Here is a 57288-nt window from a genome sequence, read left to right on the forward strand (position 1 = left end):
ACGAGACATTCTAACAGGTATACAAGATGAAGGTTCGACAGTTCATCGAATTGTATGGGATCTTCGCATACCGAGAGTTCTCGTTGGGTTTATAGTAGGAACATGTTTAGCTGCATCTGGTACACTGCTGCAAGGGGTTATGAGAAACCCTCTTGCAGATCCTGGTATTATCGGGGTTTCATCTGGGGCAGGCCTTGTAGCAATTGTCATCATGATTTTATTCCCACAGCATCTAGCTTTTTTACCACTAGGGGCGTTTTTAGGAGCTTTCATAACAGCGATGGTTATTTATGCTTTATCATGGCAAAAAGGGGCACCACCTTCAAGAATCGTCTTAGTAGGAGTGTCAATCAATGCATTAATTGGTGCAGCAACGTCAGCTTTAATGTTATTACATAGTGACAAAGTACAATCCGTGTTACCGTGGCTAGCGGGCGGCATTGGTGGTGTAAGTTGGGCACATTTAAACATGATTATTTATTATGCAATATTCGCCATTATATTAGCTTTCTTTGGTATTAAGCATATTCGAGTGTTAATGCTTGGAGATGAAATGGCAAAACTATTAGGACATAATGTGGAAAAAAGTCGGTTTTATTTAATCGTAGTAAGTACATTATTAGCTGGAATTGCGGTAAGTGTGTCTGGTCTTATTGGATTTGTCGGTCTTGTCGTACCACATATGCTACGTTTATTAGTTGGAAATGATTATAGATATTTGCTACCTTTATCATGCCTTGGCGGCGGGGTATTACTTGTTTTTGCGGATGCAATAGCTCGAAGTTGGTTTGACCCAATCGAATTGCCTGTTGGTATTTTACTGTCCTTCTTAGGTGGTCCTTTCTTCTTATATTTAATTCATAGAGGAGGAAAACAACGTGATTTCCGTTAACAAAGTGTTTTATGCACACTCTGAAAGATTTCAAATGCAAAATATGAATGTACATATTAAGGCTGGAGAAATCGTTAGTTTAATTGGTCCGAATGGATCGGGAAAATCTACTTTGCTTCGTTTAATAGCAAGGCTACTGAAACAAAGCGAAGGGGACATCATTTTAGATGGGAAAAATATTCATATGATGAAGAGTGCTGATGTAGCGAAGCAATTAGCGATGTTACCACAAATGCATGATCATCAATTAGATTTGACAGTGAAAGAACTAATTGAGTTCGGAAGAGGTCCACATAAATCATGGAGTAGCCGCTTAAATAAAGAAGATGAAGAAATTGTTGATTGGGCATTGTCTGTTACAAATCTTGAAGGGTATGAATATCGTCTTTTACATTCTTTATCAGGAGGGGAACGGCAACGTGCTTGGATTGCGATGACGCTAGCGCAACGTACAAATGTCTTATTATTGGATGAACCAACAACCTTTTTAGATATCGTTCACCAGTTGGAAGTAATGGAACTTGTGAAACGATTAAATGAGGAGTTTGGAATGACAATTATAATGGTTTTACATGACATTAACCAAGCTGCTCAATATAGCGATCGTTTACTCGTATTAAAGCGAGGAAAGATTCAGTATGATGGTATACCAGAAGAAGTACTATGCCATGAAATGTTTCAACATGTATTTGGCATAGATGTAGATATTTTTCAAGGAAATGACAAACCGTTTTTTACACCGAAACGAATTTCTAGAAGGGGAGAAGAGCGATGCAAACAGAAGAGCGTATTACCACTGAATTAGTAAGAGAATTTGTTATGGCAGCTCACGGGGATTTAGAGAAAGTACAAGAGCTATTGGTTGAATCACCAAGCTTACTTCACGCCTCTTATAATTGGGGTGGATCAGATTGGGAAAGTGCGTTAGGCGCATCGGCACATGTAGGTCGTAAAGATATTGTTCTTTATTTACTAGAAAAGGGTGCTCGGATGGATATTTTTGCAGCAGCTATGCTTGGTGAATTAGAAGTTGTACAAGCTATTTTAGTAGCTCAACCAGAAGCATTGCGTGCATCTGGCCCTCATGGTATTTCTCTTCTTCAACATGCACGAATGGGTGGAGAGAAATCTAAGCGTGTATATGATTATTTAGCAATACTATCTTAATGAACGAAGGAAGTTCTTATGTGCGGTAAACTTTTCACTTGAAACAATTGGAAAGTTTACCGCCCGTTAGAACGGGATAAGTATCTAGTATATTTGAAAATCCTACACCCCCCTCAATTGTAGTTTTCTTTATGCTAGTTATGATATGGATGCAGTGGACAATATTTGTCTACTGCTTTTTTTAGTTATTAAGAATGAATATTCTGTATTTTATCGTTGGTTCATTTATCCCGCTATTTTCCAGGCAGTAAGACTCCCGCCTAAAAATTCGGCTAAAGCAAAGAAGTTAGACGGGAGATCAACTGCCCGTAAACGCCTAGTTGGTGAAGGCTAATAATCAGTGGGGATGAACAAAATTTCCCACTGATTAAAGTTTCACTTTATAATAAATAGTAACATTTCGTATACACACAAAACGTGATCGTGAAATGAAGAAAAAATTAGTGGAAAGGAGTGCCAGCATGTTTCATACAGAACGTTTACAAATTCGCAAATATACAATGGATGATTTACAGTTCTACGCTTCACTATGGGGGAACGAGAAGGTAATGCGTTATATTGGAAATGGGACGTTAAAAACATATATGCAGTGTAAAAAAAGTCTGGAGGAATGGGTGATTCCTAGCTATAAAAACGGTCTCGGTTTATTTGTATTGATTGAAAAGGAAACGGGAACAAGAATTGGTCATGCAGGGCTGGTAAAGCAGAAGATAGATGGAAAAGAGGAAATTGAAATTGGTTATTGGTTACTTCCTCAGTATTGGGGAAAAGGGTATGCAAAAGAAGCGGCGGCAGCATTTCGTGACTACGGTTTCCAAGCATTACGAATGAATAAATTAATTTCTCTTATTAATCCGAATCATCCCGCCTCAATATTTGTTGCTAGAAAAACCGGGCTCAGCTATGAGAAAACAACGTCATTTCATGGAATCGATGTTCTAGTTTATTCTATTAAGCGTGTTGGATGAAAAAATTACTTTTTTAAAGGTAAATTGCATTTTTTGAAGAATGGTATATGAAAATAAAGGGAGGGGTTACATGTACATTTATCATAATGGACTTATTATTCGTGAGGGAACGAGTAGCGTACCAGCATATGCAATTAAAGCTTTGTTTGAAGATGCCGGTTGGAGTAATGATAATATCCCTTCTTGGCAAATTGAAAAATTTACGATAGCATTCGAAAATTCAACATGGGCTTTCACAATTTGGGATGAGGAAGAGATGGTTGCGATGGTTAGAGTCATTTCTGATGGAATTATGATTGCGAACATAGTAAATTTAGTTGTGAAGTGTGAATATAGAGGGAAGGGATTAGGTAAGAAGCTTGTAGCTCTTTGCCTGCAAAAACTTCCCCACGGTGATTGGTTTGCGCATACATCAGCGAACAATTTTGATTTTTATAGAAGTTGTGGATTTGAAGTTAGAGAGCTATCGAGAAATGGAACATGTGCGTATTATGGATACCAAGTCGCGAAAAGAGATGGTCACCGATAAATGAATGGAAAGTAAAAAAGTATAGCGAGGTAATTTTGAGACTTTTGATAATAGAGAATGGATTGAGGCTCGTTTTATGATAAAATAAAAGAAAATTCTGTTTATTATTAGGGGGATAAAAATGAGTGTAAAAGCTGGGGATGTATTTAAATATGAAAGAAGATTTACTGAGGAAGAAGTTTTTGAATTTGCAAATATTACCGGTGATAAAGGTAGACACCATGTGGAATACGATGAAAATGGAAGATTAATGGTTCATGGTTTATTGACTGCTAGCATTGGGACGAAAGTGGGAGAAGAGTTACATTACATAGCAAGAGAATTAGTAAGTGAGTTTATTAGACCAGTTTTCACAGGAGATACGATCACTTGTGAACTAACTTTAACAAATGTTGAGAAAATGGAAGGCTATAAAAAAGTTTCAATCGAGTCAGTTTATCGCAATCAGCATGAAAAGACTGTACTAGTTGGGACAAGTTATGGAATTATAAGGGGATAAAAAAGAAGCCTGTTTAACAGGCTTCTTTTTTTTATTATTTAATAAACACGTTTTCGATTTTCCGCATAACTAGAGATGAGTAATAATGCAGTTTCTTCTCCTATATTACGAACAATATGAGGAACGCATGCATTCCATGAGAAAGAATCACCTTCTTCTACAATTGCAATATCTTCACCGTGCTGAACTTCTAGTTTTCCGCGTAATACAAGGTGACATTCTTCCCCTTCATGGGCATTTGGTGAGTTTTCTTTCGGGAATCCAGTAGGGATTTCTACTAAAGATAGGCGAAGGCCCCCTTGCTCCGCAACATGTTCAATTCTTTGCTCATCTTTGCCGTATACACTGTATTTCCGTTCTTCTTTTTTGACAATTTTTAATCGATCTTTTTGCTCTAACAATAAATAGGGAAGGGGAACGTTTAAAAAATTGGAGATCGTTTCTAAAGTTGAGATAGATGGTGATGTTTTATTATTTTCAACCTGACTCATAAATCCTTTAGAAAGACCTGTTCCCTCGCAAATTTGTGCAATTGTTATGCCTCTACGTTGACGGATTTCACGTATTGCAGAACCAATATTCATAAAATCAAGCTCCTTTTTGTAAACAACTATTTGTATCATAGCAAAAAAAATATATTTTTTCCCAGTGAAAATGAATTGACGAATAAAAAAAATTAGTGTATGTTTTGTAATGTAAATAAAAGTTTTGTATAAGAAAACTATAAAGGAGAGAATGAAATGAATCAACATATTGGTAACTTAATTATTCGTATCGTGTTAGGGGTAACATTCTTCATGCACGGTTTAACAAAATTCCAATCAGGAATTGACAATATTGCAGGGTGGTTTACAAGTATTGGTTTACCAGGAGGACTTGCATACGGTGTAGCAACAATGGAAGTAGTTGGTGGGCTATTATTAATTCTAGGTTTAGGTGTAAGATATATTGGGTTATTATTTGCACTTGTTATGGTTGGAGCAATCGTAAAAGTGAAATGGTCAGCTGGTTTATTGGGAGATGGAAAAAATCCTGGTTTCGAATTAGAACTTGCATTATTAGCAATGGGTGCATACTTATTTATTGCAAAAGCTGATGGTTTTGTAGATAATTTCTTAAAAGAAAAAATGTCAAAGAAGAACTAATTTAAATGGGGGGCTAACAAGATGAGTTTTCAACTTCATCCCGATACAACACTTGATGTTGTTCATTTATACGTATCTAATGTAAAGAAATCACTAGAGTTTTATACGGAAGTACTAAGTATGAAGGTGCTAAGAGAAGAAGAAGCAGTCGTTACATTTGGGAATGAAAATGATGAACCACTTCTTATCATTGAAGAAAAGAAAGAAGCTTTTCCGAAGCAAAGAGGAAGAACAGGGTTATATCATTACGCAATTTTATTACCAAGTAGACAGGATTTAGCGAATGTTCTTCGTCATCTTGTAGAGATGGTATATCCACTACATGGCGGAGCCGATCATTACTTTAGTGAAGCTCTTTATTTAGCTGATCCAGATGGAAACGGGATTGAAATTTATCATGATCGACAAAAAGAAGTTTGGCGTGATGAGAATGGAGAACTCCCATTTGTTAGTAACCCGTTAGCTGGTGAAGAATTATTACAGCAAGGAAGTACATGGAATGGCTTTCCAGCTGGTACTGTGATGGGGCATATTCATTTTCATGTAGCTGATTTAGAGGAAGCGAAACGTTTCTATGTTGATGGTCTTGGTTTTGAAGTAACGATTCCAGCTCGTAATGGAGCATTGTTCGTATCTGCAGGTGGTTATCATCATCATATCGGTTTAAATACATGGCAAGGTGAAGAGGTACCACCGCAAATGCCAGGTTCTGTTGGTTTGAAATATTTCACAGTTGTACTAGCGAATGAAAAACAAAAAGAGCAAGTATGTGAAAGCTTAAAAAATATTGGCAAGATTGCTACGTACAAAGATGGAATATTACAAGTCGAGGATCCATTTGGACATTGTATCCATTTCAAAATAAAAGGAGAAGCCTAAAAAGGCTTCTCCTTTTATTTTCTTATAATTGCTTTTTCGTTTTGTAAAAATAGTTCATCAAATTGTTTTGCAAGCTCAAAATCTAGTTTCGTTAAACCTTTTGCATTCCAAGATGACAAAGTAATAATAACTGCTTTATACTGGATAAGGATAAATGGATGGTGATTATGTTCTTCTGATAGTTTGGCGGCTTCAGAGACAAATTCGACTCCTTTTAAGTAGTCGGAAAACATATATTTTCGTTCAATCCATTTCTCATCTTTTACCATCCATTTATCTACCTTCAATAATTCTTCGTGAACTTCTTCTTCAGTTAATCTTAGCATCATTTTTCACATCCTTTACTGGAAGTAACGCAAGACCATTGTTAATAAGGCGTGTTACAGCTTCGTCAGTTGTGAAAGTAGAAAGTTGATGTAGTAATGCTGCCGATGTTTCATGCCCTTTGTTATGCTCTAAAAGTAACTCTAATACTTCAAGGCGCAGCAACCATTCTTTCGCATAAAATTTATTTAATACTTCTTGAATTGCTACTAATTGATCGATATGCGCGTCGTGTAAAATCCCTTCACTTCGAATATCTCGAACTGTTTGATACATACGTTCAAGTTCATTCAGTACAAGTGGAGCAGGAATTTCGTGAACTTCTTCATCCATTGGGAAAAATGCTGCGGCATCTGCGGCACCTGGGAATACTGAAGTGATTTGTGAGCCAACAGCCATATCAAATGCGCCCCATGAAGCATCAAATAAAACGCGGGCGTTATAAGTAACTGTGCAATCGATAAAGGAAATAAGAGCAATTTTCTTATCGTTTTTTACAATATCTGTTACTGTTCCTTTTACATGAATACCACTTGCAAAAGTAAACTCAGCGATAGTTCCAATTGTAATCCCTAATGATTGTAGTTGTTCGTCTGTACAATTTTCTAATGCAATATTTTCAGTGAGTAATCCAATCGGTGTTCCAAATCCGTCACTGTGTACAGAAGTAGAATGATTTGCTAACTGTTTATTATGAAGCGCTAATGCCGTTGGCGAATTTGTTCGCATGTAAATTAATTCACCTGCATCGTTTTCAATTGTCTCGCTAAATGTACCTGTAATTTGTAATCCACTATTTAGCTCAGCTGTTGCATAGTTCTCAGAGCGAATTGCTTTTTCTAAACCTTCTTTTCCACCTGTTTTAAAGGCCATTGTTTTAGAAAATGTTTCAAGCGCATCTGTTAATTCTTCAAAGGATTCACAAACAAATAGTTGTGGTTGCATTTTTGTTACGTCATAAGTTGTCCCTATACATGCTTCGATAGAAAATGGAACCTTTTCTACAGCGTCTGTTAAGCAATGTTTGCTTTCGCCAACAGAAGAAAGGAGACCAGCACCATATATCTTTGGATCATCTATATTTCCGATCAATCCATATTCTACTGTCCACCAGAAAAGACGTGAAATTTGTTCAGCTTCTGATAAACCAGAAACTAAGTTTTGTTTTTCAATTACAGCATTTTCAGCAGCCTTAACTTCATCAGGAGTAGAAGTAGGGCTTTCTTTTACTATCGTTAATGTACGAACAGCTTCAAATGCATCATGTTCTTCTTTTGTAGAGAAAGCTTTTGCACCAATTTGCCCAAAACGTTTCACATATTTTGCATATGTAGGATCAAGTAAAATCGGTGCGTGTCCTGCGGCTTCGTGTACGATATCTGGAGCTGGTGTGTACTCGATATTTTCTACTTTCCGAATATCTGTTGCGATCGGTAGTAATCCGTGTCCTTGAAAATCGAAGAATGCTACGCCGGGAATAAGTCCGTCAATCGTTACAGCGCCCCAGCCACTTGGTGCCAAACACTCATTCATTTCTTCTACTTTTGGAATTGCATCTATATTAATACCAGATGATTGTAGTCCGTTCACATAGGCTGGATGAGCAACGTCTTTTAAGAAGCTATGATTTTGTCTCATAATGTAACGCCACACAGCGTGATTCACCGGTGTGTATTGATCATAATGTTGTGTGGATACGAATGGTTTTAAATGCGATGGAATTTCTGTTTTCTTTGTCATTTAGACATCCTCCTTTTTTTCTATAAAATTGAATATCGATTTCGTATAGCTTGTATCACCTCCCTTCATAATTTGTAAGCGCTTATAAAATTTTATCATAAGATTCGGAATTATTTAACATCTGTTTCTGTGAGAAATAGAAAAAGCCCCTATCGGAAAGTCCGATAGGGGCGAAAGAATCGCGGTACCACCCTATTTGTAAGTGAAAATATACTTACATCTCAATTAATGATAACGGAAAAATTCCGTCTTTTCCTTCATGCATAAAAGCACTACGAAAAAGAAGCTCCAGAATTGTAATTCATACTTATATATGTGCTAATTTCCACCGACCATTAGCTCTCTGTAACAGGGATATAAGATACTACTGCGATTCTTTCAACGCGTATATATGAAATTGTGTAAGAGGATGGACGCAAAAAAGTCCCTATCGGAAAATCCGATAGGGACGATAAAAATCGCGGTACCACCCTATTTGTAAACAACTAATTGTTTACCACTCACTTTACGATAACGGAAAGATCCGTCTTTCTCTTCATGCATAAAAAGCATTACGGGAAAGAAGCTCCAGAATTGTAATTCACGCTTGTATATGTACTGATTCGCACCAACCATCAGTTCTCTGAGACAGTGATATAAGTCGCTACTAGTATTCCTTCAAAGCCGATATATAATTCGTTCAACTAAACTATGTTTTGTATTATAAAACTATATTAAAAAAATTGTCAACAAAAATTTTTTATCCCGTGTTAATGAGCAGTAAAATTCCTACCTCAAAATTCGGTTGGAGTAAAGAAGTGAGAGGGAAGATTAACTGCCCGTAACTCCCGATTGGTGAAGGCTAATAATCAGTGGGGATGAACGAAATCTCCACTGATTAAAGTTTCACTTTATTTCACTTCTAAACTAACAGTTAAATTAGAGGTATTGCCAGCTGCATCAGTTGCTACAATGTGAATAGTATTTTTCCCTTCTTGTAATTGAGTGCGATCGAAATAAATGTCATAGCTTTTCTCCCAAGGGTTCAGGAATGCCTGGTCCCATACACCATTTCCGTTAATTTCATATTGCATTCTCACTGGAATACCAGGTGCTATCCAACCAGATTCTGACATCCAATCTAGTAGAATATCATCAACTTTTCCTCTAATTACGAGATTTTCTTGGTCAACTTCGTATGTTAACTTAGGTGCAGTTCGATCAAGAAATACAGCAGCTGTTTGTTTTGTTTCTCCGCCAGAATTAGAAGCAACTGCTTCGATTTGATATAGCCCGTCAGCTAAAGGAGTGCCATCGGTTTTTGTACCATTCCATTTGAAAGGTTTGTATCCAGGAGTTGCATTTTTAGCTTGATGGATAATCCCTTGATACGTTACACGTTCTTTCGTAACTAAATTTGCATGCAATGTTACATCATCCACAGGCGCAACTAAATAGTAGTTGATGAGATTATCATCTAGTACGTGGTCGCCATTTGGGCTAAAAGTAGAATTAATAATTTCAAGTCCATCGATACGTTTATAATCTTTAGGATCGATACTAAATGTGAATGGAATTCGAATTTCTTCTTTTGCCCCTTGTTCTTTTACATATACATTTCCAGTATACACACCTTGTGGTAGTGAGCTATCTACAGTGATAGTAAATGGTTTTTCGGTACTACTATTCGGTTGAATGCTAATCGATGAAGGGACAGAAGCTTTTACTTTTGTGTTTGCATCTAGTAACTCCACACGAGTTGAAAAACTTTTCTTTTTACTAGAAAGGTTTTGTAATGTAACATTTTGCGTCAGTTTTACTTTTCCGCTATTTGGCTTAATAAGACCAAAGCTGACATTGTTAGGTTTTACTAATACATTTGTTTGAGCTGCTTTCGGAATGTTAATTAAACCTGATCCTTGTGCCATAACAGGGTATGTATTTTCATTGACATCATGTAATGTTTTTGCATTGTTAGCAAGAGCCGCTTTCAATTGTTCTGTCGTCCAATCAGGATGCATTTGACGCAAGAGGGCAACCGCTCCAGCTACTTGCGGAGCAGCCATACTTGTTCCGTTATGCGATTCATAGCCGCCTCGCGGTACTGTACTAGTAATTTGTACTCCAGGTGCAACAACATCAGGCTTTATTAGCCAACTTCCTTGTGATGGTCCTCTTGAACTAAAGTTACCGATAAGTTCTGTTTGCTTTGGTTGTCCAATTTTTATATTTTTCTTTCGTTTTGTAATTAAAGTTTTTAATTCTTCCCCATTTGTATTTGATAATTGCATTACTGGGACAGCTAGATGTTCACGTGAAAAATATTCCGGCATCATATTAATTTCTTTTTCGCTAGAGATTAATAACACACCAAGTGCCCCAGCTTGCTTCGCTTGTTCTGCTTTTACTAATGTACTAGAAGTACCTTGTAAAATAAGTGCGAATTTCCCTTTCACATCTTGTTTTGCATAATCACTTGGATTGCCATAACCAACGTATACAAGAGGGGAATCATTTCCTATTGGAAAATCGGATTTTGATAACGGTAACCCTTGATATGTTTTGCTGGAACCAGCTACTTGGAATGTTGGAAACGGGATAGAAACCGTAGATGCTCCAACAGAAATGACACTACTTGCGTTACCGGGAGCATCAACAGACCAAGGTTTTGGTCCGTCATTTCCATTTGAAACGACAGTAGTAACACCAAGTTTCGCTGCTCGTTCTAACGTTAATGTTACAGGCTGATCAGGTACATTTAAATCCTGCCCAAGGGAGAGATTTAACACATCTGCACCATCTTGAATCGCTCGCTCAATCCCTTGGATAATATCATCTGTTGTACCAGTTCCACCGTCATTCATTACACGATAGGCTAGAATAGAAGCGTTTGGAGCAATGCCTTTAATTTTTCCATTACCCGCAATAATTCCAGCTACATGAGTACCATGTACGTTACCATCCATTGGATCGCTATCTTCATCAACCGTGTCATATCCACCGATATAATTTGCCTTTAAGTCAGGGTGTGTATAGTCTACGCCAGAGTCGATAATGGCTACTTTCATGCCTTTTCCATCAAGCGGTTTGCCAGATTGATCTTTTAAATTCCACGCTTCAGGTGCACCAATTGTCGGTCCACCGATATTTGGTGCTTCTTCGTTAGTAGTACTTTTTGATGTTTCATGCAATTTATATGTTAAGTTCGGATAGACTGCTTTTACTTCAGGTAAAGAGGCAAGAGAGGTAATTTGATCTCCAGGAACTGAAATAGAGAATCCGGAAAATAACGTATTATACACTTCTTTAATTTTTGCACCAGGTGCTTTTTCTTTTATTTTCTTAGTCGTATCTTCTTGTGCTTTTTTTAGCTCAGCATGATAAGACTGCGCATTACTATTTTGTAAATCTGGAGCATGCTGAATATTACTTTGAGCAGCGAGAGGTGCATGTTGCAATTCTACAATTACTGATATTTCTTTTGTTGTTTTCGTTTCAACATTTTGAGCAATTTTATGTTCTCCCCACTGTTCAATCGTTGTTTTTAATTGTGGACTAAATTGCTTCTCCTTTTGTAGTGATTCAGCATGAGTGCTTAAAGCTCCAAAACTAGAAAAGACAAGCGCCATGCTTAATAGTGTAGATGTAGTTTTTTTCATTGATACTCCCCCTAATAAAAAGTGCCAATATTCAGAAATGGAATCTTACATTTTAGTTAGAACTTATAAATATAAATGTTGGCTAAACTATACTTTCGACATAATTCATACCAATCCTCTGTGAATTGAAAATTTCTTGGGAAATTTTTTCTGATTATGTCGAATCGATATTTTTCACATATTGTAGGAAGAAAGTGAGGAATGCTATGAGGGAAATGGAGTGATGGTATGAAAAGGCTAATAGTAAGTGGTAGTGTAGTGTTGTTTATGTTTTTATGTTCTATCGCTATTACTAGCGCAGAAAATAATAGTGTGAAAGTTGCTTTTATTCGTCATCATAACCTTTGGATTAAAGTTGATGGGAAAGAAAAACAACTTACAAAAGGAGAGAACATAACAGGGCCAAAGTGGTCACATGATGGAGAATGGCTGGCATATGTAAAAGGGGAGAAACAAAATATTCTTGAGTTATATCGGCTGAAAGATGGAAAGAAAGTTACGCCGTTTCACTCAGAAGCATCGAATTATCAATGGTCACCAACAGAAAATATAATTGCATTTATATTTACAGGTACATTGAATACATTTGATGTAGAAAAAAAGAATGCAGATTTTGAAAATGTATCGGCTGGTGTGGGTGATTATGCATGGTATCCTGATGGAAAGAACTTTCTTGTATCCTCTGAAGCGCACTTACTTCCAACAGGATGGACAGGGGCTCAGCTATATGAAGTGCAAAAAGATGCACATATGAATCCTCACAAAATGAAGCATTTGTATGCATTGCCAAATGAACATGATGATTTTCTAGCGCTAGTAGCAAGTGGCTTTAAGTGGTCACCAGATCAAAAGTGGATTTCATTTTTAGCGGTACCGACAGCTTCATGGTCAGCTGATAGTAATACGCTTTGCTTAGTTCGAGCAGATGGTAGTCGGTTTGAAATAGTAGATCAAATGCTATTAAATACAGAATGGTTCAAATGGGCGCCATCAAAAAACATATTGGCTTATATTGAAGGAAGCGGGAGAGTTGCATTAGAGAATAAACATTTAAAAATAAAAGAACTGCCAGCACTCCAGCAGCAAACATTTACGCCGAAAGGATATGTGGATTGGGATTTTACATGGAAGAACGATAATGTAATTATCGTTTCACGAGCAAAAGAGGGAGGGTTTGAAACTCTGCCAGAAAAAAGGCCATTTCCATCTTTATATGAGATAAATAGCACAAGCGATAAACAATATCAAATTACAAAGTCATCTAATAAGCAAGGCGATTATCATCCAATTTTCATGAAGAAGAGCAATCAATTAATATGGATACGTTCAGATCGTAAGAAAGCTAATATATGGATAGCTCATAGTGATGGAAAACATGAAAAAAAGTGGATTGAAAATGTAGATATACCAGAGTGGTATTATGAGAAATGGAATTGGGAAAATGTTATCTCGGTGAAATAACAGTAAAAAACTGCCTAAAAGATCGTTTTAGGCAGTTTTTTACTGTTATTTATGTGTTTTATTTGGCTTTTTTTTCGCTGGGTTTCCGTTCCCTTGGCGCTTTCTATTTTGTTCATCTTTTGCTTGTTTTTCATGTAGTGTATCTAAAAATTCATTCGAGTTACTCATGTTTATATCTCTCCTTTCATTTTGTCATGATTACTATAACCATTTAGGAGGATAATCATGAGTTAGAAGTTAGGCACTTAATTTTCTTCGATAATGTAAGTAAAATATTCCATACATAACAAATAGCATGAGTAAAACTTGTAACTCTACATTTGCCTTTAAAATAGCTGCGATAGGGTCTGGTAAGTACGGTGATTTATCATTTGTGCTTAAACCTAACCATTTATTTAAGAGGCTAATGGTACAAAACATAAAAACACCGGACCAGCTTGCCGTAATTGCTTTTTGTTTAATTTTTGTTTCACGTTCATCATCTGTAATCCAAGGATTAGCAGTTTTATCACTACTAAAGAAGCCGTTTATATATCCCCATACAATCATTCCAATAAAGACAATTATCCATTTCATATATGTAATTCTCCTTCCGGTGTAAAAAGTATTTTACATGCAATGTTGTAATATTTTACAAACCTTCGTGTCAAACCTTTTTTACATATCGGTTTTTATACAGCAGGAATAAAGAATGCAATAGGGAAGAAATATGTGTGAGGATTTTATAGTAAGAGGAGACTGAATATGAAAATCGTTTTTGTTCGGCATGGTGAAGGTAAACATACAACGGATTTACCAGAAAGTTTACAAGTGTTTGACCCACCATTGACGAGAGTAGGAAAGGCTCAAGCTAAATTACTTCAACGTGATGTATCATTACAAGAAGCGGATATATTAATTGTTAGTCCTACACTTAGAACTTTACAAACGGCGACAATATGGAGTGCGAAAGTAGCTTGTCAAAAAATAGTCCATCCATATGTATCTCCACGTATTTTTCCTTATCGAGAAGGAGCGAAAACATTACCGTGCGATTATATAGTAGATCAGGGAATGATAACAAAGTTATTTCCGCATTTTTCGATAGAGAAAAGCTCAAATAATCAGTTATGGAAGGAAGGTATAAACACTATTTCAGAGAATAGTTTTCAGCAAATAGTAGATGAATTTCTTCTTTGGTGTTATGAACTGGGTGCGGAAAGAATTTGCATTGTATCTCACGATGGAACAATTACAGCATATAGGCAATATTTACATAAAGTCGTTTTAACTAGATCAGATTTTTTGAAAGAAACAGGTATATATGAAATGGATTTATCCCATAAAAGTCTGATTGATAAGGGCTGATTATAGGATGGAGGTTGTTTGTTGAATATTGCATTAGTAGTTGGTTTTAATTCGGATTTAGAGGCGCAATCAATACGAGCATCTCTTGAGTATTTTGGTGCAAGAGTTGTGACATATTGGATTGGTAGACCGAAAGATTTTGTGGAAGTTCTTTCTGGAAAGAACTTATTTAACGATATTAATTATATTATTTTTTGCTTTCATGGTGAAGAAGGGAAGTTTGTCATGGAAGAGTTAGGCGAAGAAGTATATGAACAAGATGAACCGAGAGGGTATTTTGGTAAAGCAGAAATTTATAAATATGCAAAATTGCATAATACACATATTGTAAATAGCGGGTGCACATTAGGGGAGCAAAAACTTGCAAAATCTTTTTTACATAGTGGTGCAAAATCATATATTGGATCGATTGATTATGTAGATGGAAATGCAGCACTTATGTTTACTATACGCTTATTTTATGGGGTTATTAACCATGGGAAAACGTTAGAAGAAGCGTTTCAAGAAGCGAGTTTAATTGATGAGGAGACACATACATTTCGATTCTATAATTAGTGTGAAACACGTTTATTCTATATTCGAATAAACGTGTTTCACATTTAACTCACAATTTTTTTACATTTTTTTCAATGAAAATGATTATCACCTGTGGTATGATATGTTCAAGTTTTTACAGGTAATAAAAGTTACTATATAAACGTTAGTTTTTAATGTTTCATACACATGTCATGAATTATTCATAATTAACGTTTGAAAAATGAGTAACTAATGTTATTATATTAACTGTAACTAACTTAATTACAACTTTAGGAGGAAGATATGGTTATTCAATTTTTAAGAGAAAACAAAGCAGTTTCTTTTGTATTAGCAGTAATTCGAGTATATCTTGGTTACACATGGTTAATGGCTGGAATCGGTAAACTACAAGGAAAAGGATTCGATGCAACAGGTTATTTGCAAGGCGCAATTGAAAAATCTAAAGGTGCACAACCGGCTGTTCAATCTTGGTGGGCATCATTCTTACAAGAATTTGCAATTCCAAATGTAGATTTGTTTAATACGCTTGTAACATGGGGAGAAATTTTAGTCGGAATTGGTTTAATTGTAGGCTGTTTAACAAAAACAGCGGTCTTTTTTGGTCTTGTAATGAACTTTTCCTATATGTTTAGTGGGTCAATTGGTGTGAACCCTGAGATGGTTATCTTATCTATGTTTGTTCTTGTTGCCGGTATGAACGCTGGGAAATTTGGAATGGATGGCTTTGTTATCCCAAAAGTATTAGAATCAAAAACTCAAAAACGCCAAAAGCAAGCTGCTTAATATATGAAAACGGGTATCTCAAAATGAGATACCCGTTTATGTTATTTTTCAACTTTGATCGGATTGTTCTTAAAGAAGTCTTGTACATACCCGACAAATTCTTGTGGTTCTTGGCGAAATGGTGCATGATAACCTTTTTCAATAATATGTAAAGTGCTATTTTTTAAGAATTGATGATACGTTTCTCCTTCTTTCCAAGAAACGCTACTATCATTTCTGCCCCATATAATTAAAGTCGGCTGTTTCATTTCATTCGCATTAATTTTAAGACGTCTAGGCCATAGTTTCATTTTGTTATAATGCTCTTCATCGTTACGTTTGAATTTCACTTTGCTCTCATCATAATCAGTAATAGAAGAAACGGCATTTAAATCAGTCGGCAATTGTGGTTTTGGTGAGCCTTGTTTAGTAACGAATGTATGAGGACCACCTGTAGCATCAGTTAAAATAAGGTGAGTAACTGCTTCAGGATATAAATATGTTAAATTTAGAGAAATTTCTCCCCCCATGGAATGCCCCAGTATTGCGAATGAATCATACCCTAGTTTTTTCATTAATTTATAATACAAATTTGCATGAGTTGGAAAAGAATAATAAAAATCCATTGGCTTAGATGAGCGCCCGAATCCTAAAGCATCTACAGAAATAATTGTATGATCTTTTGCTAAATCGGAGTAAATCTTTTGAAAACCATCTGATGACCCTCCAAAGCCATGAATCATAAGTAAAGGTGGTTTTTCATTACCAATCTTTTTAAAGTAAATGGTTTGACCATCTATTTCTACCATTTTTTCCTCGGTAGCTAGTTTAGCTGTAATTGTATTTTTCACTTGCTTTACTTGTTCTACTGGCTTTTCTGCTGCACTACATCCTACTAATAGTGTAAGAGTAAGACAACCTACCATAAAATAGCTAAATCGCTTCAATTAGGTGTCTCCTTTCTAACATAACGCTGTATCTATCATAGCAAATAGCATATTACGATTTCCAGGAAGTTGGCTACCATTTTTTATCATAAGAGGTGAAAGGAGCGTTTCTTGGAAATTTTCTGTTTGAAGAAATTTACGAAATATAAATTGTGAGTGTGGGACATCAATTCGTACTATACCATTCCAACATTCACTTATCTTTTTTAATAATTGAATAGCATCTTCTTCTTGCTTGGCGATAAGTGGATGGATACATAATATATTGCCCTTTTGTATGCATAATGAAAAAGCTTCTATACGGTTATTTCTTTCAATTTTAAAAGCGTGTATGGCCCTTGGTAATAGCAAAGAGTAAAGTAGAGAACGATTCACACCAGTTGCAATTTGATCGAGAGAAGTAAGAGATATAAGGTCTTCTTCTCGTACTTGTTGTAAGTGAGAAGGATACGTCTTAGTAGTTTGCTTTTCAAAACGATGAATTGTTGTTGCTGTTTGAAATCCACATGATGTGTATAGAGGTTCGCCAGCTTTTGTCGCAATAAGTGCAATTGGTTGTTTTGGATGAATTTGTTCCAAGCAATGATTTAGCAACATGCGCCCTATTCCTCGTCCTTGAAAATTAGGGTGAACGATTAACATACCAATGGAAGTGAAGTTACTTGTAAAAGGAAATACTCCTCCAGTCGCAATGAGTTTGTTTTCATGAATATAACCTACAAGTGTGCCGATAGAAAGATACATTTCGAATTGCTTTTTCATAAAAATTTCATCGTGTAACCATCCAACAGATTTGCAAAGATTAAGTAATTCAAAAATAAAAGACTCATTTAGCTTTACTATTTTCATAAAGGCTCACCGCATTTCTATTTAATTTCATAAAAATAGAGTCAAAATGTAAAAAAAAGAGATTTACGTTAAATGAAATCCAACCTGTTTATATTTAAATTGTAAAGGGCAGGATGGCTGATACGAAGAGACAAAGTTATACAAATTATAACTGATATTTACATAAGTTAACAAAAAATTTACATACAGCTAATTTTCTCTTAATAGTCTTCCATTAAATTTGATAGTGGGAAATGAATAACCTAATTAGGGGGACAAGACAGTGAAAAAGTTTGTGAAAAAAGCATGGCCATTTGCAGTTGTGGCATCATTAGCAGTTACTTCGGTAGCAACATGGAATTTTACTCGTTCTAGTGAGGTTAATGCAGATGAGAACGGAAGCAATGCAAAGATTAAAAATGTTATCGTATTAATTGGGGATGGTATGGGCCCTTCATATATGACGGCTCACCGTTATATGAAAGATAATCCAAAAACCTTTGAAATGGAATCTACAGAATTTGATAAGCATCTTGTAGGAACACAAAAAACATACCCAGAAGATGAGCATGAAAATATTACAGACTCTGCATCAGCAGCAACAGCTATGTCAGCAGGGATTAAAACATATAATGCTGCAATTGCAGTTGATAATGATAAAGCGGAAGTGAAAACGGTTCTTGAGCAAGCGAAAGAAAAAGGGAAATCAACGGGACTTGTTGCAACTTCTGAAATTACACATGCAACACCAGCTGCTTTCGGTGCGCATGACATTAGCCGTAAAAATATGGACGCAATTGCAAATGATTATTTTGATGAGAAAATTAAAGGGAAGCATAAAGTAGATGTTATGCTTGGCGGCGGCGTAAAGAACTTTGTTAGAAAAGATCGTAATCTTACAGAAGAGTTTAAGAAATCTGGTTATAGCTATGTAACGGATCGAGATCAATTGTTAAATGATAAAAATGATCAAATTCTTGGTTTATTTGCACCAGGTGGATTAGATAAAATGATTGACCGTAATGATAAAACACCTTCATTAGAAGAAATGACTAATGCAGCAATTGAGCGTTTGAACAAAAATAAAAATGGTTTCTTCTTAATGGTGGAAGGAAGTCAAATCGACTGGGCTGGACATGATAATGATATCGTTGGTGCAATGAGTGAAATGGAAGACTTCGAAAAAGCTTTCAAAGCAGCGATTGAGTTTGCGAAAAAAGATAAAAATACGTTAGTTGTTGCAACGGCAGACCACGCTACAGGTGGATTATCTTTAGGTGCCAATGGCGAGTATAACTTTAAAGTAGATCCAATTAAAGCTGCAAAACGCACACCAGACTTTATGGCAAATGAGATTGCAAAAGGTGCAAATGTAGAAGAAACATTGAAAAAGTATATTGATTTACAATTAACTCCAGAAGAAATTCAAGCTGTAAATAATATAGCTCCGTCAAAAGATGTAACAAAGATTGATAATGCAATTGAAGATATTTTCAATAAGCGCTCGGTTACAGGCTGGACAACTGGTGGACATACAGGGGAAGATGTGAACGTGTATGCATTTGGTCCAGGTAAATACTTATTCTCAGGCGTTCAGGAGAATACAAATATAGCGAAACGTGTCTTTGATATTGTTGGCGGCGGCGATCCGAATAAAGGAAGACGTTAATTAAGAGCGAAAGTGAGGCGAAATGCCTCACTTTTCTTTTTAGGAGTTGGGAATATGGGGGAATTATTTAGAAAATTAAGATTTTTTCTAGTGTTTGTAGTATTACTAGTTGGATGTCAACAAGAAGAGAATAACGTAGAACAAAAATCTACTACTAAAAAATCTGAGGAAAAGGTACAAATAACAAAAGAAGAAGAGAGATCTATTCAAGATGTTATTACTACATTTGTGCGAACGACGAATGAAAAAAATCTTGCAGAACATATGGAGTTATTTTCAAAGAAGATGCCTAGTGCTGAAGACTTAAAAACACAAAAAGAAGCCGCATTTCAAAAGGGAAATAAGAAGATTGAATTGGAACATATAGATATGAAAGCTAGTAAAGTAGGGTATGTTATTGTTGAAACGAAAGAAAAGGAAGTAGACGATAGTGTCACTCTTCAAAAGAAAGTACAGTACGCTCTTGGAAAAGAAGATGAGAAATGGAAGATTGAAGAGGTTCGCACGATAGAGAAAAAATAACGTGAAACTTTAATAAGTGTGGGAGTCACACCTCCAAAAAAATGGTATAAAAAAGGTTCTCATTGGCGAGAACCTTTTTTTATAGTGGTAGCATAATTTGATTTGAGCATGCCTCAATATCATCAATATCTTGACGAATTGTGGCCATTTTATTATCAAGATCTTCAGCTTTCATTGCTGCATCATGTAGTTCATCTTTTAAATACTCCGGTATTTTCCCTTCATATTTATAATAAAGTTTGTGTTCTAAACTTGCCCAAAAGTCCATTGCCAGTGTACGTAACTGAATTTCTGCAAATACATCTTTTGTACCAGAATTCAGTGATAAAGGATATTTAATAATCATGTGTAAACTTTTATAACCGTTTCGTTTTGGGTTAGCGATATAATCTTTTACCTCTATGATTTCCATATCTTCACGCTTTTGAATGACTTCTTTTAAATGATAAATATCTTCTACGAAGCAACATGTAATACGAATACCAATAATATCTTGTAAATGCGTTTGGGCATTTTCAACTGTCGGTAATAAATTTTTACGTTCAAGCTTTTTAATAATACTTTCAGGTTGTTTTAGTCTTGTTTTTATATGTTCAAACGGGTTGTAATCCTCTAAAAATTGAGCTTCCCGGTTCATAATTTCAAATTTAGTTTTTAACTCTTCTAAAGCAAATGTATATGGTAATACAAAAGCTTTCCAGTAGTTAACTGTTGATTGATTATATTCCATTTATATACACACCTTTTCCTATTTACAAGTGAGGTTGTTATTATACTAAATACCAAATCATATAAGCACAAGCAGCAAATGATGAGATCATAAAGCGATATTTAGTTTTCATACTTTCAACTCCTTTCGAGTAAGATTCTATATAAATAAACGTGATTGTTAATAAGTTCACTATGTACAATTTCTATAGTAATAGATTCGTGTGAATTTCGTATGAACTAATTGTTTCAGCTTTTTGTCTTTTTTGCTGTTAATCATAATTATTATTCGGATTTAAAGTGTTTTTATTTGATTTATCCATTTGTATAAATTAATGTATATTTAAATTTATAGTTATTAAGGAGGATATACGGTGAACTTTGAAGAATTAGCAATTGCTAGACGTTCTGCAATGAAATTTATACAAGGTATAGAAATCCCTGATGAGGATTTTAAAAAAATATTTGAGTTAACTAAGCTTTCTCCATCTTGCTATAATTTGCAGCACACACATTATGTTGTAATTCGTGATCAAGAGCGAAAAGAAAGATTAAAAGAATTAGCGTTTGGTCAATATAAAGTATCGAGTGCATCAGCGGTAGTGCTCGTTTGTGGTGATAAAAGAGCATACCAAAATGTTGAAAATATTTACTTCGGTATGAAAGTTTTAAAAATGATTGATGAATGCGAATATGAAGATACCATTAGGCAAACGAAAGGGTTATATGAAGGAAAAGGAAAGCGTTTCATGGAGGATGAAGCGATTAGAAATGCTTCGTTAAGTGCGATGACTTTTATGTACGCAGCTAAATATTATGGATATGATACATGTCCAATGATTGGTTTCGATGAAAAAGCAGTACAAAGTGAATTAAATATGCCAGAGCATGTAATACCTGTTTTAATGATTACGATAGGGAAAAGTGATACGACTAAAGTTCGTCCAAGAGGATATCGAAAGCCAATTAGTGAGTTTGTTACATACGAATCGTTTTAATAAAATTTATTTAACTATAAAAACAAGGGGATTCTAAATAGAATCTTCTTGTTTTTGCAATTGACAAATAGAATGAAGTTTTATAATACGTAAATCGTAATCATTACGTTTTAGTTTGCGATCTTTGAAAGAAAGGAGAATTACCTATGCGTGTAAATATTACATTAGCTTGTACGGAGTGCGGTGATCGTAATTATATTTCTAAAAAAAATAAACGAAACAATCCAGAACGCATCGAACTAAAAAAATATTGTCCACGATTAAAGCGAGTAACGTTACATCGTGAGACGAAGTAGAAGACTAGAGATATCTCTAGTCTTTTTTTGTTAATAAGTTTTGGTTTTCTTTATTATAATTACCTTAAATTGTAACGAAGGAGAAGATATGGTGAATCAAAAAGATAAAGAAAGAAAAGAGCACGTAGCTCATATTATTGAAATTCCAGATGAATATAGGCTTGTTGTAGATGATCAAGAAGGGGTTGATGACCCGTATCATCTATTATGGTGGGGACATAAAGATGATGAGGAGAAACAGATACAAATTACATTAAATAGACATACTGGTAATTTAATTGAATTTAGGATAGATGATGGAAATTCTTTTTCGAGTGATAAGGGAGCGATAGAGGAGAATAAAGCAAGAGAGGTTGCAAATACATTCTTAAAAAAATATACAAAAGAAGGATATGAATTCTATACATATGTAACGGTTAAGGACGACAGGCGCGGTTGGAAAGAAGTAAATTATATGCAAGAAGTGAATAGCTATCCATTGCCGAATACTGGGTGTGTTGTGCGAGTGCACCCTTCAGGTAATGTTGTGCATTTTCATTACAATGGACAAAAAGCCATAGAGAAAAAACCGTTATGGCCAAGTGAAATTGTTGGGGAGAATATCGTTTTAGAAAATTTGAAAGCTAGACAAGATATGAGACTTGTATTTGTAGATTTAACATACTCTTCATGTGAGTATGAAAACGGGGAAGAAGTAAAAGGGTACCATCTTGTATATGAACCAGAACCTAGTCATGCGTTTATTGATGCAAGTACAGGTAAAGATTTATATGGGCCAGAACACTATAAATTACCTTCTACAGTACTTGTTGATAAACTGCTAAAGAGTAGTCAAAAAAAAGATGTGTTTGATTTATTTGATTGGGACAAGGGGAAGTTTGTCAAAATAGATGAAAAAGTAGATGAGGATGAAGTCCGGATAAAATTTGTATTAAAAGAAGAATTACAAAAAGAAATAGAAGAGAAGGATTCATATTCAATGGATGAGTTTTATAAAAAACATTTTCCAATGTTGAAACATGATGAATTCGTTATAATTACTCTAGATAAAGAAACAAATCAATTGCTTTCTTTTTTTATGTGGAAGAATGAGAAAAAAAGGAAAACAATCTTATCAAGAGAGCAATGTTTAAGCAAGGCACTTCAATTTTTAGAGCATATTATCCCAGATGCGACAAAGTATGTTCAACTTTGGGATAATTATGAGGAGGAAGAGGGGATAGAGAGGTTTTCCTTTTCAATCTATGTAAATGACATTCATGTAGAGCGGAAATATATTATGATCAACATCAATGCAGAAAATGGTGCTGTGATGCACTACTCTGGAGAGTCTGGCAACTTTATAAAAGAATTACTTACATATGAAACAACACCAAAAGTAACAAAAGAAAAAGCGTTAGAAATATACAGAGAGGCTATCCGAGTTAAATTAGAATGGTTTGTGGATCATCATGCAGAGGAAACGAAATACAAACTACTGTACAAACAAACGACAGATGAAAAACATAAAGAACCTTTTGATTGTAGTCGGGAAATTCGTTATATTGATGCCCAAACTGGGAGAAAGATTTGGAGTAAGTAAAATAAAAAGAGTTATTTTTCAAAGAAAATAACTCTTTTTATTTTTATAATTTGTCTGTTCGTTTTTCAAAATTAAATGTGATAGGAAGATTGGAAGAAGAATTATCACTTTTAAATGTTACTTTCCATTCTTTAGTATGGGCTTTAATTTCAAAATTAAGAAGATTCATCGCTCTACGTTTATCTATTTCTAAAAACATATTATGAATTTCTGGTTCTTGCTGTAAATTAAGAGCCTTTAGTGTGACTGTTAATGTGAAAAAATTTTGCCCTTCATATACTATTTTTGATATTTTTGTTTTTTGTGTATTTAACAGTATATAAAAACGGTCTGATGGAGTTAATTGTACAGAGTCATCAGTAATTTCATTCTCGCTATTATAAAGTTCAACTAAGAAAGATGTACTATGGGAAGAATGTTTTTTGCTTGTAATCTGTAATTCAGTAGGAATCATCGGTATTTCATAAAAATCATTCCTTATTATGTTATTGTAATCCTCTGAAAATTTACGGACTTCTTTTGGAAAAGAGTCTTCTTGTGTACTTAAAAAAGTTTTATGTTGCTTTGGAGTTTTTTTACTAAAATTTAATGTTTCTTTAAAGTAATAATTGGATCCAGTTAAAAATAAAAAACTACAAATTAATAAAAAAATTCGATACGGATTTGGAAAGTTAAAGAACAGTAGTATACATGTAATAAATCCAATTACATAGAAAATAAAGATAAGTAGTTCTAGTTTTGAGTGAAAGGAGAAACTATAATTATGAAAAAATTTCATTCCAATTATAATTTGAGCTCCAAAAAACAAAGAAATTCCAAATTGAAAAAATAATAAATCAGGCCCTCTCTTAATAACAAAAGTAATGAACGAAATGAAAAGTAAAAATACCCCTAAATAAATTGTTACATTTAATAATCGATCTAATGTAAGCATGAATAGTTTCCCCTTTAATAGCATATTCATATATAAATAACAATTTTATATAATTATAATATAACAATAAAATATTTTAAATGTTGGAAGTGTTGAGTTTTATAAATAAACTGTACAGACACAAACAACCTCAAGCCCACATACACATAATAAAGACCACTATTTTGGCGGAGGTGAAAGGTTTGAGTCTATTCGCCGCAATTGGATATATGGTTCGAGAAGTGTTTGTCTTTGTTTCTTATGTGAAAAATAATGCGTTTCCGCAGCCGTTATCATCAGATGATGAGAGAAAGTACTTAGAGTTAATGGAGCAAGGTGATGCTCAAGCGAGAAATCTTTTAATTGAACATAATTTACGGCTTGTAGCTCATATCGTTAAAAAATTTGAGAACACAGGAGAAGATGCAGAAGATTTAATTTCAATTGGTACGATCGGGCTCATTAAAGCGATCGAGAGCTATTCTGCAGGAAAGGGAACGAAGCTTGCGACGTATGCAGCACGCTGTATTGAAAATGAAATTTTGATGCATTTACGTGTACTAAAGAAAACGAAAAAAGATGTTTCACTTCATGATCCGATCGGGCAAGATAAAGAGGGCAATGAAATATCGCTTATTGATATATTAAAATCAGAGTCTGAAGATGTAATTGATATGATTCAGCTTAGTATGGAGTTAGAAAAAATTAAAGAGTATATCGATATTTTAGACGAAAGAGAAAAAGAAGTGATTGTGAAACGTTTTGGACTTGGGCTAGATAAGGAGAAAACACAGCGGGAAATCGCTAAGGCGCTTGGCATTTCTAGAAGTTACGTATCACGGATCGAAAAGCGTGCTTTAATGAAAATGTTCCACGAGTTTGTAAGGGCAGAGAAAGAGAAAAAAGCGAAAGAGTAAAGTGTATTAGAAGCAGCCATATTTTAAAATAGGCTGCTTTTCTTATTGTAAATAAGAAAAGAAAACGCGTTATGCTAAGAAGAAATACATGTTCACTGTTGAAAATGACGGATTCTATCTGTAATATTAGAAGGTGCTAAATAATTTAAGAATAATACCATACTTAGTTTTCTGTATGTATAATAAGGCTGCTTTATATGATATGTGGGAATAAGAACCAATTTTACGTATGATATAGAAAGAAAATAAGGGAAAACTAAAGTTATAGACTGATTAGGGGGTTTCGCAATTTGCGACGTACATTATATCGACTTATGATAGAACTTACAAATGGTCGCTTTACTTCTTATATATTACGTAAATTTGCACAATCTCGTTTGAGCTCTATCATTATTCCATCGTATGCGAAAGTTTTTCAAATTAATCAAGATGAGATGGAAAAGGGTTTGAAGGAATATAGAACGTTGCATGAATTATTTACGCGTAAGCTAAAAGAAGGAAAGCGTAGTATTGATACAGATGCATCGAGTATTGTTAGTCCTGTTGATGGTGTTTTTGCAGATTATGGTCCTATTGAGGATACAAAAACATTTGATATTAAAGGAAAGCGCTATTCAATTGTGGATATGCTAGGTAATGAGGAACGTGCAACGCGATATGCAGGCGGTACATATATGGTAATTTATTTGAGTCCAAGTCACTATCATCGCATTCATAGTCCGCTTTCTGGTTCTGTGACTGAAAGATTTGCACTCGGTAGAAAATCGTATCCGGTAAATGCAGCTGGTATGGAATATGGGAAAGAACCGTTGTCAAAAAATTATCGTTCTGTTACAGAAGTAAGCAGTGATGGCGAACATATGGCTCTTGTAAAAGTAGGGGCCATGTTTGTTAATAGTATTGAGCTTTTGCATGAGAGAGACACTGTTCAAAAAGGTGAAGAAATGGCATACTTTACATTTGGTTCAACAGTTGTGTTATTGTTTGAAAAAGATATGATAGAAGTAGTGCAGGAATTAAAGAGTGGGCAAGAGCTGCGTCTTGGTGAAAAAATAGCTACTCGATTAGCTCATAAATAAAGAAACGCTTTTATAACCGTAAGTAAGAGTTATGGGCAAAGATACTTAATGATGAAATCCCCTAGATGGGAGTACTTGTTTATTCGAGAGCCATCGTAGGATGGCTCTTTTTACAGGGCATTCAATAATGTATCCTGTAACTGTTTGATTGGTACGGGCTGATTAAACTTTCACTTTATATATAATCAAGAAGATTTGACAAGCTTGTCCTCTAATGAGCGTCTAATGATTTCTTGTTTTATAAGTAAAATGAAGTCGGGATTTAATTTTAGTTCTTTTGCTTTATAATAAGACTCAGTGAGTAACTCAGTGGATAACTGTTCCATATGTTTTGTTTTCAAGGTGAGTCACCTCCTAATAATATAAGGATTGATTCGTTGATGCATTTAATGTACCAAAAAAATATGACAGTCACAAACGAGTGGTTATCCACATACCTAGGTGGATAAAGTGTGTATAGTTTGTTAGTAAATTCCAAATTAACTGAAAAATTAATGTGGAAAATGTGTACAATTTTATCCACAGGTTATATATCGAAAAATGTTGTCGAAAAATTTTATGAAAAATCCTCAAAGAGGTGAAAGAAATTGAAACTATTTTTACCAAATGAATACGTGAAAAATGTATATCATGTTCAACCAGAAGATTTAAAAAAACGTGGGATTAAAGGTGTTATTACTGATTTAGATAACACTTTAATTGAATGGGATCGTCCAAATGCAACCCCGCAACTTGAAGAATGGTTCTTAAAAATGAAAGAGCAAGGCATCCAAGTAACGGTTGTTTCAAATAATAATGAGCAACGTGTAAAAGATTTTGCTGACCCATTAGGTATTCCATTTATTCATAGTGCACGTAAACCATTTGTTCGAGCGTTTAAGCGTGCGATACAAGAGATGCATCTGCAGGCAGAGGAAGTTGTAGTAATTGGAGATCAGTTACTGACTGATGTGCTTGGTGGAAACCGAGTAGGGCTTCATACAATTTTAGTTGTACCGGTAGCACAAACGGACGGATTAGTGACGCGCTTTAATCGGAAAATTGAACGAAGAATCATGAAAAATATGAAGAAAAAAGGTTTAATTAACTGGGAGGAATAAAGTTTGACTGAAACAATTAAATGTATTGGTTGCGGTGTAGAAATTCAAACAGAAAATAAAAACGAAGTGGGGTATGCTCCTACCTCATCTTTAGAGAAAGAACAAGTCATTTGTCAACGTTGTTTTCGCTTGAAGCATTACAATGAAATTCAAGATGTATCGTTAACAGATGATGACTTCCTACGCATTTTAAATGGAATTGGAAAATCAGATGCATTAGTAGTCAAAATTGTAGATATTTTTGATTTTAATGGTAGCTGGTTACCTGGCTTACATCGTTTCGTAGGGAATAATAAAGTATTACTTGTTGGAAATAAAGCTGATTTAATTCCAAAGTCAGTAAAACATGATAAAGTAAAGCATTGGATGCGCTATAGTGCAAAGCAGCTAGGATTAAAACCAGAAGATGTCTTTTTAATTAGTGCAGCGAAGGGACAAGGAATTGCTGAACTAGCAGATGCTATTGAGTATTATCGCGGCGGCAAAGATGTTTATGTTGTTGGATGTACGAATGTAGGGAAATCGACATTTATTAATCGTATGATTAAAGAATTTAGTGATGAGACTGAAAATGTAATTACAACATCTCATTTCCCAGGAACAACACTGGATTTAATTGATATTCCATTAGACGAAGAATCTTCTTTATATGATACGCCAGGTATTATTAACCACCACCAAATGGCTCATTATGTTGGGAAGCAAAGCTTAAAGCTTATTACACCAACAAAAGAAATTAAGCCGATGGTATTCCAATTAAATGAAGAACAAACGTTATTCTTTAGTGGATTGGCACGTTTTGATTATGTAAGTGGTGGTCGTCGTGCGTTTACTTGTCACTTCTCGAATCGTTTAACAATCCATCGTACAAAGCTTGAGAAAGCAGATGAATTATATAAAAATCATGCTGGAGATTTACTAAGCCCGCCAACGCCAGAAGAATTAGCAAATATGCCTGAGTTAGTGAAATACGAATTTAATATTCGTGAACCAAAGACGGATGTTGTATTCTCTGGATTAGGATGGGTTACTGTGAACGAACCAGGCGCGAAAATTGTTGCACACGTACCAAAAGGAGTAAGTGTTTCACTACGTAAATCTTTAATTTAATATGGAGAGGGATTTATGAAACAATTATATGGTGTAATCGGAAATCCAATTGGACATTCATTATCACCCGTTATGCATAACGATGCATTTGAACACTTGAATATGGATGCCCATTATCATGCATTCCTTGTTGAAGAGGAAGCGCTAGGGGAAGCAGTAAGAGGTTTAAAAGCATTAGGGATTTCAGGATTTAATGTAACAACTCCGCACAAGGTTGCTATCATGGAGTATTTGGATGAGATTGATCCATTGGCAAGGAAAATCGGTGCAGTAAATACAGTGGTTCATAAGAATGGAAGGTTAATTGGCTACAACACAGATGGAATTGGTTTTGTTCGAGCGCTGCAGTCAATTAGTAATGAACCACTTCAAGGGAAACGTATTTTGTTACTTGGTGCAGGTGGTGCTAGCCGAGCTATTTATTTTTCTCTTGCTGATGTAGGTGTAAAAGAGATTGATGTAGCCAATCGTACAGTAGATAAGGCGAAAGAACTTATTGCTGCACGTACGGCCGATGTTCATTCTGTTGCTTTGTCGTTAGAAAAAGCGACAGAAGAACAAGGAAATTATCATATTATCATTCAGACGACAACGATAGGTATGCATCCACACGTCGAACATACGCCATTACAAATGTGTTCGTTAAAAAAAGGAACGATTGTATCAGATATAATTTATAATCCATTTGAAACGAAAATTTTATGTGAGGCAAAAGAGCAAGGCGCAATCATTCAAAATGGTATTGATATGTTTGTTTATCAAGGAGCACTTGCATTTGAAATGTGGACAGGACGTGTACCAAATATTGATCGAATGAAACAATTAGTTATAGAAAAGCTTGGAGGCTAACATATATGTTAACAGGAAAACAAAAAAGATTTTTACGTGCACAAGCACATCATTTAACACCAATTTTTCAAGTAGGAAAAGGCGGAGTAAATGAAAATATGGTAAAACAAATTGGAGAAGCGTTAGAAGTTCGTGAACTATTTAAAGTGAGCGTATTACAAAACTGTGAATTTGATCGCCGTGAGGTTGCGGAAGAACTTGCAAAAGGTGCACGTGCTGAAATTGTTCAAGTAATTGGAAGCACAATCGTTTTATACAAAGAATCAAGAGAAAATAAACAAATTAAGCTTCCTCGATAAAAAGAATAGCATGCGCTATTTTTTATCGCTGATGCGTAATGATGTAGAGAGCGAAACCAATTGAACTTTTATTAATAGCAACTCTCTTCGTTCCTAACCAAGGAGAGTTGCTGTATGTAAGAGGAAGGGGCGTTTCTTTTGAGGAAAATTGGCATCATTGGCGGTACATTTGATCCGCCTCACTATGGACATTTGCTAATTGCAAATGAAGTATATCACGCTTTGGAATTGGAAGAAGTATGGTTCTTGCCAAACCAGATTCCGCCACATAAACAAGGACGTAATATTACAAGTATAGAAAGTCGTTTACATATGTTAGAGCTTGCGACTGAGGCAGAAGAACACTTTTCTATTTGTTTAGAAGAGCTAAGCAGGAAGGGCCCATCTTATACGTATGACACTATGTTACAATTGACGAAGAAGTATCCGGATGTGCAGTTTCACTTTATTATCGGTGGGGATATGGTTGAGTATTTACCGAAGTGGTATAACATTGAAGCTTTACTTAATCTTGTAACATTTGTTGGAGTTGCAAGACCTGGGTATACATTGCATACAACATATAAGATTACTACAGTGGAAATTCCGGAATTTGCAGTTTCTTCATCCTTATTACGTGAGAGATATAAGGAGAAGAAAACGTGTAAATATTTACTTCCTGAAAAAGTACAGGTATATATCGAGAGGAATGGGTTGTATGAATCGTGAGAATGCACTGCATATTGTCAAACAACAAATGCATGAAAAACGTTATATACACACAATTGGTGTAATGGAGACAGCGATTGAGCTTGCTAAGTTATACGGTGTAGACGAGAAAAAAGCAGAGATGGCAGCTATATTCCATGATTATGCGAAATGTAGAGCGATTTCAGAGATGGAAGAGATTATTAAACGTGAAGATTTGCCGAAAGATTTACTTTGCTATAATAAAGAGTTGTGGCATGCGCCTGTTGGGGCATACTTAGTAGAAAAAGAGGTAGGCATTACGGATTCTGAAATATTGCAAGCTATTACATATCATACAAGTGGTCATGAGAACATGACGATGTTAGATAAAGTGATTTATGTAGCTGATTACATTGAGCCAGGGCGAAAGTTTCCGGGTGTGGAAGAGGCTCGTAAACTCGCATATACGGATATAAATCAAGCTTTATTATTTGCGTTAAAGAGAACAATTCAATTTTTAATGGAAAAAAATCAGACGATTTATCCATTAACATTCCAAACATACAATGCAGTTATCAAGGAGGAAATGAGTAAATGAACGATAAAGATTTATTAGTGTTAGCGGCAAAAGCAGCTGATGATAAAAGAGCAGAAGATATGGTTGTCCTAAATATGCAAGGTATTTCACCAATTGCAGATTATTTCATTATTTGTCACGGTAATTCAGATAAACAAGTGCAAGCAATTGCACGTGAAATTAAATCAAAAGCACATGAGTTCCAAATCGACGTACAACGTATGGAAGGTTTTGACGAAGCACGTTGGGTATTAGTTGATCTTGGAGATGTAGTTGCCCATGTATTCCATAAAGATGAGCGTAATCACTATAATTTAGAGCGTCTATGGGGCGATGTGCCACGTGAAGATATAACAGAAGAGCTAGGCCAATGAAATACGAACAATTTGCATTGTTGTACGACGAACTGATGAATGATGTCCCTTATGATAAATGGGTAGAATTCACAGAGGAAAGCCTGCAGCAGGCAGATATGAAAGATGCAAAAATTCTTGATGTAGCATGCGGTACGGGTAATGTAACCCTTCCACTTGTGCAAAAGGGTTACGATTTAATAGGTGTCGATCTTTCAGAAGAAATGTTAACAGTCGCTCAGCAAAAACTAGGAGGAGAGGGATACTTTATTCCTTTTTACCAACAAGACATGCGAGAGCTTGATGTTCCCGGTGAGTTTGACTGTGTCACTATCTTTTGTGATTCATTAAATTATGTATTGCAAGAAGATGGAGTACAAGAAACATTTAGAAGAGTGTTTCACCATTTGCGTCAAGATGGTTTGTTTTTATTTGATGTACATTCTTTATATAAAATACATCATGTATTTCAAAATGAAACGTATACAGTGAATGGAGAAGAAATATCTCTTATTTGGAATTGCTTCCCTGGTGAAGAATCAAATAGTGTAGAGCATGATTTGACATTCTTTGTTCAAGATCCGGAAGAAGATGTGTACCATCGGTTTGACGAATGTCACGTGCAACGTGCATATCAAGTGGAAGAGTTAACGAAATGGCTTGAAGAAGCAGGTTTTACAGTTCTTCGTGTAACAGGTGATTTTGAGCGACTTGAAGTTACAGAACAAACAGAGCGTATTTTCTTCATGGCGAAGAAAAACGGATAAAACAAATAAAACAAAAGCAACCGAGAAGGTTGCTTTTGTTTTATAAAGAAGATGTATTTTTAGTTCTAGCATAATCTGAAGATCGTATGCGTAAAGTGTGGGAATAGTAGTTGAAGTGAAAATGTATTGTAAAAAAGTAAGTATTTATAAAAAGGATTTGGAATGAAAATGACGTATTTATTATGTGTGTTTATTGAATTGCTGATCAACGCATTCTAAATCTTCATCAAATTTTTCATGTGTTCGCTCGATTAACTTATGGAACATATCTCCAACGTGTTCTTCTAAAACCCGAATGCCTTCCCCGGTAACGCCGCCTTTCACGCAAACCTTTTCTTGTAAGGTAGGTAATGTGAAGATTTCTTTTTCAAGTAATTTCCCCATCCCCACGACCATTTCACTTACTAAAGTAGTAGCCTCTTCGTGTGTAATATTTGTTTTATCTACAGCAGCGTTAATGAAGCATTGTAGTAAATAACTAAAGAAAGCAGGACCGCAACTTGCTATATCAGATGAAACACGTGTTATATCTTCTTCTATTACAAGAGGTGTAGAAATATTTTTGAATAGACGAAGTAGTTTTTGTTGCCATTCTTCAGAGCAATTATCTCCAAATGTAAATAGTGAGGCGCCAGAGAGGGCGCGATTTGTGATACTTGGAATGATACGTGCGACGTGGCACGGTACGAGAGTCTCTAATTGTGATGGAGATATTGGACTTGTAATAGAAACTAAGCACGTTTCATCAGAAAAATGTTCAGCGTATTTTTTTAGGATAGGGTATATATCTATCGGCTTAACGCAAATAAAAATAAGTTGTGATTGTTCGATTACTTCCGGGATTGTTTTTGCTATATGAACAGAAGGGTATTTTTCTTTTATATGATATGCTTTGGCAGGCGTCCGATTAATGATTGTAAGGCACGAAGGTTTGACAGCACGGGTTTCTAAAAATGCATCGATTAGTATATTCCCCATGTTTCCTGTCCCTATAATTCCTATGTTCAAAGTTTCATCCCTCCTTCGTAACAGCTTTCTCCTAAACAATATGAATGATGTTATAAATTTATGATTAGAGGTGTAAAATGATGTGGGATTTTCCGAAAAAGTGGTTAGGTTTAGTAGCTATTATTGGAACTTTACTTTTTCTTGTTTTTTGGAAAACGAATCAGAGTGTAGAACGAACGCCTATTACAATGAATGTGCAAGAGAAGGAGATAGAAAAAAAGGGTAAACCGAAAATATCGGATACAAAGGAACAGAAAAGAACAATTATAATTGATGTGAAAGGAGCGGTTAATAAAGAAGGGGTATATGAAATGAAGGAAGGGGATCGCGTAAAGGATGCGGTTCAAAAGGCTGGTGGTTTTTTATCAGAAGTAGATATGAAAAAAGTGAATTTAGCACAAATTGTACAAGATCAAATGCTTCTTTATATACCGAGTAAAAATGAGTCAGAACAAGGGATGTTTACTTCTTCTAAGGAAGATGGCAAGATTCGAATAAATACAGCAGCGAAAGAGCAATTGGAAAAAATTACAGGGATTGGCTCTCGAAAGGCAGAAAGTATTTTGAAATATCGAGAAGAACATGGTCCGTTTCAGAAAATAGAAGATTTATTAGAGATTGATGGGATTGGTGCGAAGTCTCTTGAAAAGATAAAAGATCAAATTATTATTCCGTAAAAGATTGACGAAGTTTTTCTTCTTTCGCTACACTACAAGTAGACAAAAAAGTAGGTGAAAAATATGGAACGAATTTCATGGGATCAATATTTTATGACGCAAAGCCATCTACTATCGTTACGTAGTACATGTACAAGGCTTGCGGTAGGAGCGACAATCGTTCGCGATAAACGAATTATTGCTGGTGGATATAATGGTTCGATTAAAGGTGGCGTACATTGTATAGATGATGGTTGTTACGTAATCGATAATCATTGTGTTCGGACAATTCATGCCGAAATGAATGCTTTATTACAATGTGCCAAGTTTGGTGCGAAAACAGAGGAAGCAGAAATTTACGTTACGCATTTCCCTTGTTTACAATGTTGTAAGGCAATTATTCAAAGTGGTATTACAGCGGTTTATTATGCGCAGGATTATAAAAATCATCCATACGCCATAGAGTTATTTGAACAAGCGAATGTAACAGTGAAGCACGTTCCGCTAGAATATGATATCGCTGCATTAGAGGAGCAAAAACGTTATACGGAGTTAAAAGAATTATTTGCGTCTTTAGAAAAAGATAATTTATCAATGGAAGAATTACAGCATGTATTCACGAAAGCAAAAATGATGCTATAAGGAGTGAGTATAAGTTGCAGGAACAATGGGGTTATGTTGCAATCTCGTTTATAATAGGGATTGCAATTGCCTTTTCCTCGTCACTTTTATTGATAGTTTTTTGCCTCTTTTTAAATGTTTTCTTCTGTTTATATCGCACTTCGCGTAAAACCTTCTTTTTTTGCATTGTAGCGTGCTTTAGTGGCGTTATATACACTTCCTATGTTCAAGGGTGGAATAAGTCTCTAGGAGAGCCCTATGGAGTTACAAGAGGGGTTATACAAAATACACCGCTTGTTAATGGGGATCGCCTATCTTTTCAGTTTGAAGATCACAATAAAAATATAGTGCAGTTAAGTTATAGAATAAAATCAGCCTTGGAAAAGGAAAAAATGCAGCAATTATACGCAGGGATATCATGTGTATTCGAGGGTGAGAGGAAAGAACCGCAAACAGCTCGGAATTTTCATGGTTTTAATTACCGTGATTATTTATACAAGCAACATATTCATTTCACATTTGAGGCTACATATATTTCTGAATGCTATAAAACATCACTGTCGCTCATGCAATGGATTCTCCTTTTGAGGCAACAAGTAATCTCGAAAGTTACAGAGATGTTTCCAGAGCAATCAGGTGCTTTTATGAATGCGTTACTATTTGGTGATAGACAACAAATGACGTTTGAAGTGGAAGAGCAATATCAACAGTTTGGTCTTGTACATTTGTTAGCAATTTCAGGTTCGCACATTGTATTGTTAATGGTGATAGTATATTTTATTTTGCTAAGAAGTGGTGCGACGAGGGAGGTAGCAACAATTTGCCTTATCATTTGTATTCCTTTGTATATGGTTTTAGCAGGGGCGTCACCCTCTGTTATAAGGGCTTCTATAACAGGAGTTTTGACGTTGATTGCTTTTATGTGCTCGATTCGTTTATCTAGTTTAGATGCTTTAAGTGTAACAGCTATATGTATGCTTATATATGACCCTTATCTTGTTTTTAATATTGGATTTCAGTTTTCTTTTGTAGGTAGCTTCGCTTTACTTTTGTCTGCTCCGTTATTGTTAGTGAGTAGCAACGGAGTAATCCGAAATTCTATTTATATTTCTATCATTTCACAGCTCGTTAGTACTCCGATTTTGTTATATCACTTTGGTTATTTTTCTCCATATAGCATTTTCCTCAATCTTTTATACGTTCCGTTTTTATCTATCATTGTATTACCATGTAGCATTATTATTTTACTGTGTATGCCAATTGTCCCGTTTCTCGCAAAAGGATTTGCGGATGTGTTATCAATAGGCTTGAGTATGTCTAATGTTTTTCTAAGTTATGGTGAAAGTTTACCATTTAACCAGCTTATTTTCGGGAAAACGTCCTTCAATCTTGTAGCTGTATATTGCGCGAGTATTGTCAGTATATTGATGGTTTGGGAAAGGAGAGCGCCGAAAAAAATGATTTGTATAGTTGTGAGTATATTTCTTTTTATTAGCACGTGTCATTATGTATATCCATATTTTAGAGGAAGTGGAAGTGTAACATTTATTGATGTTGGACAAGGTGATGCAATATTAATTCGCCTTCCGTATGATAAAGGGGTTTATCTTATTGATACAGGTGGAACGCTTCGTGTCAATAAGGAAGAGTGGCAACAAAAAAAGCATGAATTTTCTGTTGGAAATGATGTTTTAATACCCTATTTACAAAAAGAAGGTATTAAAACAATTAATAAATTAATCGTAACGCATGGAGATGCAGATCATATAGGTGCTGCGCAAGAATTATTATCATATATACCTGTAAAAGAAGTTGTGTTTGGCCGGAAGGGAAAAGATGCAGTATTAGAAAAAGTAGTAAAGAAACAGGCATTAGAAAAGGAAATGAAAATAACTGAAGTGGGGGAAGGGGAAAGTTGGAGTGTAAATGAAGCTGAATTTTTCGTTTTAGCTCCAAAAGGAAAAGAAAAAAGTGAAAATAATGCTTCAATTGTAATATGGGCAAAATTTGGAGGATTGACGTGGCTATTTACAGGCGATTTAGAAGAAGAAGGAGAGCAGTTTTTAGTATCTGCGTATCCAGATTTGCGAGTAGATGTTTTAAAAGTTGCTCATCATGGAAGTAACACGTCATCTATAGAGTCTTTTTTGAACGTTATACAGCCCCGTGTAGCGATTATATCTGTTGGTAAGCAGAATAGATATGGACACCCACATAAAGAAGTGATAGAGCGTTTGGAGAAGATGGGGAGTGTGATATGGCGCACGGACAAGCAAGGTGCTATTTCCTATGTTTTTAAAGGGGAAAATGGAACCTTTCAAAGTAAAATCACATACGATAAGACATATAATAGGTGAAAAAGAGAAGACTGCCATGAAGTGGCAGTCTTTAAGAACCGATAAATTTAATAACAGTTGCAATGATGAAAAGTGTTGCGAAAAAACCAAATGAGACGATAAATCCTACCCCTGAATCAATAGCGTCATTGCGTTTACTTTGAACGTTTTGTTCAAAATCATTCATTTAGAATCCCTCCCCAACATTCCACTTTAGTATAAAATATTGTCAGAAAAAAATCTACAATTTCCATATGAAGAGAAAATGAGCTTTTTTGCTACTTTTAGATCATGAAGTAACGTGAGTTTTTTGTTTCCAAGCATGTTAACAGTTGGCACTTATACTCGAATTTTTATTGTGAATAATAAAGGGAAGGTGATTACCGCACACCAATAAGAAACCCGGGGCTTATTGCGTGGCGTTTAATATAAATAAAGGGACGGGTTATAAAGCCTGTTCCTTTGTACTTGTAAAACAAAAGCTAGGGCATTAGTATAAATATATATTGCCAAGTTAGGGAGTAGGAAAAAGTATGAGTGATATACATAAAAAAATTAAAAAGAAACAGTTTGCTTCGTTATATTTACTATATGGAACGGAAGCTTTTTTTATAAATGAAACGATAAAGCTTATTACGACAGAAGCACTTGAAGAAGAAGATCGAGAGTTTAATGTTGTGACATACGATTTGGAAGAAGCATATTTAGAAGATGTGGTTGAGGATGCGCGTACGCTTCCTTTCTTTGGAGAACGGAAAGTACTGTTAATAAAATCACCGCTATTTCTGACTTCGCAAAAAGAAAAGTTAGAGCAAAATATAAAAATTTTAGAAGAATACATTGGTGAACCTTCTCCATTTTCTATTCTTGTTTTTGTTGCGCCTTACGAAAAACTTGATGAGCGAAAAAAAATTACAAAACTATTAAAGAAAACAGCAGATGTAGTAGAAGCGAATGCGATGCAAGTGCAGGATGTTCAGAAGTGGATTATTGCTCGTGCAGATGAAGTGCATGTGCACATTGATAACGCGGCTGTTAGTTTGTTGCTAGAGCTTGTGGGAAGTAATGTAACGATGTTGGCGAAGGAAATGGACAAGTTAACGTTATACGTTGGTATGGGCGGAGAGATTACGACGAAACTTGTTGCAGAGCTTGTGCCAAAATCAGTTGAGCAAAATGTATTTGCTTTGACAGAAAAAGTGGTGAAAAAAGATATTGCAGGTGCAATGCAAATTTTGGATGGATTATTTACGCAGCAGGAAGAGCCGATTAAATTGCTTGCGTTATTAGTGAGTCAATTCCGTTTGTTGTATCAAGTGAAAGAGTTACAGCAACGTGGTTATGGGCAAAATCAAATTGCATCTCATATTGGTGTACATCCGTATCGTGTAAAATTGGCGATGAATCAAACGAAATTTTTCTCTTTTGAAGAATTAAAAAAAGTGATTATAGAATTAGCAGAAGCTGATTATAGTATGAAGACGGGAAAGATGGATAAGAAACTTGTGCTCGAGTTTTTCTTAATGCGATTAAATCATATGTGATGACACAAAAAAAGTTCATGTACCTAGTGCATGAACTTTTTTTGTATATAAAAAAACGATCCAAATGGATCGTTTTTTAAACGCCTTACGCGTTTACTTGTTTCGCTAAGCGAGATTTTTGACGAGATGCAGCGTTTTGGTGGATAAGACCTTTACGAGCTGCTTTGTCAAGTTTTTTAGAAGCAGTTTTGAAAGCTTCTTTAGCATTTTCAAGATCGTTATTAGTAACTAAAGCTTCTACAGTTTTAACAGCAGAACGCATGTCAGACTTGATAGAAGCGTTATGTGCACGACGCTCTTCGCTAAGTTTAGCGCGTTTGATAGCAGATTTGATGTTTGCCATACTTTTCACCTCCCTGGTGCAATCGAATGACTCGATTCTTACATAGAACAAGTGATATTCTATCAAACGGTGAAGAGAATTGCAATAGTATATCCATGAAATTTCACGTAAAGGAAAGAATGACCTTATATAACTTTGGGAAATCTAACGATATTTACTATGAATTACGGAGGAGATACGATGAAAGAACCATTGGATTTAAGTAAATATAGCGTTAGAACTGACCTTGCTGTAGAAGCTCATCAAATGTTGCAAGAAAGCCAAGAAGAACAAAAAGGGATACAGGGGGTAATTGTAAAAGAGAGGGAAGAAGAAGGTACTATAATTACAAAAGTAACAATTGATGAAGCTGCCTCTGAAGCGATGGGTAAAAAACCTGGAAATTATTTAACGCTTGAAGTACAAGGTATACGTCAGCAAGATACAGAACTTCAACAAAAAGTGGAGCGTATTTTTGCAAAAGAATTTTCTTATTTCTTAGAAGAGGTTGGTGTTACCAAAGAAGCGAGCTGTTTAATTGTAGGCCTTGGGAATTGGAATGTAACACCGGATGCTCTTGGGCCAATAGTTGTAGAAAATGTATTAGTAACGAGACATTTGTTTCAATTGCAGCCTGAAAGTGTAGAAGAAGGATTCAGGCCTGTTAGTGCAATTCGGCCGGGGGTAATGGGGATTACAGGCATCGAAACGAGCGATGTTATTTATGGGATTATTGAGAAGACAAATCCAGACTTTGTAATTGCGATTGACGCATTAGCTGCCCGTTCTATTGAACGAGTAAATAGCACGATACAAATTTCTGATACTGGAATCCATCCTGGATCAGGGGTTGGGAATAAACGTAAGGAACTAAGTAAAGAGACATTAGGTATCCCTGTTATCGCAATTGGTGTTCCGACTGTGGTCGATGCCGTTTCGATTACAAGTGATACGATTGATTTTATTTTGAAACATTTTGGTCGAGAGATGAAAGAAGGAAACAAACCTTCAAGATCTTTGTTACCAGCGGGATTTTCATTTGGAGAAAAGAAAAAATTAACAGAAGAAGATATGCCAGATGAAAAGAGCCGAAATATGTTTTTAGGTGCTGTTGGTACGTTAGAAGAAGAAGAAAAAAGAAGGTTGATTTATGAAGTGCTATCGCCTCTTGGTCATAACTTAATGGTGACCCCAAAAGAAGTAGATACTTTTATTGAGGATATGGCGAATGTAATAGCGAGTGGTTTAAATGCAGCGCTGCATCATCAAATTGATCAAGATAATACGGGAGCGTATACACATTGAGGGAGAAAGATGATAATAGTTTGAGTCGTTTTGCGCTTTTGTGTATATGTAGTGTAGCTTTATGTTTACTTATGATGATAGCAGGAGTGTCACTTGCTAATCATGGTTTGAAAAGTATGAAAGGTTATCGGCAATTGTCGTATGAACAAATAGCTCATATGACAGGGACAGAGAGTACAGGTGCTGAATCAGAAATTTTGGGTAGTTCGTTTTCAGCTTCAGAAAAACAACAACAATTAGAACGTTTAAGAAGTTTTAATGTTGTAGAAGGAATTGGGATGGCGGTAGCAAGTGTAGCTTATGAAATGACGAAGTTCGGAACGGATATAGTTGTTGGGAAAATAAAGGGGATTTTTAGCTAAGAGTAGCATGGGAGATGGTTGTTTTACTGATTTGTAAGACAACCGTTTTAAAATTTGAAAAGGGTTTGTCTCTTATGGTTTATTCGCATAAGATATAGATAGAATGATTTGTATCGTAAGCAGCACGAGTTTTCATTGAATCTTTGTTGCTCTATTGATATAATCAGTGCTAGTGTATATTGGCGAGACTATTAGGAGTTGAGAACATAGATGAACAAAGAAGAAAGAGCAAAAAGACAGTCCAAAATTCGTAATTTCTCTATTATTGCTCATATTGACCACGGAAAATCAACGTTAGCAGACCGTATTTTAGAGAAAACAAATGCGTTAACACAACGCGAAATGAAAGCTCAGTTGCTTGACTCTATGGATTTAGAGCGTGAGCGTGGTATTACAATCAAATTAAACGCAGTTCAATTAAACTATAAAGCAAAAGATGGTGAAGAGTATATTCTTCATTTAATTGATACACCAGGACACGTCGACTTTACGTACGAAGTATCTCGTAGTTTAGCGGCTTGTGAAGGCGCGATTCTTGTAGTAGATGCAGCGCAAGGTATTGAAGCTCAAACGTTAGCGAACGTATACTTAGCGCTCGATAACAACTTAGAAATTTTACCAGTTATCAATAAAATCGACTTACCAAGTGCGGATCCAGAACGTGTACGTCAAGAGGTAGAAGATGTAATTGGTTTAGATGCATCAGAAGCGGTACTTGCTTCTGCGAAAGCTGGAATTGGTATTGAAGAAATTTTAGAACAAATTGTTGAAAAAGTACCAGCTCCGGCAGGTGATTCAGAAGAGCCGTTACAATGTATGATTTTCGACTCTTTATATGATCCGTACCGTGGTGTAATTGCTTATATCCGTGTTGTAAATGGAACGGTAAAAGTTGGCGATAAAGTACGTATGATGGCAACGGGTAAAGAATTTGAAGTAACAGAAGTAGGTGTATTTACACCGAAAACTACGCAACGTGACGAGTTAACAGTAGGTGATGTAGGTTTCTTAGCAGCATCTATTAAAAACGTAGGTGATACACGTGTTGGTGATACGATTACACATGCGAAACGTCCAGCTGCAGAGGCGTTACCAGGTTACCGTAAATTAAACCCGATGGTATTCTGTGGGCTGTATCCAATTGATTCTGCTCGTTATAACGATTTACGTGATGCGTTAGAAAAATTAGAGTTAAACGATTCTGCTCTTGAGTTTGAACCAGAAACATCTCAAGCGTTAGGATTTGGTTTCCGTTGTGGATTCTTAGGACTTCTTCACATGGAAATCATTCAAGAACGTATTGAACGTGAATTTAAGATTGACTTAATTACAACAGCGCCAAGCGTTATTTATAAAGTTTATTTAACAAACGGTGAAGATGTTATTGTTGATAATCCATCTAATATGCCAGATCCACAGTCTATCGATCGTGTAGAAGAGCCGTTTGTGAAGGCTTCAATTATGGTTCCGAATGACTATGTTGGAGCTGTAATGGAAATTTGCCAAGGTAAACGTGGAACGTTTATTGATATGCAATATTTAGATGAAACGCGTGTTACATTAACATATGAAATCCCGTTATCAGAAATCGTATATGACTTCTTCGATCAATTGAAATCAAATACGAAAGGGTATGCATCATTTGACTACGAGTTAATTGGTTATAAACCATCTAAACTTGTGAAAATGGATATTCTTTTAAATAATGAACAAGTGGATGCTTTATCATTTATCGTACACCGTGATTCAGCGTATGACCGTGGTAAAGTAATTGTAGAGAAATTAAAAGAATTAATTCCGAGACAACAGTTCGAAGTACCAATTCAGGCGACTATCGGAAATAAAGTTGTAGCACGTTCTACAATTAAGGCGATGCGTAAAAACGTACTTGCAAAATGTTACGGCGGTGACATTTCTCGTAAGCGTAAACTTCTTGATAAGCAAAAAGAAGGTAAAAAACGTATGAAGTCTGTTGGTTCTGTAGAAGTGCCACAAGAGGCATTCATGGCTGTACTGAAAATGGATGACAACTAATATTTGAAATAAAAAAGAAGTCGTTTGTGCGGCTTCTTTTTTCTGTATAATTACTTTTTAGACATCTGAGCAGCTCTCATTTACAATAATGAGAGAGCTTTTTAGTTCATATAGAGTTAGGAGATTGTTAATGTCCGAAAATATTCGAAAAGATATTCAAGATAAAATACAAAATGGCAATTTTAATTGTGAAAAGGAATTGACGCTTTCTATTATTAGTGGAAAGTGGAAAGTTGTGATACTGTGGCATCTTGGTGTGGAAGGGCCTCATCGTTTTAGTGAATTACAACGGTTATTCCCAAGCATTTCTCATAAAGTTTTGTCGAACCAATTAAAAGAGTTAATGGAAGATGGGATTGTTGATCGAACAGTATATCCCGAAATTCCTCCTCGTGTTGAGTATTATATGACGGAACTAGGCATGTCACTTTTACCGATCGTTGAAATGATGTATGATTGGGGAAAAATGCGAATGGAACAAATTCGTAATACGTTAGAGAAGTAGAGAATCCTCCGGAGTGCGGAGGTTTTCTTTTTAGAAAGGTAGGAGTTATATTTGGTACAAGCTGCATATATTCATATTCCGTTTTGTCAGCACATTTGTCACTATTGTGATTTTAATAAAGTGTTTATTGAACGCCAACCGGTTGATCAATATTTAGATTATTTAGAGAAGGAAATAATAAATACGGTTCAAAAAGTTCCGTTTGATAGTATGAAAACGATTTTTGTGGGCGGTGGAACTCCGACAGCGTTAAATATGGAACAGACAAAAAAATTACTCGAGATTATTAATCGTCATTTGCGTCCGTTTGCTCCGAATTGTGAATTGACATTTGAAGCGAATCCAGGAGATCTACCGAAAGAGAAGTTGAATGTACTACTAGAAGGTGGAGTGAATCGAATTAGTTTTGGTGTGCAAACGTTCCGTGATGAACTGCTTGAGAAAATCGGGCGCAAGCATACGAGGGAAGATGCATTCCTAGCAATTCGAGAAGCTCAGGAAGTAGGCTTTAAAAATATTAATGTAGATATTATTTATGCTTTGCCAGGACAAACGATAGAAGATGTGAAGGAAACATTAGACATTGCTTTTACGCTTGGTGTACAACATTTCTCGGCATATTCATTAATTGTGGAACCTAAAACAGTGTTTTATAACTTAATGAATAAAGGGAAATTGCGTCTTCCGGGTGAAGACCATGAAGCTAAAATGTATGAAATGGTAATGGATGAAATGGAGAAACACGGTTATAACCAGTATGAAATTAGTAATTTCTCAAAAGGTGACAATAAAAGTAGACATAATCTCACATACTGGAATAATGAAGAGTATTATGGCTTTGGAGCTGGAGCTCATAGTTATGTGAATGGGGAACGTATTCAAAATGTAGGTCCGCTGAAGCAATATTTTAATAAAATTGATGAAACAGGATTTCCGTATTTAGATGTTCATAAGGTGACGGAGAAAGAAAGAATGGAAGAAGAACTGTTCTTAGGACTTCGAAAAACAAAAGGTGTTTCTAAAACAGCATTCCGCAATAAATTTAATGTGGAGATGGATCAAGTTTTCGCGAAGCAGTTACAAAGCAATCAAGAACAAGGATTACTTGAAGAGGAAAATGGACATGTGCGTTTAACGCGAAAAGGAAAATTATTAGGGAATGAAGTATTCCAATCATTTTTGATTGACTAATTAAATGTTCCATAGGCGTGAAAAAGTTTCATTATTTCGTGACGTTTCCGTTGACAATTGAATGTCAATTTTGGTAAGTTATTAATAGATTTAGCACTCAAAGACAAAGAGTGCTAACAGAGGTGATGATGAGATGCTTACGGAACGTCAGCTCTTAATTTTACAAACAATTATTGATGACTTTATTGGATCAGCGCAGCCTGTTGGGTCTAGAACGTTGGCTAAAAAAGATGAAATTACATTTAGTTCAGCTACTATTCGAAATGAAATGGCGGACTTAGAAGAATTAGGTTTTATTGAAAAAACGCACAGTTCTTCTGGACGTGTTCCTTCTGAGAAAGGCTACCGATTTTATGTAGACCATCTTTTAGCGCCGCAAAACTTACCGAACGCTGAAATTGTACAAATTAAAGATTTATTTGCTGAAAGAATTTTTGAAGCGGAAAAAATTGCACAGCAATCTGCTCAAATTTTATCAGAACTTACGAATTATACGGCCATTGTTCTTGGACCGAAGTTAAGTACAAATAAACTTAAAAATGTACAAATTGTGCCGCTTGATCGTCAAACTGCAGTCGCTATTATTGTAACTGATACAGGGCATGTACAAAGTAAAACGATTACCGTTCCGGAATCTGTTGATTTATCAGATTTAGAAAAAATGGTTAATGTTTTAAATGAAAAGCTATCTGGCGTACCGATGGAAGAACTTCATAATAAAATCTTTAAGGAAATTGTTACAGTTTTACGTGGGTATGTTCATAATTACGATAGTGCAATAAAAATGTTAGATGGTACATTTCAAGTTCCGTTATCGGAAAAGATATACTTTGGAGGAAAAGCAAATATGCTTTCGCAGCCAGAGTTCCATGACATTCAAAAGGTTAGATCTTTGCTTACCATGATTGATAATGAAGCCGAATTTTATGACATTTTGCGTCATAAACAAGTCGGGATTCAAGTGAAAATTGGTAGGGAAAACACTTCGACGGCTATGGAGGATTGCAGTTTAATTTCTGCAACATATTCGATCGGCGAAGAGCAACTTGGAACAATTGCTATTTTAGGTCCTACGAGAATGCAATATTCTCGTGTAATTAGTTTGTTACAGTTATTTACGAGACAATTTACTGATGGACTTAAAAAGTAAATGAGAGTAATACATTCGCTCAAGTGATGAAATTTTCATTGCTGTGTGTAATATATAATGCTTAGGTAATCATGCTATGCATGATACCTAATACCTTTTAAGGAGGTGAATATTGTGGAAGAGCGTAACGAACAAGTGGTAGAAGAAGTAAAAGAAGCGCAAGTTGAAGAAGCTGTCACGCCAGAAAACAGTGAAGAAACTGTAGAAGAAAAAAGTGAGGCTGCTCTTTTACAAGAAAAAGTAGATGAGTTACAAGCGAAACTAACGGAAACGGAAGGTCGCACATTACGTCTACAAGCTGATTTTGAAAATTATAAGCGCCGTGTCCAAATGGATAAACAGGCTGCTGAAAAATATAGAGCACAAAGTCTAGTTTCAGACATCTTGCCAGCTCTTGATAATTTTGAAAGAGCAATGCAAGTGGAAGCGACTGATGAGCAAACGAAATCCTTGTTACAAGGTATGGAAATGGTGCATCGTCAATTGTTAGAAGCGCTGACTAAAGAAGGTGTGGAAGTGATTGAAGCTGTTGGTAAACAGTTTGATCCTAATGAACACCAAGCTATTATGCAAGTGGAAGATAGTGAATTTGAATCAAACGCGGTTGTGGAAGAATTCCAAAAAGGTTATAAATTAAAAGACCGTGTGATTCGCCCATCAATGGTAAAAGTAAATCAATAATTTACATAAAACTAGGAGGATTCGCCATGAGTAAAATTATCGGTATTGACTTAGGTACAACAAACTCTTGTGTAGCTGTTATGGAAGGTGGAGAACCAAAGGTTATCCCAAATCCAGAAGGAAACCGTACAACACCTTCTGTTGTAGCTTTCAAAAATGAAGAACGTCAAGTTGGGGAAGTTGCAAAGCGCCAAGCAATTACAAACCCAAATACAATCATGTCTGTTAAACGTCATATGGGTACAGACTACAAAGTAGAAGTTGAAGGTAAAGATTATACACCTCAAGAAATTTCTGCAATCATTTTACAAAACTTAAAAGCTTCTGCTGAAGCATACTTAGGTGAAACAGTAACGAAAGCTGTTATTACAGTACCTGCATACTTCAACGATGCAGAGCGTCAAGCAACGAAAGATGCTGGTCGTATCGCTGGTTTAGAAGTTGAGCGTATCATTAACGAGCCAACAGCAGCAGCACTTGCTTACGGTTTAGAAAAACAAGACGAAGAACAAAAAATCTTAGTATATGACTTAGGTGGCGGTACATTTGATGTATCTATCCTTGAGTTAGCAGACGGCACATTCGAAGTTATTTCAACTGCTGGTGACAACCGTCTTGGTGGCGATGACTTTGACCAAGTTATCATCGATCACTTAGTAGCTGAGTTCAAAAAAGAAAATAACATTGATTTAAGCCAAGATAAAATGGCGCTTCAACGCTTGAAAGATGCAGCTGAAAAAGCGAAAAAAGATCTTTCTGGTGTAACACAAACTCAAATTTCATTACCATTCATTAGTGCTGGAGCTGCTGGTCCATTACACTTAGAATTAACGTTAACAAGAGCGAAATTCGAAGAGCTTTCAGCAGGTCTTGTTGAAAGAACATTAGAGCCAACTCGTCGTGCATTAAAAGACGCTGGTTTTGCTCCAAGCGAATTAGATAAAGTTATTCTTGTTGGTGGATCTACTCGTATCCCAGCTGTACAAGAAGCTATTAAACGTGAAACTGGTAAAGAGCCATATAAAGGTGTAAACCCTGATGAAGTTGTAGCATTAGGTGCTGCAGTTCAAGGTGGCGTACTTACTGGTGATGTAGAAGGCGTTCTATTATTAGACGTAACTCCACTTTCTTTAGGTATTGAAACTATGGGTGGCGTGTTCACGAAATTAATCGAGCGTAACACTACAATTCCAACAAGTAAGTCACAAGTATTCTCGACAGCTGCTGATAATCAACCAGCAGTAGACATTCACGTATTACAAGGTGAGCGTCCAATGTCAGCTGACAACAAAACGTTAGGTCGTTTCCAATTAACTGACCTTCCACCAGCACCACGTGGTATTCCACAAATCGAAGTAACATTCGATATTGATGCGAACGGTATCGTTAACGTACGTGCGAAAGACTTAGGAACAAGCAAAGAGCAAGCTATTACAATCCAATCTTCTTCAGGTCTTTCTGATGAAGAAGTAGAACGTATGGTACAAGAAGCGGAAGCAAATGCTGACGCTGACCAAAAACGTAAGGAAGAAGTTGAACTTCGTAACGAAGCTGACCAACTTGTATTCCAAACAGACAAAGTTGTAAAAGATTTAGAAGGTAAAGTAGATGCAGCTGAAGTTGCAAAAGCAACAGAAGCGAAAGAAGCATTACAAGCTGCAATTGAGAAAAACGAGCTTGAAGAAATTCGTGCGAAAAAAGATGCTTTACAAGAAATCGTACAACAATTAACTGTTAAATTATACGAGCAAGCTCAAGCAGCTGCTGGCCAAGCAGAAGGTGCGCAAGGTGCACAAGACGCTGGCACGAAGAAAGACAATGTAGTTGACGCTGAGTTTGAAGAAGTAAAAGAAGACAAGTAATTCAACTGTAAACATAATAAGTAAGATGACAAAAAGTCAAAGTCAAGCGTGCCTTGACTTTGGCTTTTTTCACGAATGAGAAGCGATGTGTGAGGATCTTAAGTTTTTCGCTTTGCATACTGTAAGTGAGGAAACTTTGTTGCAAAGCACTTTCTTTCGGTGTTAAAATTACGTTTATGTGAAAGATTCGGGGGTTGTAAATTTATGAGTAAACGAGACTATTATGAGGTCCTTGGACTTAGCAAGGGCGCTTCAACAGATGAAATAAAAAAAGCGTATCGTCGTTTGGCTAAAAAATACCATCCAGACGTAAGCAAAGAAGAAAATGCAATTGAAAAGTTTAAAGAAGTACAAGAAGCATACGAAGTGTTAAGTGATGATCAAAAGCGTGCGCAGTACGATCAATTTGGTCATGCTGGTGCAAATCAAGGATTCGGTGGATTTGGCGGCGGAGGAGACTTCGGCGGTGGCTTCGGTTTTGAAGATATATTTAGTTCTTTCTTTGGCGGTGGCGGCGGCAGACGTCGTGATCCAAATGCTCCGCGCCAAGGTGCTGACTTACAATATCAAGTCACTTTAGATTTTGAAGAAGCTATTTTTGGTAAGGAATTAAATGTGGAAATTCCAGTAGAAGATCCATGTGATACTTGTAAAGGTAGTGGAGCAAAACCAGGAACTTCAAAAGAAACATGTAAACATTGTTCAGGCTCTGGTCAAGTGAGTGTAGAACAAAACACACCGTTTGGTCGTATCGTAAACCGTCAAGCTTGTGGTCATTGTTCAGGAACTGGACAAATTATTAAAGAAAAATGTACGACATGTCACGGTTCAGGTAAAGTTCGTAAGCGTAAAAAAATCAATGTTAAAATTCCAGCGGGTATCGATAATGGTCAACAAATTCGTGTGTCTGGAAAAGGTGAAGCCGGCGTAAATGGCGGACCAGCAGGAGACTTATATGTTGTCGTTCATGTAAGAAATCATGAATTCTTCGAGCGTGAAGGAGATCACATTATTTGCGAAATGCCATTAACATTTGCGCAAATGGCGCTTGGTGATGAAGTGGAAGTTCCTACTGTTCATGGTAAAGTGAAGCTGAAAATTCCAGCAGGAACACAAACTGGAACAGAATTCCGCTTAAAAGGAAAAGGTGCTCCGAACGTACGTGGATACGGCCAAGGAGATCAATATGTAGTCGTTCGTGTTGTTGTACCGACGAAATTGACTTCACAGCAAAAAGATTTATTACGTGAATTTGCAGGACAAGAAGAGCAGGATGATAGTTTATTCGGAAAGCTTAAACGTGCTTTCAAAGGGGAATAATGGAAATAAAAAATGGAGTTGGTAAATTGTGAAATGGTCAGAAATTAGTATTCATACAACAGAAGAAGCAGTAGAAGCTGTCTCTCATATTTTACATGAAGCTGGTGCTAGCGGAGTTGCGATTGAGGATCCAGCGGAGTTAACGAAAGAGCGCGAGCAACAATATGGTGAAATTTATGCATTGAATCCAGATGAATATCCGGCGGAAGGTGTATTAATAAAAGCATATTTCCCGCAAACGGATTCTTTACATGAAACGATTGCAGGTGTAAAATCATCTATTGATGTGCTTCCATCTTACGACATTGAAATTGGTACTGGAAATATTACCGTTAACGAAGTCAATGAAGAAGATTGGGCTACTGCTTGGAAAAAATATTACCATCCAGTACAAATTTCTGATACATTCACAATCGTACCGACGTGGGAAGAATATACACCATCTTCTCCTGATGAAAAAATCATTGAATTAGACCCAGGTATGGCGTTTGGTACAGGAACTCATCCAACAACAACGATGTGTATTCGTGCTTTAGAAAAAACAGTACAGCCAGGTGACACTATCATTGATGTAGGAACAGGTTCTGGTGTGCTTAGTATTGCAGCGGCAAAATTAGGTGCGTCTTCTGTTCAAGCATATGATTTAGATCCGGTTGCAGTTGAAAGTGCAGAAATGAATGTGCGTTTAAATAAAACAGATGATATCGTGTCTGTTGGGCAAAATAGTCTTTTAGAAGGTATTGAAGGTCCTGTTGATTTAATCGTAGCTAACTTATTAGCAGAAATTATTCTTTTATTCCCTGAAGATGCAGCGAGAGTTGTGAAGTCAGGTGGATTATTTATTACATCGGGCATTATTGCTGCGAAGGAAAAAGTAATTTCTGAGGCGTTAGAACAAGCTGGATTTACAATTGAAGAAGTGTTACGAATGGAAGATTGGGTAGCAATTATTGCACGAAATGCGTAATATAGATTTTAGTCTATAATGAAAAGGGGAGTCTCTCACTATAAGGTGAGGGACTTGCCGTTTGTTATATGAAAAATGATAATGTTTCGTTCTTTTCGTAAGTGTTGACTTACGAAAGGAACGAAACTCTACTAAGGTGATTATATGCAACGTTATTTTGTAGAAGAAAAACATGTAAGTGAAGCAAAAATTCGCATTGTAGGTGATGATGTACATCACATTGCGAGAGTAATGCGTATGACAGCTGGCGATCAAATTTATTGCTGTGTAAACGGAAAAACAGCAGTATGTTCAATTGATGAAATTACCAGTGAATTTATTAATACGGCTATTGTAGAATGGGTAGAGGCGTCAAGTGAACTTCCTGTTTTCGTGACGATTGCAAGTGGACTGCCAAAAGGAGACAAGCTAGAGTTGATTTTTCAAAAAGGAACTGAGCTTGGGGCAGCTGCATTCTTACCATTTCAAGCATCTCGCTCTATCGTAAAATGGGATGCGAAAAAAGCTGATAAAAAAGTTGAGCGTTTAAGAAAAATTGTGAAAGAAGCTGCGGAACAATCACATAGAAGTGAAATTCCGGAAGTACATGCTCCGGCATCATTTAAGCAACTGCTTACAATGAGTGGTGAGTATGATGTTTGTCTTGTTGCTTACGAAGAGGAAGCGAAACAAGGCGAGAAATCTAATTTTGCGAAAGCTTTAACGACAATGAAACCAGGTCAAAAGCTATTGATTGTATTTGGCCCAGAAGGCGGTTTAGCTGAGGAAGAGATTACAGCGCTTCGTGAACATAAATTTGTACCATGTAGTTTAGGACCAAGAATTTTAAGAACAGAAACGGCGCCGTTATACGCGTTAAGTGCTGCTTCGTATCATTTTGAATTGATGGGGTGATGATCAATGTCAACTGTTGCGTTCCATACGTTAGGTTGTAAAGTAAACCACTATGAAACAGAAGCCATTTGGCAATTGTTTAAACAAGGTGGTTATGAAAGAACAGAATATGAAAAGAAAGCTGATGTATATGTTATTAACACATGTACAGTAACGAATACTGGGGACAAAAAAAGCCGTCAAGTAATCAGACGTGCTGTGCGTCAAAATCCAGATGCAGTTATTTGCGTAACGGGATGTTATGCACAAACATCTCCAGCTGAAATTATGGCGATTCCAGGTGTAGATATTGTAGTTGGTACACAGGATCGTGAAAAGATGTTAGGTTACATCGAAGAATTCCGTAAAGAGCGTCAACCAATTAATGCTGTCCGTAATATTATGAAAACACGTGTGTACGAAGAACTTGATGTACCTTATTTCACGGATCGTACACGTGCGTCTTTAAAAATACAAGAGGGTTGCAATAACTTCTGTACATTCTGTATCATTCCTTGGGCGCGTGGTTTAATGCGTTCTCGTGATGGAAAAGAGGTTATTAAACAAGCACAACAATTAGTGGATGCAGGCTATAAAGAAATCGTATTAACGGGTATTCATACAGGTGGATACGGCGAAGATATAAAAGATTATAACTTAGCTGGATTACTTCGTGATATGGAAGCGGAAGTAGGCGGATTAAAACGTCTTCGTATTTCTTCTATTGAAGCGAGTCAAATTTCAGATGAAGTAATTGAAGTGTTAGATAAATCTGAAGTAGTTGTACGTCACTTGCATATTCCGTTGCAATCTGGTTCTAATACTGTATTAAAACGTATGCGTCGTAAATATACGATGGAATTCTTCCAAGAGCGTTTAGATCGTTTGAAAGAAGCGTTACCAGGCCTTGCGATTACATCTGACGTAATCGTTGGTTTCCCAGGTGAAACAGAAGAAGAATTCATGGAAACATACAATTTCATTAAAGAGAACCGCTTCTCTGAGTTACACGTGTTCCCTTATTCAAAACGTACAGGAACACCTGCAGCACGCATGGAAGATCAAGTTCCTGAAGATGTGAAGAACGATCGTGTTCATCGTTTAATTGAGCTATCTAATCAATTAGCGAAAGAATATGCATCAGCGTTTGAAGGTGAAGTGCTTGAAATCATTCCAGAAGAGCAATTTAAAGACGGCGACCGTGAAGGGTTATATGTAGGGTATACAGATAACTACTTGAAAATTGTATTTGAAGGATCAGAAGAATTAATTGGTAAGCTAGTGAAAGTGAAAATTACGAAAGCTGGCTATCCATATAACGAAGCGCAATTTGTTCGTGTTCTTGAAGATGATGTGAAAAAAGAATCAGCAAGCGCATAAAAAAGAGCGTGCAACCGGAAACGGTTTGCATGCTTTCTTTATTTGAAGCGGTTAAGTACTAGAAGGTGGGGAGGCGTTTCGTGCATCCCTGTATGAAAAAAGTTGAAATGATAAAAATATAGTTGTCTTCATGAAAGAAGGATACTAGCTATTTGTATAACTTTTGAAAAGGAAATGCTTCTATTCTTCTTTTATTCTGCCAAATAGTTGACCTGAAGTGATAAAATGTATTATAATCGTAAAAGACATGCTGAAGAAGTGTTTCTTTTTGCATGCTGAAGTTAGTATGTAAGTGTGATGTTTCGGAGGGAGGGAAAGAGAATGTCAAAAACAGTCGTTCGTAAAAACGAGTCTTTGGAGGATGCACTTCGCCGTTTTAAAAGATCGGTTTCTAAAACTGGTACACTTGCTGAAGCAAGAAAGCGCGAGTTTTATGAAAAACCAAGTGTAAAACGTAAGAAGAAATCTGAAGCGGCAAGAAAGCGTAAATTCTAAGAGAGGGTGTAAGTTATGAGTCTTCTCGGTCGTTTAAACGATGATATGAAACAAGCGATGAAGAATAAACAAAAAGAAAAATTAACCGTTATTCGTATGGTTAAGGCTGCTTTACAAAATGAAGGTATTAAACTGCAACATACTCTTACTGAAGAAGAGGAAATAACAGTTTTAGCTCGTGAAGTAAAACAGTATAAGGACTCCCTCCTTGAATTTAAAAAAGCTGGTCGTGAAGACCTTGTTAATAAACTGCAAAGTGAAATTCAGATTTTAAGCGCATATTTGCCAGAGCAATTAACTGAAGAAGAACTAGTTGATGTAATCAAGCAAGTTATTTCTGAAGTTGGTGCGACTTCTAAAGCAGATATGGGTAAGGTGATGACTGCTGTTATGCCGAAAGTAAAAGGTAAAACAGACGGATCACTTGTGAATAAGCTGGTTATCCAGCTATTAGCATAAAAAAACGTCTCATTTCGTATGAGACGTTTTTTTATTGTTCTTATTAAGGAAAAACGCTATATTGCTTAAAAAGCGTTTCTGTAAGTGATAGAAACGTCTCTGGTATGTAAAAAAAGTAACGGCCTTAGTTATGATTAATCCCACCGTAAAAAAAGCTTTTTCGTTTTCTTAATTTCTTCGACTAACTCCTCAATGCTTTCTGTTCCTTGTTCCACTATATCTGGACAAAATTCATACATTTCTTGCGCGAAAGATTGCATTTCTTCGTCTGTAGGTAACGCGCTAAAAATGGCATCAACCCAGTCATGATCTGCACCGATTATGATAAAAGGATAGCGATCATTCCATTTTCTTAGTTTAAAAATAACATCTATATTGCTAACTTCGTAATTAACGCCATTTGTTTGTTGGATTGTATGGATATCAAATTGGTCATTTCCTTGTGTAATTGCAATTCTACACTCACTCTTACTTCCTTGACTAAAACTTCTTTCGCAAATAAAAGCTAAGTATCCAAGTTTCTGAACCTCAGATTGAAGTTTTATAACTTGCTGTTCAGCAGAATCCTCAAAGGTAACGAAAGAGACTCCGGCTATTTTAGATTTTGACTCAGTTGCATAAAAGGGCTGGATGCTGCTGTTAGTAACTTGTTTTATAACATTCAAAATTTCTTGACTAAATCCAATTTCCTTTCGTATTTCCTCGCTTATTAATTCATTTTTTTGTTTTTTAATGAATCCTAATATTTTTTGAAATTCATATAACAACCACCTATAAAATATTCTTACTTACACCGCAAAATTCAGAGTGGAGCAATTTCCTTTTTCGGATTTTATCTCATTTGTCTAATGAATGACAACTACTTATTCTATGGTCAGTATGTCACGTCCAGAACGAATTGTAACAGGTTTTTTCAAGTTTCCAACTTCTTGCTAGGCTCAATTTCTTAATTTAACTTGTACTGATATCCCCTGAGGGCGCATATTCTTGTATTAATACTTCTATTATTATGGGTAACATTCTCTGATCCATCATTGTCCTGATAAATATGATTTCATATAGCGACTGTTTTAATTAACATGAGATGAACTCTTACAGAATATAGTTATGTTAGTGAAGTCGTTATAACACGATAGGCACTTGTGAAGAAATACATATATATGGGATGAGGAGGGGGTCTTTCGAGATGAAGAAATTAGAACAAATGAAAAATTGGTTAACAAAACAAGTAGACCTACCAGTGGATGTATTAATGGATCTGCCTCGGATTACTCTTGTTGGGCAAATACATATTTATATAGAAAATCATCGGGGGCTATTAGTGTTTTCAGATAAAGAAGTGCGATTGCTTTTAAAACATGGTCAATTACTAATTAAAGGACAATCCTTTGTTATTAAAACGATTCTTCCAGAAGAGCTTTTGCTCGAAGGGATAATTGAGCAAGTAACATTTTTAGAAAATGAAAAAAAAGGTGATTGAAGTGAAACTTCCATTTGTGAAGTTTTTCTTCTTTATCCTGTAAAAGTTTCGTTGATAGAGACCGATTACAGTTTTAATTTGTTTCATTTTAGTACGAGCTATTTTAATGCTTCAAATAAAAAGTAGTATATCTACTTTTAGAAAGGCAGTGAGGGTGGTAAATGAAAAATAAATGGTTTATAAAGTGGCTTGGATATGTAAAAGTGCGGATTGAAGGTAGAGGAGCGGAACGGTTTGTTAATGAATGTGTACGGAGGAATTTGTTAGTTTGGGATGTTAAGAAAATAGCTGATGAAACGTTAGTTTTTTGTATGTTGTTACGCGATGTGAAAAAAATAAAACCAATTTATAGAAAAAATGAATGTAAATTATATTTTATTGGACGTTATGGTTTTCCTTTTTGGAATAAGCGTTTAATTAAAAATAGTGGATTTTTAATTGGGTTTTTAATTTTCTTTTTTGGCGTGATTGCAATGTCAAATATGGTTTGGAAAATTGAAATTACAGGAGCAAAACCCGAAACAGAATATATATTGATGAAAGAATTGGATAAAATGGGTATTAAAAAAGGGAAACTACAATTTCAAATGCCGAATGTAGAAGATGTACAACGCCATTTGACAGATAATATTAATGCCATTACTTGGGCGGGACTAGAAGTAAGAGGAACGACGTATCATTTTAAAATTGTTGAAAAAAACGAACCAAAAAAAGAAAAGGAACAAAGGCCGCAAAATTTAGTAGCAAAAAAAGAAGCGATTATTACAAAAACGTTTGTAGAAGTTGGAAAGCCGGTTGTACTGAAGAATGATCATGTAGAAAAAGGGCAGATTCTCGTATCGGGAATATATGGTAATGAGGAAAGTCCGACGATTGTTTCAGCGAAAGGTATTGTGTATGGCGAAACGTGGTATACATCTAAGGTAGATGTTCCGCTAAAGACGCAATTCCAAGTGTATACTGGTAATGTATACAATGAACATTTTCTTAAATTCGGGGATACGAAAATAAAAATATGGGGATTTCAGCATGATAAGTATAAACGCTCTCGTACTGAAAGTGTAAAGCATGATGTGAAATTATTTGGTTTTACACTGCCGATTGCATATGAAAAAGATGTTGTGAGAGAAGAGGAAGAAGCGAATCGAGAATATACAGAAAAGCAAGCGCTGAAAGTAGCGAAGGAGATGGCCGAAAAAGAACTAAAGAAAAAATTGGATGAACATGCTATGATTGTAAGTGATAAGATTTTGAGTAAAGAGGTTGAGGCGGATCAACTAAAAGTCACATTGCATTATACTGTGGTTGAAAATATTGCAGAGCCACAACCAATATCCGAATCCGATATTCAAGGAGACTGAGTAATGGCAGAACAATTAGTAGAAATGAACCAACAATTGGAAAATACTAACGAAGCAATCGCTCTTTTTGGAGTCAATGATGCACATTTAAAAGTAATTGAACGAGAACTGAATGTATCGATCGTAACTAGAGGAGAAACTGTTCATGTATCTGGAGCAGTTGAAACGGTGACACTCGTAGAAAAAATCTTACAGCAATTACTTGTTGTAATTCGTAAAAGTATATCAATTTCAGAGAGAGATGTTGCGTATGCAATTCAGCTCGCGCAACAAGGGAAAGTTGCTCAATTTGAAGAGTTATATGAAGAAGAAATTTTCAAGACTGCAAAAGGTAAATCCATTCGTGTAAAAACAATGGGGCAAAGAAGATATATTCATGCGATGAAGAAGAATGATATTGTCTTTGGGATAGGGCCTGCAGGAACTGGAAAAACATACTTAGCTGTAGTAATGGCTGTGAGAGCTTTAAAACAAGGATATGTAAAGAAAATTATTTTAACAAGACCTGCTGTAGAAGCTGGAGAAAATTTAGGTTTTTTACCAGGGGATTTGAAAGAGAAGGTAGATCCATACTTACGTCCATTATATGATGCCTTACATGATATTCTTGGACAAGAATATACGCAGCGTATGATGGAGCGGGGAGTAATTGAAATAGCTCCGCTTGCTTATATGAGGGGGCGTACGCTTGATGATTCATTTGTTATTTTAGATGAGGCTCAAAATACAACGGGTGCTCAAATAAAAATGTTTTTAACAAGATTAGGTTTTAGCTCTAAAATGGTTATTACAGGGGACCCTTCACAAGTAGACTTGCCAAAAGGGGTAAAATCAGGGCTATCTATAGCTGCTAATATTTTATCTGGTGTATCAGGTCTGTCATTTATTACATTAGAACAAACGGACGTTGTGAGACATCCATTGGTGCAACGTATTATTGAGGCATATGATAAAATGGAATGATCCTATTTGTCAGGATCATTTCTTTTTGTATGATAAGGTTGGCGAATGTCATATTTTTTACTATCATGAAAGATAAGGAAAATAAACTATAGGTACTGGTGTGTAAAATGTTGCCTCAAAGTATCGTTGGGTAGAAGAAATGAAAGCTATAAATAGTTTCACTTTATTTCTGGAGAGGAGAAGGTATTGAAATTATGTCAAGATCTCAAGAAATTTCTAAGTGGTTTCGTAATTTACAACATTCGAAAAAACTAAGTTGGATTTCTTACGTTGTGTTAGGAGCAGTGCTGTTTTTTGCGCTTATGAATAATGTAAAACCAGAACAATTAGATGTTAATATGT

General features: G+C 35.8%; 64 protein-coding genes and 2 other annotated features (2 of these 66 cut by a window edge). Of the genes, 49 read left to right on the forward strand and 15 right to left on the reverse strand.

Annotation, left to right across the window (positions count from 1 at the left end):
* The 6 genes from AC1Q8L_RS10700 to AC1Q8L_RS10725 all read left to right on the forward strand — a co-directional run.
* A protein-coding gene (locus tag AC1Q8L_RS10700) for a FecCD family ABC transporter permease (protein WP_002082127.1) crosses the window boundary here: on the forward strand, positions 1 to 892 show its 3' portion. It extends 137 nt beyond the left edge of the window; the window shows 892 of its 1029 coding nt (coding positions 138-1029); its start codon lies beyond the left edge, outside the window; its stop codon occupies positions 890 to 892.
* Positions 879 to 1697: an ABC transporter ATP-binding protein gene (locus tag AC1Q8L_RS10705; RefSeq protein WP_000626528.1), complete on the forward strand. Its 819-nt coding sequence runs from the start codon at positions 879 to 881 to the stop codon at positions 1695 to 1697. The genes AC1Q8L_RS10700 and AC1Q8L_RS10705 overlap by 14 nt, the downstream gene beginning before the upstream one ends.
* Positions 1664 to 2059 carry an ankyrin repeat domain-containing protein gene (locus tag AC1Q8L_RS10710; RefSeq protein WP_001192767.1) on the forward strand — a complete coding sequence of 132 codons (396 nt, stop codon included), beginning with the start codon at positions 1664 to 1666 and terminating at the stop codon, positions 2057 to 2059. The genes AC1Q8L_RS10705 and AC1Q8L_RS10710 overlap by 34 nt, the downstream gene beginning before the upstream one ends.
* A gap of 428 nt (positions 2060 to 2487) precedes the next feature.
* Complete coding sequence (locus AC1Q8L_RS10715; protein WP_002024815.1) at positions 2488 to 3027, forward strand: GNAT family N-acetyltransferase; 540 nt, start codon at positions 2488 to 2490, stop codon at positions 3025 to 3027.
* Positions 3028 to 3097: 70 nt separating this feature from the next.
* Entirely contained in the window at positions 3098 to 3556 is a 459-nt protein-coding gene (locus AC1Q8L_RS10720) for a GNAT family N-acetyltransferase (protein ID WP_000276127.1), read from the forward strand.
* Between the two features lie 121 nt (positions 3557 to 3677).
* Positions 3678 to 4055, forward strand: a complete 378-nt coding sequence (locus tag AC1Q8L_RS10725) for a hotdog family protein (protein ID WP_098311717.1) — start codon at positions 3678 to 3680, stop codon at positions 4053 to 4055.
* Between the two features lie 38 nt (positions 4056 to 4093).
* Here AC1Q8L_RS10725 and AC1Q8L_RS10730 read toward each other — a convergent pair whose 3' ends face one another.
* Positions 4094 to 4639, reverse strand: coding sequence for a helix-turn-helix domain-containing protein (locus tag AC1Q8L_RS10730; RefSeq protein ID WP_001020693.1), 546 nt, complete (start codon positions 4637 to 4639; stop codon positions 4094 to 4096).
* A gap of 156 nt (positions 4640 to 4795) precedes the next feature.
* On the opposite strand from AC1Q8L_RS10730, the gene AC1Q8L_RS10735 reads away from it, so the two are divergent.
* Together AC1Q8L_RS10735 and AC1Q8L_RS10740 are read left to right on the forward strand one after the other, a co-directional pair.
* The gene (locus tag AC1Q8L_RS10735; protein WP_001071555.1) at positions 4796 to 5200 is read left to right on the forward strand and encodes a DoxX family protein; all 405 of its coding nucleotides are present in this window, start codon (positions 4796 to 4798) and stop codon (positions 5198 to 5200) included.
* Positions 5201 to 5221: 21 nt separating this feature from the next.
* Positions 5222 to 6079: a VOC family protein gene (locus AC1Q8L_RS10740; RefSeq protein ID WP_000009846.1), complete on the forward strand. Its 858-nt coding sequence runs from the start codon at positions 5222 to 5224 to the stop codon at positions 6077 to 6079.
* 14 nt (positions 6080 to 6093) lie between these two features.
* Here AC1Q8L_RS10740 and AC1Q8L_RS10745 read toward each other — a convergent pair whose 3' ends face one another.
* From AC1Q8L_RS10745 to AC1Q8L_RS10755, 3 genes are all read right to left on the reverse strand, one after another.
* On the reverse strand, positions 6094 to 6408 hold the full coding sequence (locus tag AC1Q8L_RS10745) for a 4a-hydroxytetrahydrobiopterin dehydratase (RefSeq protein WP_000979537.1): 315 nt from the start codon (positions 6406 to 6408) through the stop codon (positions 6094 to 6096).
* Positions 6389 to 8143 (reverse strand): aromatic amino acid hydroxylase, encoded by a 1755-nt coding sequence (locus AC1Q8L_RS10750; RefSeq protein ID WP_000163188.1) that lies wholly within the window; start codon positions 8141 to 8143, stop codon positions 6389 to 6391. Before AC1Q8L_RS10750 ends, AC1Q8L_RS10745 begins: the two co-directional genes overlap by 20 nt.
* Before the next feature lie 163 nt (positions 8144 to 8306).
* Positions 8307 to 8534: a binding site (T-box leader), on the reverse strand.
* Positions 8535 to 8584: 50 nt separating this feature from the next.
* Positions 8585 to 8813, reverse strand: a binding site (T-box leader).
* A gap of 220 nt (positions 8814 to 9033) precedes the next feature.
* Complete coding sequence (locus tag AC1Q8L_RS10755; RefSeq protein ID WP_098311716.1) at positions 9034 to 11781, reverse strand: S8 family peptidase; 2748 nt, start codon at positions 11779 to 11781, stop codon at positions 9034 to 9036.
* Between the two features lie 228 nt (positions 11782 to 12009).
* On the opposite strand from AC1Q8L_RS10755, the gene AC1Q8L_RS10760 reads away from it, so the two are divergent.
* Positions 12010 to 13242, forward strand: coding sequence for a TolB family protein (locus tag AC1Q8L_RS10760; protein ID WP_098311715.1), 1233 nt, complete (start codon positions 12010 to 12012; stop codon positions 13240 to 13242).
* A gap of 45 nt (positions 13243 to 13287) precedes the next feature.
* Here AC1Q8L_RS10760 and AC1Q8L_RS10765 read toward each other — a convergent pair whose 3' ends face one another.
* Both AC1Q8L_RS10765 and AC1Q8L_RS10770 read right to left on the reverse strand, forming a co-directional pair.
* Positions 13288 to 13410 (reverse strand): DUF4023 domain-containing protein, encoded by a 123-nt coding sequence (locus AC1Q8L_RS10765; protein WP_000071866.1) that lies wholly within the window; start codon positions 13408 to 13410, stop codon positions 13288 to 13290.
* Positions 13411 to 13479: 69 nt separating this feature from the next.
* Entirely contained in the window at positions 13480 to 13818 is a 339-nt protein-coding gene (locus tag AC1Q8L_RS10770; RefSeq protein ID WP_000871147.1) for a hypothetical protein, read from the reverse strand.
* Between the two features lie 168 nt (positions 13819 to 13986).
* Here AC1Q8L_RS10770 and AC1Q8L_RS10775 point away from each other — a divergent pair, with 168 nt between their 5' ends.
* The 3 genes from AC1Q8L_RS10775 (at position 13987) to AC1Q8L_RS10785 (ending at position 15909) form a co-directional block, all read left to right on the forward strand.
* Positions 13987 to 14589 (forward strand): histidine phosphatase family protein, encoded by a 603-nt coding sequence (locus AC1Q8L_RS10775; protein WP_000706250.1) that lies wholly within the window; start codon positions 13987 to 13989, stop codon positions 14587 to 14589.
* A gap of 18 nt (positions 14590 to 14607) precedes the next feature.
* The gene (locus AC1Q8L_RS10780) at positions 14608 to 15144 is read left to right on the forward strand and encodes a hypothetical protein (RefSeq protein WP_025118463.1); all 537 of its coding nucleotides are present in this window, start codon (positions 14608 to 14610) and stop codon (positions 15142 to 15144) included.
* 264 nt (positions 15145 to 15408) lie between these two features.
* Positions 15409 to 15909 (forward strand): DoxX family protein, encoded by a 501-nt coding sequence (locus AC1Q8L_RS10785; protein WP_098311713.1) that lies wholly within the window; start codon positions 15409 to 15411, stop codon positions 15907 to 15909.
* Positions 15910 to 15950: 41 nt separating this feature from the next.
* Here AC1Q8L_RS10785 and AC1Q8L_RS10790 read toward each other — a convergent pair whose 3' ends face one another.
* Together AC1Q8L_RS10790 and AC1Q8L_RS10795 are read right to left on the reverse strand one after the other, a co-directional pair.
* Positions 15951 to 16835, reverse strand: a complete 885-nt coding sequence (locus AC1Q8L_RS10790; RefSeq protein ID WP_000819813.1) for an alpha/beta fold hydrolase — start codon at positions 16833 to 16835, stop codon at positions 15951 to 15953.
* 15 nt (positions 16836 to 16850) lie between these two features.
* Positions 16851 to 17684, reverse strand: a complete 834-nt coding sequence (locus tag AC1Q8L_RS10795) for a GNAT family N-acetyltransferase (protein ID WP_098311712.1) — start codon at positions 17682 to 17684, stop codon at positions 16851 to 16853.
* A 262-nt stretch (positions 17685 to 17946) separates the two neighbouring features.
* Between AC1Q8L_RS10795 and AC1Q8L_RS10800 the strand changes: the two genes are divergently transcribed.
* Both AC1Q8L_RS10800 and AC1Q8L_RS10805 read left to right on the forward strand, forming a co-directional pair.
* The gene (locus tag AC1Q8L_RS10800) at positions 17947 to 19332 is read left to right on the forward strand and encodes an alkaline phosphatase (RefSeq protein WP_000714909.1); all 1386 of its coding nucleotides are present in this window, start codon (positions 17947 to 17949) and stop codon (positions 19330 to 19332) included.
* Positions 19333 to 19386: 54 nt separating this feature from the next.
* Positions 19387 to 19854, forward strand: a complete 468-nt coding sequence (locus AC1Q8L_RS10805; protein ID WP_000504247.1) for a hypothetical protein — start codon at positions 19387 to 19389, stop codon at positions 19852 to 19854.
* A 79-nt stretch (positions 19855 to 19933) separates the two neighbouring features.
* Here AC1Q8L_RS10805 and AC1Q8L_RS10810 read toward each other — a convergent pair whose 3' ends face one another.
* Entirely contained in the window at positions 19934 to 20584 is a 651-nt protein-coding gene (locus AC1Q8L_RS10810) for a GTP pyrophosphokinase (protein WP_000456218.1), read from the reverse strand.
* A 352-nt stretch (positions 20585 to 20936) separates the two neighbouring features.
* On the opposite strand from AC1Q8L_RS10810, the gene AC1Q8L_RS10815 reads away from it, so the two are divergent.
* From AC1Q8L_RS10815 to AC1Q8L_RS10825, 3 genes are all read left to right on the forward strand, one after another.
* Complete coding sequence (locus AC1Q8L_RS10815; RefSeq protein WP_001008499.1) at positions 20937 to 21560, forward strand: nitroreductase family protein; 624 nt, start codon at positions 20937 to 20939, stop codon at positions 21558 to 21560.
* 146 nt (positions 21561 to 21706) lie between these two features.
* The gene (gene rpmG / locus AC1Q8L_RS10820; RefSeq protein WP_001265617.1) at positions 21707 to 21856 is read left to right on the forward strand and encodes a 50S ribosomal protein L33; all 150 of its coding nucleotides are present in this window, start codon (positions 21707 to 21709) and stop codon (positions 21854 to 21856) included.
* An 88-nt stretch (positions 21857 to 21944) separates the two neighbouring features.
* The gene (locus tag AC1Q8L_RS10825) at positions 21945 to 23438 is read left to right on the forward strand and encodes a YcdB/YcdC domain-containing protein (RefSeq protein WP_000248009.1); all 1494 of its coding nucleotides are present in this window, start codon (positions 21945 to 21947) and stop codon (positions 23436 to 23438) included.
* Between the two features lie 43 nt (positions 23439 to 23481).
* Here AC1Q8L_RS10825 and AC1Q8L_RS10830 read toward each other — a convergent pair whose 3' ends face one another.
* Positions 23482 to 24402, reverse strand: coding sequence for a hypothetical protein (locus tag AC1Q8L_RS10830; RefSeq protein ID WP_082179170.1), 921 nt, complete (start codon positions 24400 to 24402; stop codon positions 23482 to 23484).
* A 152-nt stretch (positions 24403 to 24554) separates the two neighbouring features.
* Between AC1Q8L_RS10830 and sigK the strand changes: the two genes are divergently transcribed.
* Both sigK and AC1Q8L_RS10840 read left to right on the forward strand, forming a co-directional pair.
* Positions 24555 to 25268, forward strand: coding sequence for an RNA polymerase sporulation sigma factor SigK (gene sigK, locus AC1Q8L_RS10835; RefSeq protein WP_000051382.1), 714 nt, complete (start codon positions 24555 to 24557; stop codon positions 25266 to 25268).
* A gap of 290 nt (positions 25269 to 25558) precedes the next feature.
* Positions 25559 to 26347: a phosphatidylserine decarboxylase gene (locus AC1Q8L_RS10840; RefSeq protein ID WP_001255005.1), complete on the forward strand. Its 789-nt coding sequence runs from the start codon at positions 25559 to 25561 to the stop codon at positions 26345 to 26347.
* A gap of 185 nt (positions 26348 to 26532) precedes the next feature.
* Here AC1Q8L_RS10840 and AC1Q8L_RS10845 read toward each other — a convergent pair whose 3' ends face one another.
* Positions 26533 to 26688, reverse strand: a complete 156-nt coding sequence (locus AC1Q8L_RS10845) for a sporulation histidine kinase inhibitor Sda (RefSeq protein ID WP_000850094.1) — start codon at positions 26686 to 26688, stop codon at positions 26533 to 26535.
* A gap of 246 nt (positions 26689 to 26934) precedes the next feature.
* On the opposite strand from AC1Q8L_RS10845, the gene AC1Q8L_RS10850 reads away from it, so the two are divergent.
* From AC1Q8L_RS10850 to AC1Q8L_RS10885, 8 genes are all read left to right on the forward strand, one after another.
* Positions 26935 to 27447: a YqeG family HAD IIIA-type phosphatase gene (locus AC1Q8L_RS10850; RefSeq protein WP_000765307.1), complete on the forward strand. Its 513-nt coding sequence runs from the start codon at positions 26935 to 26937 to the stop codon at positions 27445 to 27447.
* Between the two features lie 3 nt (positions 27448 to 27450).
* Complete coding sequence (gene yqeH, locus AC1Q8L_RS10855) at positions 27451 to 28557, forward strand: ribosome biogenesis GTPase YqeH (protein ID WP_000140807.1); 1107 nt, start codon at positions 27451 to 27453, stop codon at positions 28555 to 28557.
* Between the two features lie 15 nt (positions 28558 to 28572).
* Positions 28573 to 29406, forward strand: coding sequence for a shikimate dehydrogenase (gene aroE, locus AC1Q8L_RS10860; RefSeq protein WP_098311711.1), 834 nt, complete (start codon positions 28573 to 28575; stop codon positions 29404 to 29406).
* A 5-nt stretch (positions 29407 to 29411) separates the two neighbouring features.
* Positions 29412 to 29705 carry a ribosome assembly RNA-binding protein YhbY gene (gene yhbY / locus AC1Q8L_RS10865; RefSeq protein WP_000955227.1) on the forward strand — a complete coding sequence of 98 codons (294 nt, stop codon included), beginning with the start codon at positions 29412 to 29414 and terminating at the stop codon, positions 29703 to 29705.
* A 138-nt stretch (positions 29706 to 29843) separates the two neighbouring features.
* Positions 29844 to 30413: a nicotinate-nucleotide adenylyltransferase gene (gene nadD, locus AC1Q8L_RS10870; protein WP_001226038.1), complete on the forward strand. Its 570-nt coding sequence runs from the start codon at positions 29844 to 29846 to the stop codon at positions 30411 to 30413.
* Entirely contained in the window at positions 30403 to 30972 is a 570-nt protein-coding gene (yqeK, locus tag AC1Q8L_RS10875; RefSeq protein WP_001078478.1) for a bis(5'-nucleosyl)-tetraphosphatase (symmetrical) YqeK, read from the forward strand. Before nadD ends, yqeK begins: the two co-directional genes overlap by 11 nt.
* Positions 30969 to 31325, forward strand: coding sequence for a ribosome silencing factor (gene rsfS / locus AC1Q8L_RS10880; protein ID WP_000998173.1), 357 nt, complete (start codon positions 30969 to 30971; stop codon positions 31323 to 31325). The genes yqeK and rsfS overlap by 4 nt, the downstream gene beginning before the upstream one ends.
* A complete protein-coding gene (locus tag AC1Q8L_RS10885) occupies positions 31322 to 32071 on the forward strand; it encodes a class I SAM-dependent methyltransferase (RefSeq protein ID WP_000873062.1) in 750 nt (249 codons plus the stop codon). Before rsfS ends, AC1Q8L_RS10885 begins: the two co-directional genes overlap by 4 nt.
* A 180-nt stretch (positions 32072 to 32251) precedes the next feature.
* Here the strand turns inward: AC1Q8L_RS10885 and comER are convergent, their stop codons facing one another.
* Positions 32252 to 33079, reverse strand: a complete 828-nt coding sequence (comER, locus tag AC1Q8L_RS10890) for a late competence protein ComER (protein WP_001020554.1) — start codon at positions 33077 to 33079, stop codon at positions 32252 to 32254.
* A gap of 77 nt (positions 33080 to 33156) precedes the next feature.
* On the opposite strand from comER, the gene AC1Q8L_RS10895 reads away from it, so the two are divergent.
* From AC1Q8L_RS10895 to AC1Q8L_RS10905, 3 genes are all read left to right on the forward strand, one after another.
* The gene (locus tag AC1Q8L_RS10895; RefSeq protein ID WP_000989936.1) at positions 33157 to 33756 is read left to right on the forward strand and encodes a helix-hairpin-helix domain-containing protein; all 600 of its coding nucleotides are present in this window, start codon (positions 33157 to 33159) and stop codon (positions 33754 to 33756) included.
* Between the two features lie 63 nt (positions 33757 to 33819).
* Entirely contained in the window at positions 33820 to 34377 is a 558-nt protein-coding gene (locus AC1Q8L_RS10900) for a ComE operon protein 2 (RefSeq protein ID WP_000439773.1), read from the forward strand.
* Between the two features lie 14 nt (positions 34378 to 34391).
* Positions 34392 to 36713, forward strand: a complete 2322-nt coding sequence (locus AC1Q8L_RS10905; RefSeq protein ID WP_098311710.1) for a DNA internalization-related competence protein ComEC/Rec2 — start codon at positions 34392 to 34394, stop codon at positions 36711 to 36713.
* A gap of 31 nt (positions 36714 to 36744) precedes the next feature.
* On the opposite strand, the gene AC1Q8L_RS10910 is transcribed toward AC1Q8L_RS10905, so the two are convergent.
* Entirely contained in the window at positions 36745 to 36879 is a 135-nt protein-coding gene (locus AC1Q8L_RS10910; RefSeq protein ID WP_000997609.1) for a YqzM family protein, read from the reverse strand.
* 346 nt (positions 36880 to 37225) lie between these two features.
* On the opposite strand from AC1Q8L_RS10910, the gene holA reads away from it, so the two are divergent.
* Positions 37226 to 38236 (forward strand): DNA polymerase III subunit delta, encoded by a 1011-nt coding sequence (gene holA / locus AC1Q8L_RS10915; RefSeq protein ID WP_001279933.1) that lies wholly within the window; start codon positions 37226 to 37228, stop codon positions 38234 to 38236.
* Between the two features lie 85 nt (positions 38237 to 38321).
* Here holA and rpsT read toward each other — a convergent pair whose 3' ends face one another.
* The gene (gene rpsT / locus AC1Q8L_RS10920) at positions 38322 to 38579 is read right to left on the reverse strand and encodes a 30S ribosomal protein S20 (protein ID WP_001274012.1); all 258 of its coding nucleotides are present in this window, start codon (positions 38577 to 38579) and stop codon (positions 38322 to 38324) included.
* Between the two features lie 180 nt (positions 38580 to 38759).
* Here rpsT and gpr point away from each other — a divergent pair, with 180 nt between their 5' ends.
* The 14 genes from gpr (at position 38760) to AC1Q8L_RS10990 (ending at position 53142) form a co-directional block, all read left to right on the forward strand.
* Positions 38760 to 39863, forward strand: coding sequence for a GPR endopeptidase (gene gpr, locus AC1Q8L_RS10925; protein WP_000662644.1), 1104 nt, complete (start codon positions 38760 to 38762; stop codon positions 39861 to 39863).
* Positions 39860 to 40225, forward strand: a complete 366-nt coding sequence (locus AC1Q8L_RS10930; protein ID WP_001207094.1) for a YqxA family protein — start codon at positions 39860 to 39862, stop codon at positions 40223 to 40225. The genes gpr and AC1Q8L_RS10930 overlap by 4 nt, the downstream gene beginning before the upstream one ends.
* A 210-nt stretch (positions 40226 to 40435) precedes the next feature.
* A complete protein-coding gene (gene lepA / locus AC1Q8L_RS10935; protein WP_001030948.1) occupies positions 40436 to 42259 on the forward strand; it encodes an elongation factor 4 in 1824 nt (607 codons plus the stop codon).
* Between the two features lie 130 nt (positions 42260 to 42389).
* Positions 42390 to 42764: a winged helix-turn-helix transcriptional regulator gene (locus AC1Q8L_RS10940; RefSeq protein ID WP_001293539.1), complete on the forward strand. Its 375-nt coding sequence runs from the start codon at positions 42390 to 42392 to the stop codon at positions 42762 to 42764.
* Positions 42765 to 42815: 51 nt separating this feature from the next.
* Positions 42816 to 43955, forward strand: coding sequence for a radical SAM family heme chaperone HemW (gene hemW / locus AC1Q8L_RS10945; protein ID WP_000249436.1), 1140 nt, complete (start codon positions 42816 to 42818; stop codon positions 43953 to 43955).
* A gap of 133 nt (positions 43956 to 44088) precedes the next feature.
* Positions 44089 to 45105 carry a heat-inducible transcriptional repressor HrcA gene (gene hrcA / locus AC1Q8L_RS10950; RefSeq protein ID WP_000954942.1) on the forward strand — a complete coding sequence of 339 codons (1017 nt, stop codon included), beginning with the start codon at positions 44089 to 44091 and terminating at the stop codon, positions 45103 to 45105.
* Between the two features lie 114 nt (positions 45106 to 45219).
* Entirely contained in the window at positions 45220 to 45786 is a 567-nt protein-coding gene (gene grpE, locus AC1Q8L_RS10955; RefSeq protein WP_000392711.1) for a nucleotide exchange factor GrpE, read from the forward strand.
* A 26-nt stretch (positions 45787 to 45812) separates the two neighbouring features.
* Complete coding sequence (gene dnaK / locus AC1Q8L_RS10960; protein ID WP_000034701.1) at positions 45813 to 47648, forward strand: chaperone protein DnaK; 1836 nt, start codon at positions 45813 to 45815, stop codon at positions 47646 to 47648.
* Between the two features lie 204 nt (positions 47649 to 47852).
* The gene (gene dnaJ, locus AC1Q8L_RS10965) at positions 47853 to 48968 is read left to right on the forward strand and encodes a molecular chaperone DnaJ (protein WP_000043947.1); all 1116 of its coding nucleotides are present in this window, start codon (positions 47853 to 47855) and stop codon (positions 48966 to 48968) included.
* 28 nt (positions 48969 to 48996) lie between these two features.
* Positions 48997 to 49935, forward strand: coding sequence for a 50S ribosomal protein L11 methyltransferase (gene prmA / locus AC1Q8L_RS10970; protein WP_000872103.1), 939 nt, complete (start codon positions 48997 to 48999; stop codon positions 49933 to 49935).
* A 144-nt stretch (positions 49936 to 50079) separates the two neighbouring features.
* Positions 50080 to 50829, forward strand: coding sequence for a 16S rRNA (uracil(1498)-N(3))-methyltransferase (locus tag AC1Q8L_RS10975; protein ID WP_001190142.1), 750 nt, complete (start codon positions 50080 to 50082; stop codon positions 50827 to 50829).
* A 6-nt stretch (positions 50830 to 50835) separates the two neighbouring features.
* Complete coding sequence (gene mtaB, locus AC1Q8L_RS10980) at positions 50836 to 52188, forward strand: tRNA (N(6)-L-threonylcarbamoyladenosine(37)-C(2))-methylthiotransferase MtaB (protein WP_000108679.1); 1353 nt, start codon at positions 50836 to 50838, stop codon at positions 52186 to 52188.
* Positions 52189 to 52509: 321 nt separating this feature from the next.
* Entirely contained in the window at positions 52510 to 52683 is a 174-nt protein-coding gene (rpsU, locus tag AC1Q8L_RS10985) for a 30S ribosomal protein S21 (protein ID WP_000048061.1), read from the forward strand.
* 15 nt (positions 52684 to 52698) lie between these two features.
* Positions 52699 to 53142, forward strand: a complete 444-nt coding sequence (locus tag AC1Q8L_RS10990; RefSeq protein ID WP_000054562.1) for a GatB/YqeY domain-containing protein — start codon at positions 52699 to 52701, stop codon at positions 53140 to 53142.
* Between the two features lie 134 nt (positions 53143 to 53276).
* Here AC1Q8L_RS10990 and AC1Q8L_RS10995 read toward each other — a convergent pair whose 3' ends face one another.
* Entirely contained in the window at positions 53277 to 53909 is a 633-nt protein-coding gene (locus tag AC1Q8L_RS10995; RefSeq protein ID WP_098311709.1) for a DUF4253 domain-containing protein, read from the reverse strand.
* Positions 53910 to 54328: 419 nt separating this feature from the next.
* Here AC1Q8L_RS10995 and yqfC point away from each other — a divergent pair, with 419 nt between their 5' ends.
* The 4 genes from yqfC to AC1Q8L_RS11015 all read left to right on the forward strand — a co-directional run.
* Complete coding sequence (yqfC, locus tag AC1Q8L_RS11000; RefSeq protein WP_000732269.1) at positions 54329 to 54622, forward strand: sporulation protein YqfC; 294 nt, start codon at positions 54329 to 54331, stop codon at positions 54620 to 54622.
* A gap of 161 nt (positions 54623 to 54783) precedes the next feature.
* Positions 54784 to 55983, forward strand: a complete 1200-nt coding sequence (gene yqfD, locus AC1Q8L_RS11005; protein ID WP_000792498.1) for a sporulation protein YqfD — start codon at positions 54784 to 54786, stop codon at positions 55981 to 55983.
* A gap of 3 nt (positions 55984 to 55986) precedes the next feature.
* Positions 55987 to 56946, forward strand: coding sequence for a PhoH family protein (locus AC1Q8L_RS11010; RefSeq protein ID WP_000840522.1), 960 nt, complete (start codon positions 55987 to 55989; stop codon positions 56944 to 56946).
* Between the two features lie 194 nt (positions 56947 to 57140).
* Positions 57141 to 57288, forward strand: the 5' portion of a protein-coding gene (locus AC1Q8L_RS11015; RefSeq protein ID WP_000091513.1) for an HD family phosphohydrolase. Its footprint extends 1997 nt past the window's final position; the window shows 148 of its 2145 coding nt (coding positions 1-148); it begins with the start codon at positions 57141 to 57143; its stop codon lies beyond the right edge, outside the window.

It is taken from the genome of Bacillus sp. GW823-FHT06A11 (genome assembly GCF_058795355.1).

Bases quoted from the DNA above. Each gene is read 5' to 3' on its own strand.
- AC1Q8L_RS10710 (WP_001192767.1), top strand. From the start codon at position 1,664: ATGCAAACAGAAGAGCGTATTACCACTGAATTAGTAAGAGAATTTGTT.
- AC1Q8L_RS10715 (WP_002024815.1), top strand. From the start codon at position 2,488: ATGAAGAAAAAATTAGTGGAAAGGAGTGCCAGCATGTTTCATACAGAA.
- AC1Q8L_RS10720 (WP_000276127.1), top strand. From the start codon at position 3,098: ATGTACATTTATCATAATGGACTTATTATTCGTGAGGGAACGAGTAGC.
- AC1Q8L_RS10725 (WP_098311717.1), top strand. From the start codon at position 3,678: ATGAGTGTAAAAGCTGGGGATGTATTTAAATATGAAAGAAGATTTACT.
- AC1Q8L_RS10730 (WP_001020693.1), bottom strand. From the start codon at position 4,639: ATGAATATTGGTTCTGCAATACGTGAAATCCGTCAACGTAGAGGCATA.
- AC1Q8L_RS10735 (WP_001071555.1), top strand. From the start codon at position 4,796: ATGAATCAACATATTGGTAACTTAATTATTCGTATCGTGTTAGGGGTA.
- AC1Q8L_RS10740 (WP_000009846.1), top strand. From the start codon at position 5,222: ATGAGTTTTCAACTTCATCCCGATACAACACTTGATGTTGTTCATTTA.
- AC1Q8L_RS10745 (WP_000979537.1), bottom strand. From the start codon at position 6,408: ATGATGCTAAGATTAACTGAAGAAGAAGTTCACGAAGAATTATTGAAG.
- AC1Q8L_RS10750 (WP_000163188.1), bottom strand. From the start codon at position 8,143: ATGACAAAGAAAACAGAAATTCCATCGCATTTAAAACCATTCGTATCC.
- AC1Q8L_RS10755 (WP_098311716.1), bottom strand. From the start codon at position 11,781: ATGAAAAAAACTACATCTACACTATTAAGCATGGCGCTTGTCTTTTCT.
- AC1Q8L_RS10760 (WP_098311715.1), top strand. From the start codon at position 12,010: ATGAAAAGGCTAATAGTAAGTGGTAGTGTAGTGTTGTTTATGTTTTTA.
- AC1Q8L_RS10765 (WP_000071866.1), bottom strand. From the start codon at position 13,410: ATGAGTAACTCGAATGAATTTTTAGATACACTACATGAAAAACAAGCA.
- AC1Q8L_RS10770 (WP_000871147.1), bottom strand. From the start codon at position 13,818: ATGAAATGGATAATTGTCTTTATTGGAATGATTGTATGGGGATATATA.
- AC1Q8L_RS10775 (WP_000706250.1), top strand. From the start codon at position 13,987: ATGAAAATCGTTTTTGTTCGGCATGGTGAAGGTAAACATACAACGGAT.
- AC1Q8L_RS10785 (WP_098311713.1), top strand. From the start codon at position 15,409: ATGGTTATTCAATTTTTAAGAGAAAACAAAGCAGTTTCTTTTGTATTA.
- AC1Q8L_RS10795 (WP_098311712.1), bottom strand. From the start codon at position 17,684: ATGAAAATAGTAAAGCTAAATGAGTCTTTTATTTTTGAATTACTTAAT.
- AC1Q8L_RS10805 (WP_000504247.1), top strand. From the start codon at position 19,387: ATGGGGGAATTATTTAGAAAATTAAGATTTTTTCTAGTGTTTGTAGTA.
- AC1Q8L_RS10810 (WP_000456218.1), bottom strand. From the start codon at position 20,584: ATGGAATATAATCAATCAACAGTTAACTACTGGAAAGCTTTTGTATTA.
- rpmG (WP_001265617.1), top strand. From the start codon at position 21,707: ATGCGTGTAAATATTACATTAGCTTGTACGGAGTGCGGTGATCGTAAT.
- AC1Q8L_RS10825 (WP_000248009.1), top strand. From the start codon at position 21,945: ATGGTGAATCAAAAAGATAAAGAAAGAAAAGAGCACGTAGCTCATATT.
- AC1Q8L_RS10830 (WP_082179170.1), bottom strand. From the start codon at position 24,402: ATGAATATGCTATTAAAGGGGAAACTATTCATGCTTACATTAGATCGA.
- aroE (WP_098311711.1), top strand. From the start codon at position 28,573: ATGAAACAATTATATGGTGTAATCGGAAATCCAATTGGACATTCATTA.
- yhbY (WP_000955227.1), top strand. From the start codon at position 29,412: ATGTTAACAGGAAAACAAAAAAGATTTTTACGTGCACAAGCACATCAT.
- yqeK (WP_001078478.1), top strand. From the start codon at position 30,403: ATGAATCGTGAGAATGCACTGCATATTGTCAAACAACAAATGCATGAA.
- rsfS (WP_000998173.1), top strand. From the start codon at position 30,969: ATGAACGATAAAGATTTATTAGTGTTAGCGGCAAAAGCAGCTGATGAT.
- AC1Q8L_RS10885 (WP_000873062.1), top strand. From the start codon at position 31,322: ATGAAATACGAACAATTTGCATTGTTGTACGACGAACTGATGAATGAT.
- AC1Q8L_RS10895 (WP_000989936.1), top strand. From the start codon at position 33,157: ATGATGTGGGATTTTCCGAAAAAGTGGTTAGGTTTAGTAGCTATTATT.
- AC1Q8L_RS10900 (WP_000439773.1), top strand. From the start codon at position 33,820: ATGGAACGAATTTCATGGGATCAATATTTTATGACGCAAAGCCATCTA.
- AC1Q8L_RS10910 (WP_000997609.1), bottom strand. From the start codon at position 36,879: ATGAATGATTTTGAACAAAACGTTCAAAGTAAACGCAATGACGCTATT.
- holA (WP_001279933.1), top strand. From the start codon at position 37,226: ATGAGTGATATACATAAAAAAATTAAAAAGAAACAGTTTGCTTCGTTA.
- rpsT (WP_001274012.1), bottom strand. From the start codon at position 38,579: ATGGCAAACATCAAATCTGCTATCAAACGCGCTAAACTTAGCGAAGAG.
- gpr (WP_000662644.1), top strand. From the start codon at position 38,760: ATGAAAGAACCATTGGATTTAAGTAAATATAGCGTTAGAACTGACCTT.
- lepA (WP_001030948.1), top strand. From the start codon at position 40,436: ATGAACAAAGAAGAAAGAGCAAAAAGACAGTCCAAAATTCGTAATTTC.
- AC1Q8L_RS10940 (WP_001293539.1), top strand. From the start codon at position 42,390: ATGTCCGAAAATATTCGAAAAGATATTCAAGATAAAATACAAAATGGC.
- hrcA (WP_000954942.1), top strand. From the start codon at position 44,089: ATGCTTACGGAACGTCAGCTCTTAATTTTACAAACAATTATTGATGAC.
- dnaK (WP_000034701.1), top strand. From the start codon at position 45,813: ATGAGTAAAATTATCGGTATTGACTTAGGTACAACAAACTCTTGTGTA.
- dnaJ (WP_000043947.1), top strand. From the start codon at position 47,853: ATGAGTAAACGAGACTATTATGAGGTCCTTGGACTTAGCAAGGGCGCT.
- AC1Q8L_RS10975 (WP_001190142.1), top strand. From the start codon at position 50,080: ATGCAACGTTATTTTGTAGAAGAAAAACATGTAAGTGAAGCAAAAATT.
- mtaB (WP_000108679.1), top strand. From the start codon at position 50,836: ATGTCAACTGTTGCGTTCCATACGTTAGGTTGTAAAGTAAACCACTAT.
- rpsU (WP_000048061.1), top strand. From the start codon at position 52,510: ATGTCAAAAACAGTCGTTCGTAAAAACGAGTCTTTGGAGGATGCACTT.
- AC1Q8L_RS10990 (WP_000054562.1), top strand. From the start codon at position 52,699: ATGAGTCTTCTCGGTCGTTTAAACGATGATATGAAACAAGCGATGAAG.
- yqfC (WP_000732269.1), top strand. From the start codon at position 54,329: ATGAAGAAATTAGAACAAATGAAAAATTGGTTAACAAAACAAGTAGAC.
- yqfD (WP_000792498.1), top strand. From the start codon at position 54,784: ATGAAAAATAAATGGTTTATAAAGTGGCTTGGATATGTAAAAGTGCGG.
- AC1Q8L_RS11010 (WP_000840522.1), top strand. From the start codon at position 55,987: ATGGCAGAACAATTAGTAGAAATGAACCAACAATTGGAAAATACTAAC.